We start from the raw sequence: 57375 nt of genomic DNA, 5'->3' as shown, positions 1-57375 counted from the left end.
TCATCACGTTGATGCGGCCGAAGGAGCTCCTATGCGAATTATCTTCATTGTGATGGTTGCCTCGGTACTCAGTATCCTGGTGTTCAAATATGCGGATCAAGGTCTTGGCGGCGGTGAGATCATGGCTTCGCCAGCGGAACTCTCAGCCCAAAATTGACTATCCCGCATCTTCTCGCGTCCAATGCCGCGTCACTCCAGGCGGCTCAATCCCCTCACCGCCTCGACATATGATTGATGCAGTTGGCGTCTAGAGGTGCACGCAGGAAGCGTGGCTGCTCTCGAACACGCTACGCTCTAGGCTGCACTCCCTCGCGGAACATTTCGTGATTTAGGATGTTGAAATATAAAAGGAGGGTATCGCCATGAACGCCCGAAACATTCTCATCGCCTTGGGATCAGCCATCGTCGGGGCTTTGCTAGCTGTGCTTCTGTTGCATTCGGCTGGGCCATCCGTAACGGCCAAAACCGATCGCCTCAGCGGCCCGCCCTCGGAAACGGCATTCATGCCAGAGCGTTTTGGCGTACCAAGTTCCACGCAATAGAACAGGCCCATCTCCACAGTTTGAGCCGGCGCCCATGGGCGCCGGCATCTCGTTCTCAATGAACCGATCCGCCGCCTTCTTCCTCTTCAAAGGAGACGGCCACATCGCTATTGGCTGAAAGCCGCACCGTGTTTCCTTCGATATCGGCAACAAGATCGAGTGGAATGAAATGATGATGGCCTCTATGCCCTCCTTCACCACTGTCTTTCCTGGTGAGCTTGATCCGGCTGCCCTCGACTCCATCGACGGTCCCGACATGGACGCCGTCTGCGCCGATGACTTCTGCATGTTCCTTGATTCTCGCAGCATCAACCATTGGTGATCTCCTTCTCTGCGGCCGTACAACGTGCGAGCAGAGATATCGATGCATCGGAAAAAAACAGCCGCAGGCTGATGCGGATCAAGGTCGAACTACCTTACCGATATTTAAGTTCATCCTCGACGCGTTTCATGTCATCGGAAGCATGGAGATTTGTACGACAGCTGTGCATCAACCGGATACCCGGTGCCATGATACGGAAACAGGTAGGATCGCGAGCGGATCCGGCTCCCCCACTAAGGACACGACCTTGAACGTGCAAAAGACGTTGGAACCAGCAGAGAGGACCACCGGCACAGCCGACCTCGCCGAAATTCTCACGACTTCAAGATCCGGCAGGAAGCGCCGTCAGTTCTTCTGGCCGATCCTGCTCGTCGTCCTTCTGGCAGCAGCGGCTGCAGCATACACCTATCTCGGCAGTAGCGGCCCGCAATATACCTACAGCACGGTGCCGGTGGAGCGCGGCGACCTTTCGGTCATCGTCACGGCCACCGGATCGGTCCAACCGACCGAGCAGGTCGATATATCCAGTGAGCTGTCGGGCACGGTCCGCAAGGTCAACGTCACCTACAACAGCGCCGTCAAAGCGGGCGAAGTGCTCGCAGAACTTGATACGAACAAACAGGAAGCCGATGTCCAGAGCGCGCGGGCTCAACTGGCGTCGGCAAGAGCCAATGTCCTGAAGGCCGAAGCAGAAGCCGCTTCAGCCAAAACGAGCCTTGACCGCCTGAGCGGGCTCGTCAGCAATCGTGTTTCCAGCCAGCAGGAGCTGGATGCCGCGAGATATACCTACGAATCCGCTCTGGCCACCAAAGCCATCAATGACGCTGCAGTACAGTCGGCTGAAGCCGCATTGCGCCTGGCGGAAGTAAACCTCTCCAAGCTGACAATCGTGTCGCCTATCGATGGTATCGTGCTGACGCGCGATGTCGATCCCGGCCAGACCGTCGCTTCTTCGCTCAATGCCCCGGTCCTGTTCACCCTCGCCGGGGATCTCCGGCAGATGGAACTGCAGGTCGCCGTCGATGAGGCGGATGTCGGCCAGGTGAGGGAAAGTCAGGGCGCCGTCTTCTCGGTGGATGCCTATCCGGATCGAACCTTTCCAGCGAAAATAGAGACCGTGCGGTTCGCGTCGGAAACCGTGTCGAATATCGTCACCTACAAGGCGATCCTGACGGTCGACAACCAGGAACTCCTCCTGAGGCCGGGCATGACGGCAACGGCGGACATCAATGTCGAGTCGGTCAAGGATGCCCTTCTTATTCCAAACGCCGCACTTCGCTACTCGCCGCCGGCCGTCTCTCGGTCCAGCGGCAGCATACTTACGCGACTCTTCCGGCCCCCACGCCCCCCTGGCGGCAGCCGAGCCTCCGGCAGCGACAGCGCCGACAAATCCGCGCGCAGCATCTGGGTGCTGCGGAACGGCCAACCACAGCGATTGAGCGTTCAGACGGGATCATCCGACGGTCGGTTCACGGTTCTGCAATCGGGCGATCTGAAGGAGGGCGATCTGGTGATTACCTCCGCGACAGCGCGAAACGGTTGAGGCGATCCGATGCAGGCCCCTCTCATCGAGTTCAGGCAGGTTTCGAAGTTCTACGGCCGCGGCGAGGCGACGATCCGCGCGCTCGACCATGTAGATCTTTTGATATCGCAGGGGGAATTCGTATCGATCATGGGACCGTCGGGGTCGGGCAAGTCCACCTGCATGAACGTCATCGGAGGGCTCGACGTACCATCCTCGGGCGAATATCTTTTTCAAGGAATGCCAACCAGCGGTTTTGATCGCACTCAATTGACGCTGCTGCGCCGACATATGCTTGGCTTCGTATTCCAGGGTTTCAATCTGTTGGCGCGAACGTCCGCGGTCGAGAATGTGGAATTGCCGTTGACCTATCGCGGCATGGACGCTCGCGAGCGCCGAACGCGCGCCATGGCCGCACTGGAGCAAGTGGGACTGAAGGGACGGGAAAATCACACGACACAGGAACTGTCCGGCGGCCAGCAACAGCGGGTGGCGATTGCCAGGGCGATCGTCACCGACCCGGCGGTTCTGCTCGCCGACGAGCCGACCGGTAACCTCGATACCAGAACCAGTACCGAGATCATGCACCTGATCACCCGCCTCAACAACGAGCGGGGCATTACCGTGATCATGGTGACGCACGAGGAAGACATAGCAGCTTATGGCCGACGTCTTCTGCGCTTCGTCGACGGCCGCCTCACCTCGGATGAGGTTGGTCGAAAGGAGGCGGAAATTGTTCATTGAGACGGCAAAACTTGCCTGGCGCGCCATCAGCAGGAATATATTGCGCTCATTCCTGACTGTACTCGGTGTCGTTATTGGCGTTGCGGCCGTCATCGCCATGGTCACGATCGGCAATGGCACCACGGCCCAGGTAAAAACCGAGCTCCAGCGACTTGGCACCAACACGCTGTTCGTGCGGCCCGGCCAATGGGGGCCGGGCCGCGCCAGCACCGAGGCCAAACGCTTCGACGACAAGGATGTGGAGGCGATAAGGGATCAGGTATCGGGCCTCAGAGCTGTTGCGCCGATCAACCGCGGTACCGCCACCGTTGTGGCCGGTGGCCAGAACCATTCGACCAGCGCAATCGGCACTACCAACGACTACCTGATCGCGCAGGACTGGGATCTGGTATCCGGACGCGAGTTTCTGCCCGCGGAGGAGCGCGGGCAGGCCGCCTGCATCATAGGAGAGACCTTGCGCAAAGAGCTCTTCGGATCGGCTGATCCGGTCGGACAGACAATCAGGGTCAGCAACGTCTCCTGCCCCGTCGTCGGACTGCTTGCCGCCAAGGGACAGTCGGGCATGGGAGATGATCAGGACGATACGGTGCTGATGCCGCTCAAGCTCCACCAGCGGCGGATCGGTGGCACGACCACGATCTCCAGCATCGTCCTCTCTGCCCACGACGGCGTCTCCACCTCCGGGGTTCAATCGGATGTGGAAAGCCTCCTGAGAGAACGCCGACGCATCGGCATCGGCCGGGAGGACGATTTCTCGGTCAATGACATGTCGCAGATCGCCTCCACCATGACCGGCACTACAATGCTTCTGACGGGGCTCCTTGGAGCCGTGGCTGCTGTGAGCCTTCTGGTGGGCGGGATCGGCATTATGAATATCATGCTGGTCTCCGTAACGGAGCGCACGCGCGAAATCGGCATCAGGCTGGCGATCGGGGCGTTGGAAAATCAGGTCTTGATGCAGTTTCTGGTCGAAGCGGTGATGCTGTCCATCTTTGGGGGCGTGACCGGCATTCTGATGGGCCTTCTGCTCGCTTACGGTGTCGTCAGCGTTCTCGGCGTGCCCTTCGTAACGAGTCCCTCTATCATCTTTGTGGCCTTTGCCTTCTCGGCAGCAATCGGCATGATCTTCGGCTATTTTCCGGCTCGCCGTGCGGCCCAGCTTAACCCGATAGAGGCGTTACGGCACGAATAGCCGACGAAAAAAGAAAGGGCCGAATGGCCCCTCTCCTCGTCAGCATTTTATAGCAATTAAACGTGGGTTTCGGCTTCACGCTGCTTGGCAAGCGCGGCAAGGTCGGCGGGCTTCAATTCGACCGACTCACCGCAGCCGCAGGCCGATGTCTGGTTGGGATTTACGAAGGTGAAGCCCGAACGGATTCTGCTGATTTCGAAATCCATTTGCGTGCCAAGAAGATAAAGCACCGCAGAAGGCTCGACCCAAACCTTGGCGCCATCATGCTCGACGAGGTCGTCCTTGGGATTGGCGGTCGTGACAAGATCGATGGTATATTCCATGCCGGCGCAGCCGCCCTTCTTGATCCCGACGCGCACACCCTGCGCTTCCGGTCCGGACCCGGCCACAATCTGTTTGACGCGCGCGGCAGCGGCGTCAGTCATCGTCATCACAGCAAAGCCCATGGGCCTATTCTCCTTCCACAGCCGGATTCAAGGTCCGGTGCTTCACGGTTCAATGTAATGTTCGGTCGTAAACGGATCAATACCAGCCGACGGCGACCTGAGCCTCCTCCGACATCCGTTCCGGCGTCCAAGGCGGATCGAACGTCATTTCCACCTCCACCCCGGAAACGCCCTCGACAGCGCCGACCGCGTTTTCCACCCAGCCGGGCATCTCCCCCGCCACCGGGCATCCGGGCGCCGTCAACGTCATGACGATCTTCACCATTCGATCGTTTTCGATATCGATCTTGTAGATGAGGCCCAGTTCGAAGATATCAGCCGGGATCTCCGGGTCATAAACCGTCTTCAGCGCAGCGATGATATCGTCGCTGAGACGCGCCAGCTCCTCTGCCGGAATGGAGGATTCGATGATCCCCTCCCGGGCGTCCCATTTCAGTTCCGTTTCATCGACAGCCATGACAACGATTCCTCAGGCAAAGAAGTTACGCGCATAATCCAGCGCATCGGCAAGGGCATCCACCTCTGCACGCGTATTGTACATGCCGAACGATGCCCGGCATGTGGAGGTGACGCCAAAACGTTTCAAGAGCGGCATGGCGCAGTGCGTGCCGGCTCGCACGGCAATCCCCTTGCGATCGATCACCATGGACACGTCATGCGCATGGATCCCGGCAAGCTCAAACGAAAAGATGCTGCCCTTGCCGGGCGCATTTCCGATGATTCGCAAGGAATTGATCGACCTCAGCCGCTCCGCCGCATAAGCGGCGAGATCCGCCTCATGCCGAGCGATGGAGGCACGACCGATCTTGTCCATGTAATCGAGGGCGTAACCAAGTCCGATCGCCTGGACGATCGGCGGAGTGCCGGCTTCGAAACGATGCGGCGGATCGTTGTAAGTGACGGTATCCTCCGCCACCTCGAAAATCATTTCCCCACCGCCCTGGAATGGCCGCATCTCCTTCAGCCGGTCCGTCTTTCCGTAAAGAACGCCGATGCCCGACGGACCGTAAAGCTTGTGGCCGGTCATCACATACCAGTCGCAATCGATGTCGCGAACATCGACCGGCATGTGCACCGCCCCCTGGCTGCCGTCGATCAAGACCGGAATACCCCGCTCGTGCGCGATACGGCAGACTTCCTTTACGGGAACGATCGTGCCGAGTGCATTCGACATATGCGTGATCGCGACAAGCTTGGTCTTCTCGGTCAGCGATCTTTCAAAGTCCTCGATATGAAACGCACCCTCGTCATCCACCGGCACCCATACCAATTTGGCGCCCTGCCGTTCGCGGATGAAATGCCAAGGCACGATATTGGAATGATGCTCCATGATCGTCAGAACGATCTCGTCGCCTTCGCCGATGACAGGCATACCCCAGCCATAGGCGACGGTATTGATTGCCTCTGTCGAATTCTTGGTGAAGACGATCTCGTCGACAGAGCCGGCATTCAGGAAGCGGCGCACTTTTTCGCGAGCCGATTCATAGGCCTCCGTCGCCGCGTTCGAGAGGTAGTGCAGGCCGCGGTGGACGTTTGCATATTCACTGGAATAGGCGTGGCTGATGGCGTCGATCACCACCTGCGGTTTCTGCGCTGACGCGCCGCTATCCAGATAAACCAGCGGCTTCCCATGGACCATCGTCGACAGGATCGGAAAATCCCGCCGGATCGCTTCCACATCATAAGTTGCCGCCGGATTGCTCTGGTCCATGTCAGGCATGCCTTTCAAGCCAGGACGAAATAACGCTTTCCAGCGCCTCGACCAGCTTTTCGTCCTCGAATTCCTCGACGATTTCCGCCACGAAGGCGTTGACCAGCATGGCCCGTGCCTTGTTCTCCGGAACGCCGCGCGCCATCAGGTAAAAGAGATGGTTGCTGTCGATATCGGCAACCGTCGCGCCATGACCGCAAATCACGTCGTCAGCGAAGATTTCAAGCTCCGGTTTTACCGAGAAGCCGCCGTCGTCCGAGAGAAGCAACGTGTTGCAGGCCATCTTGGCATCGGTTTTCTGAGCATCCGGCGCAACCCGGATCATCCCTTGGAAAACACCGTTGGCCCGATCGAACACGACGTTGCGGATGGTCTCGGTCGAATTGGTGTGGGGCACGTTGTGGCCGAGCATCAGCGTAACATCCGTGTGGCTCTCGCCACCGAGAAGGTTGACGCCGCGCAAGGTCAATTCGGCGCCCTCGCCCTCAACGTCGATCCGCAACTCCTGGCGAACGAGTTTGCCGCCGGCATTGATCACGAAAAGCCGGAGCTTGGCTTTCCGCCCCAGTTTGACGCGGATCTGGCCGAGATGGGTATCTGCTGCGCCCTGCTGCTGCACGATAATCCAGGTGACTTCCGCATCGTCATCCAGCCGAATGTCACTGATCGAGGAGACGAGAGCCGCGCCCTCCGTCACCGCCCGATGACGTTCGATGATCGTCGCTTTGGAAGCGGCCCCGAAGGAAACCGGGAAGCGCGTGTGAATCTGGCCGCCCGCGTGCAGGACCTGCAGTTCAAGCGGTTGCTCGAGTTCAATATTTGCCGGAATCGTAAGAGCAAAACCGTCCCGCACGAAGCTGCCGTTGATCCGACCGATCGCATCGTCATTTCCGAGTGCGGCCAGATCCGCGACAGCCGAGCCATCGGTAAGTTTATTCTTGTAGACGGCGACTTCGATGCCGTCCGCAGATGCCTTCGGATCCGCAACCCCCTGCACGACCGAGAAAATCTTCGAGCCGTCGACCAATGCCGTGATAGGATCGACCGCTGCCACAGGCGTAACGTCGGGGACCTGACGCAGCAGGCTCTTGAGGTCGGTATAGTGCCAGGACTCAATCCGGCGGGTGGGAAGACCGCCCTTCTTGAGATCATCCAACAACCGGTCACGGGTGCCGATGACGGCTCCATTCCCTGGAAATTCTCCGATCTGGGCCGCGAATGCTTCGACCAGTGCGGTCTCGGCAGCCGTCAGGCGACTTGTCGTCTGCATATTCATGACAACGTCTCTCCTTGGCGCTTAAGCCGCTTCTCCGATGATATCGGCATAACCGTTCTCTTCCAGTTCCAGCGCCAGCGACTTATCGCCGGAGCGGATGATCTGGCCCTTGTAGAGGACATGCACGCTGTCCGGCACGATATAATCGAGCAGGCGCTGATAATGGGTGATAACGATGACCGCTCGGTCCGGCGATTTCAGCGCATTGACTCCATCGGCGACGATCTTCAACGCATCGATATCGAGGCCGGAATCCGTTTCGTCCAGCACGCAAAGCTGCGGCTCCAGCAGCGCCATCTGCAGGATTTCCGCGCGCTTCTTTTCACCGCCGGAGAAACCGACATTCAGCGGGCGGCGCAGCATGGCCTGGTCGATCTTCAGCTTCTCTGCAGCCTCCTTGACGCGGCGGATGAAATCCGGCGTCGTCAGTTCCGCTTCGCCGCGCGCTTTGCGCTGCTCGTTCATGGCGACCTTGAGGAACTGCATGGTGGCAACACCGGGGATTTCCACCGGATACTGGAACGCGAGGAAGATCCCCCTGGAGGCACGCTCGGCCGGGTCGAGCTCAAGGATGCTCTCGCCGTTATAGAGGATGTCACCTTCGGTGACTTCGTAGTCCTCGCGGCCGGAGAGAATATAGGAAAGGGTCGATTTGCCAGAGCCGTTCGGCCCCATGATGGCCGCGATCTCGCCCGCCTTGACCGTCAGGTTCAAGCCGCGAATGATTTCGGTGCCGTCCTCGGCAATACGGGCATGCAGGTTCTTGATCTCAAGCATGATATTTTTCCATTCGTTCTTTGTCTCAGTGAGGCCAGAAATTTGGCCAAAATTCAAAAGCCGAGAGCGCTACGGACCCACGGCAGAAGGAAGACCGCGATTGCGCCCACCGCAAGGCCCCACCCGGCCCGGGCTGCACGCCCTCCGAAGTTCGGCGCAAAGGCCGCGAGAAATCCGCAGATCAGGGCGTAGTAGACCAGATTGAGGGGATCAAACATGCCCGCGACCCTCTTGCCGTCACGTGTTAGCCAACACTTCCTTCCAGAGAAATCCCGATCAGCTTCTGCGCTTCGACGGCGAACTCCATCGGCAGTTCCTGGATCACTTCCTTGACGAATCCATTGACGATGAGCGCAATCGCCTCTTCTTCCGGAATGCCGCGCTGCATGACATAAAACTTCTGATCGTCTGAAATCTTCGACGTGGTCGCTTCGTGCTCGATCTTTGCCGAAGCGTTCTTGACGTCGATATACGGAACCGTGTGCGCGCCGCACTTGTCGCCGATCAGCAACGAATCGCAGTTGGTGAAGTTCCGCGCGTTCTCGGCCTTGCGATGGATCGACACCTGGCCGCGGTAAGTATTGTTGGATTTACCAGCGGAAATGCCCTTCGAGATGATGCGGCTCGACGTGTTCTTGCCGAGATGGATCATCTTGGTGCCGCTATCGATCTGCTGGTGGCCGTTCGATACCGCGATCGAATAGAATTCGCCGCGGCTGTCGTCGCCTCGCAGAATGCAGCTCGGGTATTTCCAGGTGATCGCCGAGCCGGTTTCAACCTGCGTCCAGGAAATCTTGGAACGCGCTCCGCGGCAATCGCCACGTTTGGTGACGAAATTGTAGATCCCGCCCTTGCCCTGGGCGTCGCCCGGAAACCAGTTCTGTACCGTCGAATATTTGATTTCGGCGTCATCGAGCGCAACCAGTTCGACCACGGCCGCATGCAATTGGTTTTCATCGCGCTGGGGTGCCGTGCACCCTTCGAGATAGGAAACGTAGGCGCCTTCTTCCGCGATGATCAGCGTGCGCTCGAACTGGCCAGTGTTCTTCTCGTTGATACGGAAGTAGGTGGAGAGCTCCATCGGGCAACGGACGCCCTTCGGCACGAAGACGAAAGATCCATCAGTGAAGACCGCCGAATTCAGCGTTGCGTAGAAGTTATCCGACGCCGGAACGACGGAGCCGAGATACTTCTTGATAAGTTCTGGATGCTCGCGGATGGCTTCAGAAATCGACATGAAGATCACGCCGGCCTGCTGAAGTTCCTTTTTAAAAGTTGTGACGACCGAAACCGAATCGAAGACGGCATCGACGGCAACCCGGGTTTTCTGGACGCCCGCGAGGATCTCCTGCTCCCTAAGGGGAATACCGAGCTTCTCGTAGGTCTTCAGAAGCTCCGGATCCACCTCTTCGAGGGAGGTCGGGCCAGTCACGTTCTTGGGTGCCGCGTAATAATAGATGTCGTTGAAGTCGATCTTCGGGTAGGTGACGCGCGCCCATGTCGGCTCTTCCATCGTCAACCAGCGACGGTAGGCCTCCAGGCGCCATTCCAGCATCCATTCCGGCTCCTGCTTCTTGGCCGAAATGAAGCGAATGATATCTTCCGAAAGCCCCTTCGGCGCCTTGTCCACTTCGATGACGGTCTCGAAGCCGTATTTGTACTGGTCGATGTCGATCCGGCGGACCTGTTCGACTGTTTCCTGGACAGCAGGCATATTCATTCTCCAAATCTTGCCGGTTCAAATTCCGACAATTCTTGTCATCGTCACGGGCGGCAGCTGCCACCCTATGTAAGCGCCAGAAGGCTGTTTTCACACCTTTTGGCAAGTGGAAATTTGCGCTTCCGCAAATTTACCGATCGGCTCAAGCGGCCTCTCCCGCCGGTTTTCGCCGAGCAGCGATCTTCGCGAAAGCAGCGAGTGCGCGTGCAATATCATCGCTCGTTGTATCCGCGCCCAGCGAAATTCGTAGAGCTCCGAGCTTCGGGTCGTGCCCCATGGCCGTGAGAACGTGGCTCTCGCCAACTTTTCCGGAAGAGCAGGCCGAGCCTGCCGACAGTGCGATACCTTCCAGATCGAAGGCGATTTGCCCTGTCTCCGACTTCAACCCTGGCAGGGTGAAAAAGGACGTATTGCAGACGCGGCCAACTTCGGCGCCGTGAATGATGACATCCGGGGCGGCCTGACGCATGCCTTGCTCAAGCTGGTCTCGCAGGGTGGTTATGGCGGAGCTGCGCTGCCCGAGATCGTCCAGCCCGGCCTCCGCAGCGGCGCCGAACCCCACGATCGCGTGAAAATTCTCGGTCCCCGAGCGATGACCTTTCTCCTGACCGCCGCCCCGGATCAGCGGCTTCGGCATCAGAGCCTCGCCACGCGACACCAGCGCACCCGCGCCCTTCGGCCCACCGATCTTGTGCGAGGACAGGATCAGAAAATCGGCGTCCAGCGCATTGATGTCAACTGGGATACGACCGACTGCCTGCACGGCATCGACGACCATCAGCCCGCCGTGGGCATGCACCAGACGAGCGACTTCCGCGACCGGCTGCACGATGCCGGTTTCGTTGTTGACCAGCATGAGAGCGACCATCGGGAGGCCTGAGCTTCGATCGTGGAGGCCAAGGATTTCCTCAAGGGCCGGCAGATCCATGACGCCATCACGTGTTACCGGAACCTCCGAGAGCCTGCCGGGCTCGAAGCGCCCGCCCTCGCGGATTGCCGGATGCTCGATAGCCGAAACATAGAGATGGCTAACTATCAGGGGAGCGCGACCCATCAGGAAGTCCGAGGTCAATACGTGATTGGCCGCTTCCGTAGCACCGCTCGTGAAAATCACATGCGCGGGCTCACCCCCCACCAGCGCGGCCACCTGCCGGCGCGCCTTGTCCATCGCAGCACGCGCGGCTCTTCCTTCGCCATGCACAGATGACGGATTGCCCGGCAACCGAAGCGTATCCATCATGGCGGCACGAGCTTGCGCGCTCAAAGGCGCGGTCGCGTTCCAGTCAAGATATATACGGTTCAGCGCCATTGGCCTTTTGGTTTCCGCTTCTAAATAGGAGTTGGGTAAGGGGCGGCAGACAGGGCGCCCCCGCATTTTCCTTGAAATTTCCTTGAGCCTTGCCTTATGAGACATCGCATCGGGCGTCACTTCAAAGATGCCCAAAGTTTCGAATGGTTCTAAAGTTGGTTTTAGAAAAGCTGAGCGGCTTCGTCAAGTCAAACTCGACGTGATGACCGATTTAGAACCTTAGAACGTAGAACCTTAGCACGTTGACCGGAGTACCGATGCCCGAAGTCATTTTCAACGGCCCCGCTGGCCGCCTGGAGGGCCGCTATCAGCCTTCCAAGGAAAAGAGCGCTCCCATTGCGCTTATTCTCCATCCTCATCCGCAGTTCGGCGGAACGATGAACAACCAGATTGTCTACCAGCTCTTCTACATGTTCCAGAAGCGCGGGTTCACGACGCTCCGGTTCAATTTCCGCAGCATCGGACGCAGTCAGGGCGAGTTCGATCACGGCGCGGGAGAACTCTCGGATGCCGCTTCTGCATTGGACTGGGTACAGAGCCTCCACCCGGACTCGAAGAGCTGTTGGGTAGCGGGTTATTCATTCGGCGCCTGGATCGGCATGCAGCTTCTGATGCGCCGTCCGGAGATCGAAGGGTTCATGTCGATCGCTCCGCAACCCAATATCTACGACTTCTCCTTCCTCGCCCCCTGCCCCTCCTCGGGCCTGATCATCAACGGCGATGCCGACAAGGTAGCGCCGGAAAAGGACGTCAATGGCCTCGTAGAAAAGCTGAAGACGCAAAAAGGCATCCTGATCACCCATCGCACCGTCGAAGGCGCCAACCACTTCTTTAACGGCCGCGTCGAAGACTTGATGTCGGAATGCGAGGACTATCTCGACCGTCGCCTCAATGGCGAACTTGTCCCGGAACCTGCTGCCAAGCGAATCCGCTGATTTTATCAAAAGCTTTGGGCCGCCGCTTCGGCGGCCTCTTGCTATTTCACGATCTTGATGGGTGCAGATCTTGGAAGCGCGGACGGTGTGGCCTGCCGGACGCAATTGCGGCCGGAGCGTTTTGCCTCGTAAAGAGCGTCATCCGCGTTGCGCATGGCATCGACAAATTCCTGGCCTTGCTCGACTTCGGCCACCCCGAAACTTGCGGTGACACTGAAGGAAGGCGAGAGTGCGCCGATCTGAATACCCATCGTTCCGCTCCTGAGAGCATTGGCTAGCAACAGGGCCATTTCCGCTGTCGTGTTCGGCATGAAGACAGCAAACTCTTCGCCGCCGATGCGTCCGAGCACCGCACTTTTCGGAGCCATCAGTTGCAGGAGATCGCCAAACGCTCGGATCACCAGATCGCCGCCATGATGCCCATAGGTGTCGTTGATGTTCTTGAAATAATCCAGATCGCATATGATGACTGCATGCCGGGCATTCGCCGCATGCGCCATGGCAGCCTTCACGCCGTTTTCGAAGCCGCGTCGATTGGGCAGCCCGGAGAGCGCGTCCCTCTCTGAATTGCTGCGTTCGTCGGCCATGATCTCCAGCACCAGGACCGAAAGCAGGGTCAATCCGACCGCCACGACGAGAACGGCTGTCGAACTCTGCGAGATCAGGGCGTAGTTGGTGTGGATATAGTCCTTGGCGGTCGTTCCCGCCCCGGAAAGTACTGCCAAACCCGCCTTGGCAAAAAAATGCAGACCGGTCACCAACAGCAACGCCCCTAGGGCTCTGTCGATTATCAGTCTGCGGGTGGACAGGAAAACAGATGCCGCCCCTGTCAGTACCACGATCGCGAAGGGCGCCTGGTAAGAAAAAGCATGGGCTACGGTGCCGCGCGGCAAATCGTATATCCACATGTCCAAAACAGTGCTTGCGGCCAAAAAAACGCAGGCATAGGCGAATTTGATCTTGCGGCCATAAAGCTCTCCCACCCCGATCAGAAGAAGAAGCAGGCCGCCCAGCACAGCTGCGAAGGCACCGAAGGCCCAGAATCTTGTCAGCTCGGTATAGGCAACAAGTAGTTCGCACAGCGATGACAGCGATGCGACTGCAAAACCTGCCGCAAACCATAGCGCAGCAGTTCGTGAGCGGCTTCGCGTCGAAACCACGACGAAGACCAGGGAAAAGCAGATGGCGATGACAAAATTCACCGCCAGGAGAAAGGCCGGACCGTTCATCAACCAATCACTGCAGCACCCCGCACCCACCCGTTTAGCGTGTCAGAAGATAGTAAAGCCTCAAAAACAAAAAAACGTTAATGTTTAGCTATGCAGAAGCAAGAGATCCGCACCATGTTCTAGATCAACCCCATCGAGAGCCGAATCTGTCTCTGCGGATGCGTCATTACGGAATTTGAACATCCTCGGCGTCACTTTTAAAGTGATCAGCGGGAAAAACAGTGCTAGACGCCCGGCACATATCCAAAACACCATCCTGCCAGAGATAGATCATGTCCAGGTTCAAGTCCGATTTCCTACGCACGCTCGACGAGCGCGGTTTCATCCATCAGGTCTCCGACGATACAGGCCTCGATGAGCTGTTTTCAAAGGAAACCGTGACGGCATATATCGGCTATGATCCCACAGCTTCGAGCCTGCACGTGGGCCATCTCACCCAGATCATGCTGCTCCACTGGCTGCAAGCCACCGGGCACCAACCGATCTCGCTGATGGGCGGCGGCACCGGCATGGTCGGTGACCCTTCCTTCAAGGAGGAAGCCCGCAAGCTGATGACGGTTGAGATGATCGAGGACAACATCGCCTCGCTCAAGCACGTCTTCGCTAATTACCTCGACTACGATCGCGAGCTCAATCCGGCTCTGATGATCAACAACGCCGACTGGCTGCGTCCTTTGAACTACCTAGAATTCCTGCGCGACGTCGGCCGGCATTTCTCGGTCAACCGAATGCTGTCGTTTGACAGCGTCAAGACACGTCTCGACCGCGAGCAGTCCCTGTCCTTCCTCGAATTCAACTACATGATCCTGCAGGCTTACGATTTTGTCGAACTGGCGAAACGCTACGGCTGCCGGCTGCAGATGGGCGGCTCGGATCAATGGGGTAACATCGTCAACGGTATCGACCTCGGTCACCGCATGGGGACGCCTCAGTTGTATGCGCTGACCTCGCCGCTGCTGACCACCTCTTCCGGCGCCAAGATGGGCAAGTCGGCGTCCGGCGCGGTCTGGCTGAACAAGGATCTTCTGCCCGTCTATGACTTCTGGCAGTACTGGCGCAATACCGAGGACGCGGACGTTGTCCGCTTCGCAAAGCTGTTCACCACGTTGCCCATGGATGAGATCGCCAAGCTTTCGCAGCTAGGCGGATCGGAGATCAACGAAGCCAAGAAGATCCTTGCCACGGAGGTTACGGCGATCCTGCACGGCCGTGCCGCAGCCGAGGAGGCAGCAGAGACGGCGCGCAAGACCTTCGAAGAGGGCGCACTTTCCGAAAATCTGCCCTCTGTCGAGATGCCGGCTGCCGAGCTTGATGCCGGTATAGGACTGTTGACCCTGATCGTTCGTGCGGGATTGGCCGGGTCGAACGGCGAAGCGCGTCGTCACGTCCAGGGTGGTGCGGTTCGCATCAACGACCAAAGCGTGAGCGACGAACGCAAGATGATCGGCACCGGTGAGGTGACCGCCGATGGCGTCATCAAACTGTCGCTCGGCAAGAAGAAGCATATCCTTGTCCGTCCGATGTGATCGGAGGCACGAGAGACTTCCCCGAGGGCCGCAGTTGCGGCCCTTTTTATTGGAATTCAAAGATCTGTCGGAAGATACCGGGTGCAATCAGCGACAGCGGATTGACCGTCAGCCGCGGTTTGTCGAAAGGCCCTTCGAGCTTAAAGGTGATGCCGAGCAGGCCGCGATCACGTCCGTTGCCAAGGATGGCGCCGATGATCGGCAATTCTCCGAACAGACGGTTCAGCCCGTAGGCCGGCATGAAGGTGCCGGTCATATCCATATTGCCCTTGCTGTCGCGCACCAGCCCCTGGAACGTCGCGCCGATCTGCTCGCCGCGCACCACGCCATTTTCCACCGCAAGCGCGCCGTTGCGGTAAAGCAGGCTTGCGAAACCCCGCTGGAATTTCGCCGAAGTCACGTCGATGTTGCGCTTGGTCGCGGAATTCAGGCTGCGGCCTTCTGGGTCGGGCGTAGACACAAGCGACTGGAGTTTCGTCTCGTTGACGAGGGAGAAGCTTCTCAAGTCCAGCGAGCCTGCCCAGGCTTCGCCCTCCGCTCTCAGCCGAAGATTCAGGAGCCCGCCTCGCAGGTTGTTGTAAAGGTTCATGAAGCGAATAACGGCACCGGCATCGCCGCTGGTAAGGGAAATTGTATCGCCGCGGCTCATTTCGCTGACGACCGCTTGCCCGCTTTCCGTGATACCGGAAAAATCGGCCTTCGAGATACTCCCGTTTCGGCTCGAGAACAGCATCGACACATTCGACAAAACCTGGTCGTTAAATCCGATCAGGTGCTCAAGCTTGGCGCGGACCGTAGCGTTATCCTGGTCGTCGCGACCGCGGCCACCGCCGCTTCCACTCACTTTGTCAGCCTTGAGCCGCGTAATGACCGGACGGACGTCTACGGTTGATCCTGTGATCGATATGTCGAAGCTGTCCTTCCCGCGTTTCACCGCAACCGCATAATTGTCTGCTGGCGAAAGTTGCACATGAGAAAACTCAGCCGCTGTCAGACTGTCTCGGTTGAGAGACAGGTTGCCGCGAGCACCGAATCCTTCTCCGGAGAGTTCGAAATTCCGGATGTCTGTATGTTCGCCCGCCTCAGAGAGTTCGAATTGCGCCTTGGCCGGTATCCCGCTGCCTTTCGTCCAACCGAGCCACGGAACGGAAAGCGTCGCCCGGGCAAGATCCAGCGCCACGGTCTGGCGCGTTTCGTCGACCCAGGTCCACTGTGCAGATATCGATCCGTCGACAATTTCCGACAGGCCGGGCGCCAGCTTCCGACGCTGCTCGTTGTTGAGGACGGTCTTGATGATCCGCTCGCGCTTGGCGCGCGAGGCCGAATCGATCGGTTCGGCGAGCGTGATATCGGCCGGTACATCGTCGATCGTGCCTTTTGCGACAAGCCGAGCGACCTGCGTGTCGACATCCAGAGTTCCGTTGAGAGCGCCGATCTTACGCCCGGAGAACTCCGGCGCGAGGCTGACGTCGTCAAGCTCCGCGTGGGCGTTCCAGGTCGGTTCGGGCGGGTTGTGGGCCTTGATAAGGCCCATGCGCGCCCTCAGGTCCACCCGTGCGTTCCCGGAGAAGTCCTCCGGTTTGAACTCTGTCCCCTTGAGTGCGCTGATTGGCCGAAAATTTGCAAGTTCCGTCACCGCGTCGGCTGGTCCCGCGAGCTTCAGGAAAAGGTCCGCCATCAACGGTTTTGCGTAGGTGGAGGGAATGGAAAAGCGGCCACCATCCACGACGACAGAGCGGCCCGACGGGAAAAAGGACATGGCACGTGCGATATCCACTGCCAACGCCTCTCCTTTGAGATCGAAGCGACCGTCGATATCGCGGAGCGGAGGGATGTCGCCTGGCAGGTTGATACGGGCATCGGCAAGGTCAAAATTGATCTGCAATTCGTTCTGGTTGAGATCCATGGGAACGCCCGGCCCTTTCATCCGGCCAGCCGGAATGAAGACGGCGATCGAACCATTCGTCACCGTGCCGCCGAACATATTGTCCATCACCCATTCACGCGGCCTTCGCGCCATCCAGAACGGCCAAAGCTGTTTTATCGCCGTGACTTGCATCTGCGGCAATTGAGCCCCGAAACTGATTTCCGGCGACTGTTCTCCAAAACGGACCTTGAGAGCCCCCGCCATCCGTCCCATGGGGCTGGAGACCGCCATCTCATCGAATTGCAGTTCGCGGTCTGCGGAGAGGTAACGCCCGTTTGCCTTAAGATCGAAGCGCGTGGGCTCTTCACTTTCCGTGGCTCCGACGGCGGTCCCGCCGCTGATCAAAAGATCGAGGCCGAAACCGACACGCTTGTCGTCCGGATTGAGCCTGTTGAGGTCAATCACGGCGCCGGTAAACGGAAGGATGGTCGGCCCGAAACGCGCCTCCGATCTCAGAAGCTCGATCGAGTTCTTCGAAAAATCGTAGGCAACATTGATCGTTGCGCCTGTAAATAACTGTTGAAGCCCATCGAAATAGAAATGCCCGGGAGATTGACGCAACATCGCCGTGATGCGCGGCTGTGTCATCTCGCGCGCCCGGACCGCGGCGAGATCCAGATCAAGCGACCCTTCGATGCCTTCACGAGGAGCGCCGTCTTCGGTTCGCTGGAGCAGAAAAGGTGTCACCTCCAGTCCAGCCAACCTCGCCGATAAGGATGTGGTGACACCTTCAATCGTCTTCGACGCGGCCGTCAGCGTAGCGCGACGGCCATTGAGGCTTATCGCGCCAGTGACCTCAACCTCACCATCGAGGCTGCGGGCCAGTTTCAGATCGTCCACGACAAGTGCGATCGGCTTGCGCCCCGGCGCCGCAGGAAGAAGGATCTCGATTCCGGATATATCGATCGAACCGGTCCCTGTTCGCTCCATGAGGCCCCGCGCTTCGTCAAAACGCTGGAAAGCCTGCTCGAGGAGCGCCGGCATGCCGTCGACCCGGACTTCCGACAGCGGCAGGGGGTCTCCCGATGGCAATTGCGCGGTATCGAGGCGGATATCTTCTGCCTCCATATGCTTGATCGATATGCGCCCGCTTAAGAGAGCGAGAGGATCGATTGCCATACGCATGGCGCCGGCACGGCTCAGATGTTCGCCGGTTGCCTGCTCGACGATGTCGACATTGCGCGCTTCCAGGGCAAGGCGAAGGCCGGAGTCAAAGCGGATGGCCGTAGAACCGACGGTCGCGGCATACCGCGGACCTATCGCATCGTTGAGCGCGGCCTGGGCGCGTGCCGAAAGCGTGCTGTCGGCGACGCCTCCTTCGATTGCGAAAATGGCGCTGCCCACTGCAAGTATGACCAGCACCACGAACAGTGCAACAACCTTGCTGAATCTCTTCATCCGCGTTGGCAAAGGCGGACAATTCAAGATAATCGGATCTTCAGCCCGGGCCGAGGGAAGTTCGTGCAGTGGAACGATGTCCTTGCGGTTGAAGTCGACCCTTTCTCCGCGAATTTCCGCCATCAGGTTGAGATCTGTCTTTCCATATTCGCGTGTGTGGCTGGACGCCTCGCCGGCCACTATATACCGATTGCGGCGAATATGATTCAAGATACCGGCAAAAGAAAGGAAAACCATGCCAGAATTGGCTGTTGGCGACATTGCCCCGAACTTCGAACTGCCGCGCGACGGTGGCGAAACGGTGTCTTTGAAAGCGTTTTTGGGAAAACCGGTCGTCGTATATTTCTATCCCAAAGACGACACCGAGGCCTGCACCAAGGAGGCGATCTCCTTTACCTCGCTTCTGCCGGAATTTGAAAAAGCAGGGGCTGCCATCATCGGCATCTCGCCGGACAGCATCAGGAAACACGACAAATTCGCCAAGAAGCACGCCCTGTCGATCATTCTCGGTTCGGACGAAGATACGGCTGTTGCCAATCTTTATGGCGTTTGGAAGGAAAAGAGCATGTATGGCCGCACCTATATGGGGGTCGAACGCACGACCTTCCTAATCGGCGCGGACGGACGGATCGCGAAGATCTGGCCCAAGGTTAAAGTCGCCGGCCATGCCGAGAACGTTCTTGAAAGCCTCAGGACGCAATAACAGGACGGTCAGATGCCGGGAGAATTCTCCATCACTTCTTTGAGAGGCGGCGCCACAACGGCCATTCTTTCGGCCGATCTCGACATCAAGACACGGCTTGCGCAGGAAACGGCAACCCGGTGGTTTGAACGGCGGCTGTCCCTGCGCTCTCCACTCGACCCTCCTCTTGCCGAACGTCCCGGTCGTCCGGAAAAGCCTGAACTGGTGCCGCCGAAAGCTGTCGGAAAGCGCTCGCTGCACACCGTCAACGGCCGTATTGCGACCCTGCACGCCATCGCCCATATCGAGCTCAATGCCGTTGATCTTGCACTCGACATCGTTGCGCGTTTCGCCACCGAACCTGTTCCGAATTCCTTCTTCGACGGCTGGATGCAGGTTGCCTTCGAGGAAGCCAAGCATTTCCGGATGGTACGGGCACGATTGAACGATCTTGGCGCCGAGTACGGCGATATGCCGGCCCACGACGGGCTGTGGCAAGCAGCCCATTCTACGCGCAATGACCTCACCGCTCGGCTTGCCGTCGTGCCGCTGATCCTTGAGGCCCGCGGCCTTGACGTAACGCCATCGCTGCAGGCGAAGATGCGTGAAAGCGGCGATCTCGAGACGGCGGCGATTCTGGACGTGATCTACAACGACGAAAAGGGGCACGTCGCCGTCGGAGCAAAATGGTTCCGCTTTCTCTGCGCTCGCGAGCGCAAAGATCCCGCGGCAACATTTCAGCAACTGGTACGCGCCAATTTCCGCGGGTCCCTCAAAGCCCCGTTCAATGACGTCGCGCGGGCAGAAGCGGGCCTGACGCCCTCCTTCTATCGCTCATTGAGCTCAAGCAGTAACGCCTGAGGCAATTATTCGTTAACCATAAGCATGTGTAATCCCCATCAACGGGACGACGGCGAAAACGAGTCGTATCTCTGGGGGATTCACGTGGCGAAGGGAACCGAAAGCCGGGTATTTGGGAAACGGGCGCCTCAGCACGTCCTCATTTTCGCCAGTGGCGAGAAAGTCCGCCATATGATCATTCGGCCTTGGATGGCCGCATTGACCTTCTGCTTTCTCGCCGTTTTTGCGATCGGCTATCTCGCAGCGACCTCTTATCTCGTGATCCGGGACGACCTGATCGGTGCGACGATGGCTCGGCAAGCCCGCATGCAGCACGGCTACGAGGATCGGATCGCAGCCCTGCGGGCTCAGTTGGACCGAATAACCTCCCGGCAGTTGCTAGATCAGCAGGTCGTAGAACAGAAGGTTGAGAAGCTGCTGGAACAGCAGAGCGCATTGTTTTCGCGCCACGGAAAGCTCGGATCCTTGCTGAATCGTGCGGAGGAATCGGGGCTGACGGCACAGGAGCCTTCTACTCCGGCCACCTTGCAGTCGCCCCTGAAGGAACGTCAGGCGTCTATGAACGGCGGCGGTGGCTTGCAGGCCATCGACAAACTGCTCTCCGGAAAGACCGCTGCTACACCACTCGACACATCCAGTGCCCTTGGCTACACATCACTGCGCGAAAACATCTCCGATCGAGCCGATCGCGTCTTTTCCAGGGTGACGCTTTCGCTGAAAGACCTCGAGAAGGAACAACTCGTCAAGATCGCCGACCTGACGACCGGCGCATCGCATACCGCTGATGCGATCACCGCCATCCTCAGACGGACCGGTGTGGAGGTCGCCTCCGCGTCGAAAGCCGGCCCTGCCGACGGCGTCGGCGGCCCCTATGTGGAGCCTCAGGTAGACATTGGCACATTCGACGCCTCGCTCGACGAGCTCGATGCAGCTCTCAGCCGCCTGGAAAGCGTGCGTGAAACGGCACGCGACCTGCCATTCGGCAATCCAGCCCCCGGCCATGCGATAACCAGCCGCTTCGGAAATCGCATTGATCCTTTCCTCGGAAAATTGGCACTGCATGCCGGAATCGACTTCGAGGCCGAAACCGGTCAGGAGGTGAAGGCGACAGGTTCCGGCAGGGTCGTCACGGCTGGCCCTTCTGGCGGCTACGGCAACATGGTCGAGATTGACCACGGCCAAGGCACGACGACACGCTACGGCCATTTGTCAAAAGTCCTGGTCAAGGAGGGCGACACGGTTGTCACCGGCGACGTCGTTGGACGAGCCGGATCCACCGGGCGCTCAACGGGGCCGCACGTGCACTACGAGGTTCGCCGAGGCGGTAATGCCGTCGATCCCATTCATTTCCTGAACGCCGGACTGAAGCTCACGACCTACCTCAACTGAACCGATAATTGGCAAAAGACAATTTCTTTGCTTGCGAACGATAGCCGGCTTCTCCATTTAGGATGTTCATTCACCAATCCCCCAGCGGAATTCCCTGTTTTCCTTGACTTTCAGCGTTTTTGGTCCTATGTCGCGGACCAGTTGTCGGCTGTATTGCGCCGACTAGCACAGAGTTCGTACAGAACCGGAACGGAAACGTAATTCCCTTTGACCACATTCGCTGATCTTGGCCTGAGCCAGAAAGTCCTCTCCGCTGTCACCGACGCGGGTTACACCATCCCTACGCCGATCCAGGCCGGGGCAATCCCGCACGCCCTGCAGCGCCGTGACATTTGCGGTATAGCGCAAACCGGAACGGGAAAGACTGCCTCATTCGTTCTGCCGATGCTGACGCTTTTGGAAAAGGGCCGTGCCCGTGCCCGGATGCCGCGCACGCTGATCCTGGAGCCGACCCGTGAACTAGCAGCGCAGGTCGCAGAAAACTTCGACAAATACGGCAAGAATCATAAGCTCAATGTCGCACTGCTGATCGGTGGCGTCTCCTTCGAGGATCAGGACCGAAAGCTTGAGCGCGGCGCCGACGTCCTCATCTGCACGCCGGGCCGGCTTCTCGACCATTGCGAACGCGGAAAGCTTCTAATGACCGGCGTCGAGATTCTCGTGATCGACGAAGCCGACCGTATGCTCGACATGGGCTTCATCCCGGATATCGAGCGCATCGCCAAGATGATCCCCTTCACCCGGCAGACATTGTTCTTCTCCGCGACGATGCCGCCGGAGATCCAGAAGCTTGCCGATCGCTTCCTGCAAAATCCTGAGCGCATCGAGGTGGCCAAGCCGTCCACGACCGCAAAGACAGTGACGCAGCGGCTCGTCGCGTCGCATAACAAGGATTACGAGAAACGCGCCGTACTGCGCGATCTCGTCAAGGCGCAGGACGACCTGAAGAACGCGATCATCTTCTGCAATCGCAAGAAGGACGTCGCCGATCTCTTCCGTTCCCTTGAGCGGCACGGCTTCTCCGTAGGCGCGCTGCATGGCGACATGGATCAGCGCTCACGGACGACCATGCTGGCAAATTTCAAGGACAACAATATCACGCTGCTCGTCGCCTCGGACGTCGCCGCACGTGGTCTGGATATTCCGGACGTCAGCCATGTCTTCAATTTCGATGTGCCGATTCATGCGGAAGACTATGTCCATCGCATCGGACGCACCGGTCGTGCCGGACGATCGGGCCGAGCCTTTACGATCGTCACCCGGTCGGACACCAAATATCTGGATGCGATCGAGAAACTGATCGGTGAAAAGATCGAGTGGCTGAGCGGCGATCTGACTGCCCTGCCCGCTCCCATGGAAAGCCATGAGAATGATCGTGGCCGCAAAGGTCGCGATCGTGATAAGGAGCGCGGCCGCGGCCGAAGAAGCGATTCGGGGCGCGGCGATTCGAGTCACAAGGCTGACACGAAGATCCAGGATAATTCGATTGAAGCAGCCGAAGGGGCACTTGTGGAAGCTAGGGTAGAAAACGTGAAACCGGAACGCAAGGCAGACAGGAAGCCGCAGAACAATGGCGGCAACCGCAATATGCGGCCAAGCCCGGCACCCGCAAACGATGACAATCGCGAGCGCCGCCAGCGTTACCACCGGGACCACGATGATGGCCCGACGCCGATCGGCTTCGGCGACGATATCCCCGCATTCATGCTGATCGTGGCGAACGGCACCAAGGCTTAAACTTCGGTGGCAAGACCTGGTATTGATTTTCCTGGCGTCGGTGCAGGTCTCGTTATCCTGCGCGACGACGGAAGAGTCTTGCTCTGCCGGCGCATGAAGGCACCGGAAGCCGGTTTCTGGAACATCGTCGGCGGCAAAGTCGATCCGATGGAGCCGTCCTCCGAGGCAGCGCGCCGCGAGGCGGAAGAAGAAACGGGCCTCAAAATCGGCAGTGTCGAGTTTCTCTGCATGGCTGAAGAGATTATCGAGGCGGACCGGCAGCATTGGGTCTCGCTGATCTATGTCACACGGGATTTTTCCGGCGAACCGACTCTGACCGAACCGGACAAACTGTCTGAAATAGGCTGGTTCGATCCGAAGGATCCCCCACAGCCGCTTTCAGCCTTCTCTGCCAGGGCATTCTCGCACCTCGAAACGGCGCAAAAGTAATAGAGACAAGCCCGGGGACCGAAACGCCCATGGCTAAAAGCGGACCTGCCTCAAGATGTAGATTTTGCCCGCAATGCGGCTTCGAATGCGAGCCGCACCCATTTTTTCATTTCATCGGGATCGTCGAATGCCTCTTCGGGTATCGACCAATAAGGCATAGGTACGGCAGTACCTTTCTTGTTTTCGTATACCCACTGCCGCGCACCGGCTGCGGCGAACTCGGGACCGCTAACCTCGTCCGCCTTCAGCATGATCTCGTTGCGCAGATCGATCGCAATGATCAGTCCCTGATGATAGATACCCTTGCCGCCGAACATACGGCGGATCGATACGGGGCCAAGCCCCTCAAACATCTCCTCGATGCCGGCATTGTCCATCCTTACCCCCTGAGAATACCGCCCGCTGCCGCCACCTCTTCCGGCGTATCCACATCGAGATGCGCCGCAGGGCCGATGTCGATATCGATGATGGGCAAGCCCGAGTTCTCAATGATGGCGCGCGCACCCACATCACCTTGAAGCTCCAGAACTGCAGCGTAGACCGCTCTCGGCAGTATAACCGGATTTCCTCGCTTCCCGCCGGACACCGACCGGATCACCACGTCGCCGCCGGACTCGCGAAACGCAGCGATCAGCATGCCCACATGCTCAGTAGTCACGCCCGGCATGTCAGCCAGCATCACCAAGATACCGTCCTTCGATGCAAGTTCCGGGCTCGAGAAACCGGCGACCAGGGAGCTTGCAATACCGGATGCGTAATCTGGATTGAAACAGGCCGAGATGTTCAGACCGGCCAGCGCCGTTTCCACGTCCTTGCGACGATGGCCCGTGACGACGACGACGGGAGACGCCTGCGAACTCTGCAACATCGTCGCCGTGCGCCGTACCAGAGGTATACCATCGAACTCCGCCAGCAGCTTGTGAAGACCGGCATTCCCCATGCGCCGTGCCTGGCCTGCCGCCAGTAGCAGCGCACCCACCGACAGATCCGCCGTCTTTTTCACGACAGAATCGCGGGGGTTGGGGCGACTGGCGATTTCCATCAGCAGTCCGCCCACTCCCATGCCGGTGATATCGAACGACGTCACGGCCTCGCCCGCCATCAAGCGGCTCAACACCCAATCGAAACCGTTCTCTTTTGGAGAACGTGCGCAGCCGGGGGCGCCAAGCACAGGCACATCCCCGATCCGGCCGAGCACGAGCAGATTGCCGGGATCGACCGGCATTCCGACGTGATGCACTTCTCCGCCGGCCCGGCGGATCGCGGCAGGTATCACGTCGTCTTTGTCTGCCACGGCGGAAGCGCCGAAAACGACAATCATAGCCGGCTCGCTCGTCTCTTGGGCCTTGATCTCCCGAAGAACCTCGGTCAGCCGCTCCGCTGAGTGTGGGATACGGATTTCGCTCGTCAGGCGGCTGCCGGATGTTGCAAGGCGCTGTTCCAGAAGTTTGGCCGTCCGATCCATGACCGACGTCTTCAGCGACGGAAGTTCTGTCGCGACCAATGTCACCGCGCGGGGATGGAAAACCTTCACTTGAAAAGGGGGGGCTCCAGACAGCAGGGCAACGGCCTCCCCGACCCTGTCGCCGCTGACCGCCAGAGGAATGATCTTGACGGTCGCCACCATATCGCCTTCGCGGACCGTGACATGGTCGGCCAGACAGGCGAGCGTCATCGCCGGATCGATCCGGTTCAGTGCGTCGACCACGGTCTTGTCGGCGACGAAGAGACCATCCGCTTTGGCATAGATGTTCACCCGTCCCGTGGTGGCGTCGGAGAAACGCAGATTGTCGGGAACGATGGCATTGGCGATGGCGGCGGCTGCCTGATCTTCAAGCATGTCACCCGGATCGAGCCGCACGGCCACCACGGACGCTACGCCTTCCTGAGATAGCTTGGCTATATCCTCTTTGGACAGAATCCGTCCCTTTGAGATGCGGCCTGAAGGCAGTCGGATGCTGTGCGCCAGCACCACGCCTTCCGCTTCATCGAGGTTGAAGGTTCCGTACTTCATTCCCGATCACCCATCAGTGACAAGATTGCGGCGGCGGAAGGCCTGGACGATCTGAGCGAGAGTGGCAAGGGCGATTTCCGCCGGGCTTGCCGCACCGATATCCAACCCGATCGGAGCGGCAATTCGGGCGATCTCTTCGTCCGTCCGCCCCATTTCCTTCAGCCGCTCCACGCGTTTCGCATGCGTCTTGCGGCTCCCGAGCGCTCCTACATAGAAACAGCCGGCCCTGAGCGCCTCCGACAGGGGAAAGTCATCGATCTTCGGATCGTGCGTAACCGCCGCCAGAGCGGTATAGGCGTCGAGCGGCTGCTCCTTCAGCACGTCCTCCGGCCAATCGGCGACCAGTTCGACGCCACCGAAACGTTCCTCCGTCGCAAACGCGGTACGCGGGTCGATGATCGTCAGATCGTAGCCGGCTACCGGGGCCAAGCGGGCCAGCGCCTGGCTGATATGCACGGCTCCGATCACTACGATACGCGGCGGCGGCAGATGGACATTAAGGAAAAGCGCTCGCCCGTCCATCTCCACTGTCGTCGCTTTGCCGCTTCGGAACGCCTTGGCGACCTCCTCACCGAGCGGACCTGGAACGGGTTCGCCTTCCAGGATCAACCGCACCCCGCTGCCGGAAAGATCGGTTGCGACGACGGCAGCCTTACGGGCCTGCCGAGCAGCGTTAAGCCTTGCGAGCGTTTGAAGCTCCATCAGGCAAGCCTTTCCACATAAACCTTGATCTTGCCTCCGCAGGAGAGCCCGACGCGCCAGGCGGTCTCGTCCGCTACCCCGAACTCGAGCATCTTCGGGACGCCTGACGTGATGACGTCGAGCGCTTCGGTAATGACGGCGCCTTCAACGCAACCGCCGGAGACCGAGCCTTCGAAATTGCCTTCGCCGTCGATGACCAGATGGCTGCCCGACGGGCGCGGCGCCGAACCCCATGTCTCGACCACGGTGGCGATGGCAACGTCGCGGCCGCTTTCTCTCCAGGTCTGCGCGGTCAGCAATGGATCGAGAATTTCAGATGCAGTCATGCGACCCTCCGTGAATGTATATAGCGGCGCGGATCCGCCGATTTCGTGCGGTCATCCGATAATGCGACGGCAAGATCGGCAATCGACTGCAGATTGTGGACGGCCCGGAATTCGTCCACATGCGGCAACATCGCACGAACACCCTGCGCCCTTGCCTCGAAACCCTCGAACCGCAACAGCGGATTGAGCCAGATCAGCCGCCGGCAGGAACGGTGCAGGCGATCCATTTCCTTTTCCAGTTCCTTCACGCCCTCTCGCTCAAGCCCATCGGTGATCAGCAGCACGACAGCCCCCTGGCCAAGCACCCGGCGCGACCAGAGGCGGTTGAATTCGGAAAGCGTCGCGCCGATCCGCGTGCCACCGGACCAGTCGCGCACGGCATCTGTACACCCCGCAAGCGCCTCGTCCGGATCGCGGCGACGCATTTGCCGGGTTACATTGGTGAGCCGCGTACCGAACAGGAAGGTCTGAACCCGCGCCCGCCTTTCGGTAAGCGCATGCAGGAAATGCAGAAAGATGCGCGTATATTGGCTCATCGAGCCGGATATGTCGGCCAGCACCACAAGAGGCGGCGGTGCTTTCTTGCGTTGTCGAAAGCGCGGAAGGATGAGATCGCCCCCACTCCGCATCGCCTGGCGCATGCTGGCGCGCGGATCGATGGTGGGCTGCCGGTTTGATGAGCGGAAGCGCCGCGTCTTGACCTCGTCGAGCGGCAGCACCAGCCTGGTGAGTTCGCGGCGGGCCAGCGCCAGTTCGGTCGCCGTCATCTGGGCAAAATCCATGCCCTTCAGGATTTCGCTGCCGGAGGTGGTGAAGCGCGAGTCGATCTCGATCTCTGGAGGTGCCTTGCGCGTTGTGTCTTTCGGCTGATCGCCGGTCAGTGCATCACCGACTCGCGTCGCGCCCGCCTTCTGCTTTTCTCGCTCATGATGGTCAGGCACTCTGGGCGACATCATCGCAATCATCTTGCCCACGAGGTCGCGCGAGCGCCAGAATATCCGAAATGCTTCGTCAAAGACCGCCTGGTCCTCATGGCGCTTGACAAAAACAGCCGAGAGCGCGGCGTGAAACTCTTCACGCGAGCCAATGCCGATTGCGTCTACCGCAACGATCGCGTCGGCAGCCGCGGCTGGGCCGGTCTTCAGACCGGCTCGACGGAGCACCCGGGAAAAATAGACGAGATTTTCGGCAAGCCGCCCATCCCCCACCGGTACGGGTGGAACGACGATGCCGTCCTGACTTGCGCTCGTCATCATGACCTACACCGCCGCCTGCAGTTCCGCCTTCACCTCGGCAAGAACCCGTTCACCTTCGCCACCCTTGATCCGTGCGATATCGTCCTGATATTTCAGGAGAGTGCCCAGCGTATCGGCAATCGTCTCCGGGTCGAGCGCGATCCGGTCAAGTTCCGTCAACGCCGTCGCCCAGTCGATGGTCTCCGCCACGCCTGGGTTCTTGAAGAGATCGAGCGTTCTGAGTTTCTGGACATAGGCAACCACCTGGCGCGACAAGGTCTCGGCGCATTGCGGAACCTTGCGGCGGATGATCTCGAGTTCCTGCGCCGCGTCCGGGTAATCGACCCAGTGATAAAGACAGCGGCGTTTCAGCGCGTCATGAATTTCGCGGGTCCGATTGGTCGTGATGATGACAATGGGGGGCTCGGAGGCCTTGATCGTGCCAAGCTCGGGGATCGTCACCTGGAAATCGGACAGCACTTCCAGAAGGAAGGCTTCGAAGGCCTCGTCGGTGCGGTCAAGTTCGTCGATCAGGAATACCGGGGCCGGTTGGCCGGGTCGACCAAGGGCCTGCAGCACCGGGCGACGAATGAGATGACGTTCCGAGAAGAGATCGGCCTCCAATCGCTCCCGGCTCTGGATGCCTGTCACCTCCGACAACCGGATATCCAGCATCTGCGCGGGATAGTTCCATTCGTAGACTGCCGAGGAAATGTCCAGGCCTTCGTAACACTGCAAGCGGATCAACGGCCTGCCGAGAGCTGTTGCAAGGGTTTTGGCGATCTCGGTCTTGCCGACGCCAGCCTCGCCTTCGAGAAAGAGCGGGCGCTTCATCTTGAGCGCCAGGAAGATCACCGTCGCAAGAGACCTGCCGGCAAGATAGTCACCGGCGGCAAGAAGCGCGATTGTTTCATCGATCGAGGCGGGCAATGTGCCTGAAGTTCTGTCCGGCATGACTGTACCCCTTCAAACAGCGTTCTAAAGTGTTCGAAAGCCGCGGTCCAGATAGATGAGCGAGGATGCCTCCGGGCCGAAATGGATTGCTTTCACCTCACCGAACATAACAAAGTGCGTAGAGGCCTGCTTGATCTCGGTAAGCCGGCAATCGAACGAGACAATGGCATCTGACAGAACCGGCGCCCCCGTAAAAAGGGTCTTCCAGCTTCCCAGCGAAAACCGCTCATCCGCCGGCACTCCGCTCAAACCGGCAAAGGCGGTCGCCAATCCCTGATGGTGAGCCGCCAGCGAATTCAGCGCAAATCTGCCGCTTTCGGCGAAGATTGCATTATTCGCATTGCTGCTGTTCAGACACACCAGCACACTTGGCGGATTGTCCGAAACCGAACAGGCGGCAGTCACGGTCACGCCGCGCCTGACCCCGTTGAACTCGGTGGTTACCACCTGAACATGGCCGGCATAACGCGCCATACCGTTGCGATAAAGGACGGGATCGAGAAAAGGCTGGTCCGTCAAAGGCATCTCCAGGGGCCACGTCCCTCATCACTCCCTTGATATGGTGACAAAAATACTTGATGTCCACGGGAGCAGCGGGTTTTTACATCCTATAGCCGATTCTCTTTGACGGCTGCGACGAGAAAGCTAAATGTGGCCCCCAAGGGCAAGATCCAAGGAAAAGCATGACAGCACGACGTTTTGTTATCGCCGGAGTGCTAGCTTCGTTTCTGGGATACGGATCGGCATCGGCTGCGGTGATCGGTGTCGTTGCCCCGCGTTCCGGCCCCTATGCTTCGCTTGGAAATCAGGTTTTTCAAGGCGCGCGCGCTGCCTCCGAAGCTACGGGGGATACGATCGTCGAGGTCGAGGAAAGCTGCGAGGAAAGCGGTGGCGCAAATGTGGCCCGGAGCCTCGCTGAGGCCAAGGCCGTAGCCGCGATAGGTTTCCTGTGCGTAGAGACCCTCACGACTGCACTGCCGCAACTGAAGGCAGCGCAGATTCCGGCCATAAGCATTTCCGTCCGCTCAAAGATCCTGATGGAGGACACGCTGCGCAATGGCTGGCCTTTCTATCGAATGGCGCCAGTTGAAGGCGATGAGGCGGAAAAGCTCTCCGAGATCATCCTCGACCTATGGAAAGCGGAGCCGATTGCATTTGTCGAAGACGGCACCATCTATGGCCGCGAGCTTGCAAGTGCGATCCGCCAGAAGCTCGAACCGGCAGGCATAACACCGGTCTTTTCCGACACTTTTCGGCCCGGTCAGGAGCAACAGGTGGCGCTGGTGCGTCGTGTCGCAAAGGCCGGAGCAACCCGGGTCTTCGTCGGCGGCGACCGCAACGACGCAGCAATCATAGCGCGCGATGCCGCGTCGGAAAATCTTCAGCTTGTACTTATGGGTGGCGATGCCCTGAGGGCTGCAAACCGTCCGGTGCCGCTCCGCGAAGGCGTCCTCGCTATCGCCCTTCCCGACTACGCCGCACTACCTTCCGCAGTTGCAGCCGTTGCGGCCTTGCAGGCGAAAAACATCGATCCGGACGGCTACATGCTGCCATCCTATGCCGCCGTGGAGCTTGCGCACGAGGCGGTTTCCATAGCGGCGAACCAGCCCCTGACTGGAGTTATAGGCAGGAGTTCATTCAACACCGCGATCGGTCCGATCACCTTCGACGAAGGGCATGAACTGAAGGAAAATCCGTTCCGTCTGCTCGAATGGCGCGGGACATCTTTTGTTCTGGTTCATCCTGCGACCGAGTGACGATTGTCCCCCCAACCGGCTGATGCTAAGGGTCGCGAAAAACTTGGAGACCTCCGCTGATGACCCTGCCGATCCGCATAGCGCCGTCCATTCTCGCCGCCGATTTCTCAAAGCTCGGGCAAGAGGTGCGCGATGTCGTCGATGCGGGAGCCGATTGGGTCCATCTCGACGTCATGGACGGGCATTTCGTACCGAACATCTCGTTCGGACCTGATGTCATCAAGTCGCTGCGGTCCTACACGTCGGCGTTCTTTGACTGCCACCTGATGATCTCTCCGGCCGACCCCTATCTCGAGGCGTTTGCCAAGGCGGGCTGTGACGGCATCACCGTCCATGCCGAAGCTGGTCCGCACCTGCATCGTTCGCTGCAGACGATCCGCGCCCTCGGGAAGAAGGTAGGCGTCACTCTCAATCCCGCGACACCACTCGCGGCAATAGAGAATGTTCTCGATGACGTCGATCTGATCTTGATCATGAGCGTCAACCCCGGCTTCGGCGGCCAGAAGTTCATCCCGGCAATGACCGAAAAGATCCGCGCGGCCAGGGCCCTGATCGGCGGCAGACCGATCGAGCTCGAAGTCGACGGCGGCATTACGGCCGACACCATCGGCGCGGCGACGGCAGCCGGCGCCAATGTCTTCGTCGCCGGCTCCGCAGTTTACAAAGGCGACGGAATCACAGCCTATCGAGAGAATATTGCGCGGCTCAAGGCCGCCGCCGAGAATGGACGAAGATGATGTCTAGCTTGCGGTATTCGCTATTGGCATGCGCTGCAATGTTCTTTGCAGATACGACATCCGCGGCCGATATCGCAAGCATCCAGCCGATCGGCTTTTCTGCCGATGGCCACACATTTGCCTATGAAGAATACGGCATCCATGATGGATCCGGTTTTCCCTATGCGAATATCTATGTTCTCGATCTCACCAACGATACCTTTCTTCCCGGAACACCGTTTCGAGTGCGTCTGGAGCAGGATGACGCGACAATTGCAAAGGCCCGCTGGCGTGTCCGCAACGACGCCGGAGCGGTGATCGAGAGCCACGAACTTGCCAATCATCCCGCAGAGTTTGTCGCTTTCAACCCGGCCACGGAGGTTGACGCAGATCCGCACCGGCTGCGTTACTTGAGCGTTGCGGCGCTCCCGGCGATCGGCAAGCCGAACACGCTCGTACTCGAGGAACTTCCGCAGCCTCTCGATCCGCGCTGCGAGGGTCTGATATCCCGGACCGTTGCATTTCGTCTGCGCTTTACAGAACGCGACGGAATGCCGGCTGACGAGATTGTCCACGAAGATCGGCACATTCCTCTTTCTCGCAACTGTGTCGGCGGCTATCGGCTGGGTGGGATCGTCAGCGGATCCTCGGGCGGAAGTACGCCCGTGGAAGTGGCTCTGGTCATGGTCTTGAGCGCCGGCTTCGAAGGGCAAGATGGACGCTGGATTGCCATCCCGCTGAATACGCCTCGCTGACTGTCCATCACCCGCCGGAAAACTTGAGCTCACGCCCGCTTCTTGCTACAGCGGCGCCAATACTCTTTTAGGAAACAGAAACCAATGATCCCGCGTTATTCCCGGCCCGAAATGGTCGCCATCTGGTCGCCCGAAACCAAATACCGCATCTGGTTCGAAATCGAGGCGCATGCTTGCGACGCTCTTGCCGCGATCGGCGTGATCCCCAAGTCGGCGGCTGAGACCATCTGGGAAAAAGGAGGCAAGGCGGAATTCGACGTCGCACGCATCGACGAGATCGAGGCGGTCACGAAACATGACGTCATCGCCTTTCTGACGCATCTTGCGGAGTTCGTGGGGCCCGACAGCCGTTTCGTGCATCAGGGCATGACATCTTCCGACGTCCTTGATACCTGCTTCAACGTACAACTCGTCCGCGCGACCGACCTGCTGCTTTCTGATATCGACAAGCTGCTTGAAGCTTTGAAACGCCGTGCATTCGAGCACAAGGACACGGTCACCATCGGCCGCAGCCACGGCATTCACGCAGAGCCCACGACCTTTGGCGTCAAGCTCGCCCAGGCCTATGCAGAATTCGACCGGAACAAGACCCGGCTCCTCGAAGCGCGCGATGAGATCGCTACTTGTGCGATCTCTGGAGCAGTCGGCACCTTTGCCAATATCGATCCACGGGTGGAGGAACACGTCGCGGCGGCCATGGGACTGAAGCCAGAGCCGGTTTCGACGCAGGTTATCCCACGCGATCGGCATGCCATGTATTTTGCCACCCTCGGCGTTATTGCGTCGTCGATCGAGCGCCTCGCAATCGAAATCCGTCACCTGCAGCGTACGGAAGTCCTCGAAGCCGAAGAATATTTCTCCCCAGGTCAGAAGGGTTCTTCGGCAATGCCGCATAAACGCAATCCGGTGCTGACCGAGAACCTGACGGGTCTGGCCCGTATGGTCCGCTCCTATGCGCTGCCTGCGATGGAAAATGTGGCGCTGTGGCACGAGCGGGATATTTCCCACTCGTCCGTCGAGCGGATGATTGGACCGGATGCGACTGTTACGCTTGATTTCGCACTGGCGCGCATGACCAGCGTAATCGACAAGCTGCTCGTCTATCCCGAGAATATGATGAAGAATATGAACAAGTTCCGCGGGCTTGTTCATTCTCAAAGGGTGTTGCTTGCCCTTACACAAGCTGGCGTTTCACGCGAGGATGCCTATCGCCTCGTGCAGCGCAACGCCATGAAGGTTTGGGAGGAAGGTAAGGACTTTCTGGAAGAGCTGCTCGGCGACGAGGAAGTCCGTGCGGCGCTCACCGAAGAGGATATCCGCGAAAAATTCGATCTCGGTTATCACACCAAACACGTCGATACGATCTTCAGCCGTGTCTTTGGCTGATAGCTAATAGCGCCTTTTGCAAAGCCCTTGGCCGCAGCTCCGCGACCAGGGGCTCTTTTCATCTTTGGGCCGGGACCGAAGGAGATACCACGAGCTTGCGATAAAGATGCCAGGTCGAATGACCGAGGATGGGCATGATGACCGCCAGCCCTGCGAAGATCGGAATCGTCCCGATGACTAGCAAGGCGGCCACGATCAGTCCCCACAGGGCGACCGGCACAGGGTTGGCAATTGTTGCCCGCACACTCGTGTCGATCGCAGCCGCCGCCCCGACGTCCCGGTCGAGCATCAGTGGAAACGCGACCACCGTCGTCGCCAGGACTACCACTGCGAAAAGGAAGCCAGCCAGGTTTCCCCACAATATCAGCGCCATGCCTTGAGGGGTCGTCATAACCTCATTGAAGAAAGCCGAGAACGAACTCGGCGGCACGTCGCCGAAATAGGCGGCGTAGATCGACTGTGCGACCAGGAGCCATGATATGAAAAGCACGAACAGGAAAAAGCCGACGGCCAGAATGGACGGCAATGCCGGCGATCGCAGCACACTGAAGGCGTGCCGCCACGAACTGTCTTCGCCATTTTCGCGCCGGCGGCTTATTTCATAGAGGCCGAGCGCCGCCACCGGTCCGAGCAGGGCAAAACCCGACATCAGCGGGAAAAGCAGGGGCAGCAGATTGGCACCCGCGCTCCAGGCCATCAGGAATACACCGGCGAGCGGGTAGATCAGACACAAGAACACGTAGTGCGAAGGCTTTTCGCGAAAATCGCTCCAGCCCATTCTGAGCGCTTCGGTGATGTCTGCAATCCCGATCTTTCGGATTGCCGGGCGCGCAAAACCGCTGTCCGCTCCGGCCATGATATGAAACGCCGTCATAAGGTTCTCCTCCTCAGCCTAGCTTTCCGCACGCTGCAGCATTTCGAGCCAAGAGGTGACCGCAGCGGCATTTACTCACATGAGAGCCCGCATGGGGAAACGGGATCAGAGGTGCACTAAACCGATCGACGAGCTATGTACGTCCGACGAAAAAGAGCCGACACGCTTCGCAAGGTAACCGGCGCCGATATTCTAGCAAAATTTTCTGCATATGTCGCCTCTCACTTGACTTCGATCATTTTGCTACTCAAATCGCGTTCTCATGAAAGCCTCTGAAGCCGATATCCTGATCATCCCGGGCTATACCAATTCCGGTCCCCACCATTGGCAGAGCCGCTGGGAGGCAAAGCTCAAGACAGCCCGACGCGTCGAACAAGCGGAATGGTCGAAGCCGGTGCGCGACGATTGGGTTGCTCGCGTTGCCGAAGAGGTGAACGCCTCAAGCCGTCCCGTGGTGCTGGTGGCCCATTCACTCGGAATCCCGTCTGTCATCCACGCAATTCCGCATTTCAGAAACACCATCGCGGGCGCTTTTTTCGTGGCTCCGCCTGAAGTCGACAATCCCGCCATACGGCCCAAACACCTGATGACTTTTGGTCCCTATCCGCGCGATCCTCTTCCCTTTCCTTCCTTGACTGTCGCCAGCCGCAACGACCCATTCGGCTCCTTCGAACACGCCGACGATATTGCCTCCGCGTGGGGTTCGCTGCTCGTTGATGCTGGCTATGCCGGTCATATCAACGCGGAGTCGGGCCACGGGCCGTGGCCGGAAGGAACAATGGTATTTGCCCAATTCCTGAGCCGCTTGAGACCTTAGGCGCGAATTGAATGAAGCCCTCCGGAATTTCAGGTGCAGCAATTCGGACGGCAATCTTAAGTAGAATTTAATTGACTTTTGCTAACTTGCGCTCTCCCCAGCACCGAGCCAGGCAGCGCACAGATGCCGTCAAATGTTCTTTCAAGCCCTCTGAACTTCGGCAGCGGAGTTGATATCAGCGTGCTTGAAACGGTCTTTGAGGTTCTTCCCTTTGCGATGGCTGCAATCGATGACGCCGGTCTGCTGCTATTTGCCAACGCCGCGTTTCGAAGCGAATGGATCGGCGACAGTTGCCAACCGAGGTTTTTCGCAGATTTTGTTCACACGCAGGACCGCTCGACCTTTAGCCAAAAGCTCGACGATCTGGTCGCCTGTCTCACACCCCAAAGGCTGGAAGTCCGACTCGACAAATCCGAAGCTGCGAGCCGAGCGGCACTCGTCTCGTTGGCGCCACTCGCCACTGCCTTTAACGGACAGACAGTCATTGCCGTCCTCTTGTCGGATATTACCGAACAGAAGCGACACATCGAGAATCTCGCCGAACGCGAAAGTCGCTGGAACAATGCTCTTGTGAGTTCGGTCTCGGGTGTATGGGATCATAACTACGCCACCGGCCAGAAATACTACTCGCCCGTGTGGCGGCAGATCCGCGGAATGTCTCCAGAAGATCCGCTTGCTGCGAGTACGCAGGCCTGGCTGGAACTGGTGCATCCGGATGATCGGGCTCATGTGGTTCATGCGATGGAACGCCAAAATGCGGGCGACCCAGCCTTTGCCGTTTTTGAATATAGGGAGCTCCACAAACAGGGTCACTGGATATGGATCGAATGCCGGGGCGCATGTGTCGAATGGGATGCCCGCGGCAATGCCACGCGCGTCGTCGGTACTGACACTGACATAAGCGCCCGCAAGGCAGCCGAAGAGGCTATGGCGCGCATGTCGCGCCGGCTGGATATGGCTTTGGAAATTTCAGGCATAGGCGTTTACGAATCCGACTTTGATACCGGCGAAGTCGACTGGGACGAGCGGATGTTCCGGATCTACGGACTGGAAAAAAGTGAGACCGTGGTGATTGGCGGACTATGGGAAAGCCTTCTTCACCCTGATGATGCAGAGCGCGTCCAGGCGAATGTTCGCAGACACCTCGCCAGGCCCGAGCGCTTTTCCGACGAGTACAGGGTCGTCCTCCAGAACGGCTCCGAGCGTGTTATCCGCACCCGCACCATGCCATTCATCGATGGCAACGGTCACCAGAAGATGGTCGGGGCCAATTGGGATGTGACGGCCGACGTGATGCTGCATCGCGAGCTCGAACGGGCCAAAATGCTTGCCGAGGCCCGCAATCGGGATCTCGAAGCCGCTCGCAGCCGCATCGAACACAACGCGATGCACGACTATCTGACGGATCTGCCCAACAGACGGTACCTGGATGAGATGCTGGACCACATGGCAGCCGAGTGCGGCCGCAACGGGCATGGCCTGGCTATCTTGCATATCGACCTCGACCGCTTCAAACAAATCAACGACACGCTTGGCCACAGCGCCGGCGATGCGATGCTGAAACACACCGCGACCGTCCTGAAAAACACTGTTCGCAAGGGTGATTTCGTGGCCCGCATCGGGGGCGATGAATTCGTCATCCTGTCAAACTTCCAGGGATCACCGCGCAAGCTGTCCAATCTTGCGGAACGCATTATCAAGGAGCTACGCAAGCCTGTTTTATATGAAGGTCATGACTGCCGCTTCGGCGCGAGTGTCGGTATCGCTTGTGAAACAGGACCTATATTCGACGCCCGCCATCTTCTTCTCAACGCCGATATCGCACTCTACCGGGCCAAGAACCAGGGCCGCAACCGTCATGAGTTTTTCTCTGCGGAGACCCAGAACGAGATCATCAGCATCAAACGTCTGTCCGATGAAATTTTGCTAGGCCTCGAACGCAACGAATTCATCCCCTTCTACCAACCCCAATTCGATGCCACGACCCTTGAGATCGCCGGGGTGGAAACGCTCGCACGATGGATGCATCCGGAGCACGGGATGTTGTCGCCGGATAAATTTCTCGAAACCGCCGAAGAGTTGGATGCGGTGGCCTCGATCGACGCGATAATTCTCGACAAGGCGCTCGCGGATTTTCGCGCATGGCGGCGTGACGGCATCTCGATACCGAAACTCTCGGTCAACGTTTCCTACCGTCGGCTGCACGATCCGTCGCTGTCGCGAAAGCTGAAGAAGCTGAAGATCGAGCCCGGCACCGTCTCGTTCGAGCTGTTGGAATCGATATTCCTCGACGAGTGCGACGATCGCGTCCTGAAGAACCTGTCCCGGCTCAGGAAACTCGGCATCGATATCGATATCGACGATTTCGGCACGGGACATGCGTCAATCATCGGCCTCATTCGACTGTGCCCTCGGGCCCTGAAGATCGATCGCCAACTGGTACGCCTCGTCTCTCAATCGCAAGAGCAAAGAAAGCTCGTAGGTTCGATCATCGAAATCGGTAAGTCACTAAACATTCGAGTCATCGCCGAAGGCGTGGAGACACCCGAGCATATACGGATCCTGCGCGATCTCGGATGCGACGTTCTACAGGGCTACGCACTCGCAAGGCCGATGCCCGGGCCTGCGATTGCCGATTTCATTCGGTCGGACAAATGGCGAGCCCGCGGCCCGATCCCGCGATCTTGATAAGAAGACTTTGCGGCCACGGAATCTTCAGCCCAATAGCTCAAAGCCCCGCGCCCGATCGGCGCGGCTTTGTCTTCACCTCAATAAATGAGACTTACTGCTCTTCGATCTGCTTTACGGCATCAGCGAGCAGATCGATCATCTTCACCCGAATATCCTGGTCGGAGACGGAAATGCCGGCTGCATCGAAATCACCGCGCAGCTTACGGAAAACATCCTCGTCACCCGCCTCTTCGAAATCGGCGACGACCACTTCCTTGGCATAGGCTTCCGCGTCCGCTTTGCTGAGCAGACCGGCAGCCCAAAGGCCGATGAGCTTGTTGCGGCGGGCGAGCGCCTTGAATTTCAGCTCCTGATCGTGGGCGAACTTGTTTTCGAAGGCTTTTTCGCGATCACTGATGCCGCTCATTTCGGGTCTCCCAAGCTGGACTTTTGCCCTGCCCCCTTAATCAAAAGAGGAACGAAGCGCAATTGGCCGAGATCGATTCAGGCTCGTTGGCAGACGAAATCCCGATGCAAAATTGACCGAAACCAAACTCTTCCTGAACGAGACGGTCGTTGTCGCAGGTGATCCGTTATAAACGGCTGGTGCGCTGCGCCGAAATCATGACGCAATTTGATGGCTATGTCCTCTGGAACTTTGTGGTCGAGGGTCAACAGGTAGGCGCGATTGACCGTACCGCTCTATTGCGAGGCGTTAACCGGCCAAGGCTCAATTCGGAGCGCGAAAAGTGTGCACCCCCGCTTTTCCTGTTTATTGCCGCCCTTTTTGCTCGGCATTGGCGATGGCTGAAATACAAGCTTCAGGAATCCCTGTACTCTGGCCGGCAGATGATTCCTGATAGTGCTTTACGCAAAACCTTCGCCCCATAAAGCTTTTGGAGGCCTGCATTGTGAAACGCTTTCTTTTCCGATAAGGGACCGCTCAAACATCATCCATCGCGCCCGCGAGCGGCGCCAACAACGAGACAAGAAACTATGAACCGTCGCCGCCGTATCTACGAAGGCAAGGCCAAGATCCTGTATGAAGGCCCTGAACCCGGCACGCTGATCCAATTCTTCAAGGACGATGCCACCGCTTTTAACAAAAAGAAGCATGACGTCATCGACGGCAAGGGCGTACTCAACAATCGTATCTCCGAGTACATCTTCACCCATCTGAACAAGATCGGCATTCCCACGCATTTCATCCGCCGGCTGAACATGCGCGAGCAGCTCATCAAGGAAGTGGAAATCATTCCCCTCGAGATCGTCGTGCGCAATGTTGCCGCCGGATCACTTTCGAGCAGGCTCGGTATCGAAGAGGGCACGGTCCTTCCCCGCTCGATCATCGAATTCTACTACAAGTCCGATGCGCTCGCCGATCCAATGGTTTCCGAAGAGCACATCACCGCATTCGGCTGGGCGAACCCCGCTGAACTGGACGATATCATGGCGCTTGCAATTCGCGTCAACGACTTCCTCTCCGGCCTGTTCCTCGGGGTCGGAATTCAGCTTGTCGACTTCAAGATCGAATGCGGCCGCCTCTTCGAAGGCGACATGATGCGCATCATCCTCGCCGATGAAATTTCGCCGGATAGCTGCCGCCTCTGGGACATCGAGACCAGGGAGAAGATGGACAAGGATCGTTTCCGCCGCGATATGGGCGGCCTTTTGGAAGCCTATTCGGAAGTAGCGCGCCGTCTCGGCATCATCAACGAAAACGAACCGATCCGGGGCACGGGTCCGGTTCTGGTCAAGTAAATTCGGGGGTTAGATCAGTGATCAAGGCACGCGTGACGGTCACGCTGAAGAATGGCGTTCTGGACCCGCAGGGCAAGGCGATCGAAGGCGCACTCGGCAGTCTCGGGTTTGCCGGGGTAGGCCATGTGCGGCAGGGCAAGGTCTTCGACATCGAACTCGACGGTGCCGACAAGGCCAAAGCCGAGGCCGATCTGAAGGCCATGTGCGAAAAGCTCCTCGCCAATACGGTGATCGAAAACTACGCGATCTCCCTCGACTAAGACGCGGATTCGGCGCTGCAGGCGCCGGATCGATATCTGCAACTGCCTCGGAACCGGATACTTTCGAGGCCATTGAGGTTGAAACGCCCCATGAAATCCGCCGTCGTCCAGCTTCCCGGTCTCAATCGCGACCGCGACATGATTGCCGCCCTCACCAAGATTTCCGGCAGGGCGCCGATCACCGTCTGGCAGACGGAGACCGAAATTCCCGATGTTGACCTGATCGTTATTCCAGGCGGCTTTTCCTATGGCGATTATCTGCGCTGCGGTGCGATCGCCGCCCGCATGCCGGTCATGCAGGCCATCAAGGAAAAGGCCGATAGAGGCGTCAAGGTGCTGGGTGTCTGCAACGGCTTCCAGATCCTCGTCGAGGCAGGCATGCTGCCCGGAGCGCTGATGCGCAACTCGTCGCTGAAGTTCGTCTGCAAGGAAGTGAAGCTCGAGGTGGTGAATGCCGAAACGGATTTCACCCGTGCTTACGAAAAGGGCCAGGTGATCCGCTGCCCCGTCGCCCATCACGACGGCAATTACTTTGTCGATTCCAAACTGTTGTCCTCTCTGGAAGACAATGGGCAGGTCGTCTTCCGCTATGCAGAGGGCACAAATCCGAACGGCTCCTTGAGTGACATCGCAGGCGTCATGAACCGCAGCGGCAATGTGCTCGGCATGATGCCGCATCCGGAGAACCTGATCGAAGCCGCACACGGTGGCAGTGACGGGCGCGGCATCTTTGCCTCTGCGCTGGACGTGGTGGCCGCCACCGCCTGACGTTGTCGTCTCCTGCTCGACGACTGGATATCCTGATTTCACCTTAGGACGTTATGATGGCCCCCTCCATCCGCCTTCACGTGGTACTCGCCGTCTCGGCCCTCGGCCTTCTGCTTTCCGCATGCCAGTCGGAGCGCCCGGCATCCGGCCCGAATCGCGCCGCATTGCCGACGATGGAACGCGTCGCGCTTGCGGCAAACTCGTGCTGGTTCAAATCCGGAGACGCAGCGTTCAAGCCATACCGGTTGGCGCCTGAGTTGAACTCCTTCTCCGGCCGCCCTCGCATCCTTGCAGTTCCGCGCAATAGTCCGGAATCGCGACCTGTCCTCGTCGTCCAGGCGGAAGGCAATCCTGCCCGTCTCGACGCTTTCGGACCGCTGATGGGTACTGCCGACGGCGAACGAATCAAGCGCGACGTTCTGCGCTGGGCCGGCGGCACAAGCGGCTGCTGAACCGGGCAAATCTCCTGCACTCGCGACCTGTTGCAGAGCTGCACCGAACCGCATGAATCTTTACGTTTTTTCGCCGCAATTCATAACAACCAATTAAGGTTGCTGGACGGCTATCGCCTCTCGCTGTACCACTTCCGCTTGGGAGAATGCGAGCGCCAACGCGTATCGTATTGACCGCGAGCCAGTGGTCCGCATGAAGGGCGATAGGAATGAACAAAGCACTGTTGGGTTGCGTCGTCGGGACCGTCTTGACGGCGTCCGCCATATCATCGGCGGCGCTGGCCCAGGAACGCCTCTTCGACGAAGTCCGTATCGGCCTCTCCGGATCAATCCATGACAAGAAGACGTTCGAACCAGGGCTTTTCCCTTCCGCCACAGTCTTTTTCGACCCGTTCGATCAACGACACGCCGAAAGCTTCCTTGATCATATGCTGCGTCCAAGGGTGCATGTCGGCGCGATCGTGTCGACCTCCGGCGGCGCCAATCAGGTTTTTGCGGGCTTTACCTGGACCGCCAATGTCACCGACAAACTCTTCATCGATCTCGGTTTCGGCGGCTCGCTTACCGATGCAAGCCTCGATAATCCCAACGATCGGCCGAATGTAGGTTGCCGTGCCCAGTTTCATGAATCAGCCGCCGTGGGTTACAACATAACGGAAAACTGGCGCGTTCTCGCCACGATCGAACATTCCTCCAATGCGGATATTTGCGACCAGAACGATGGCCTTTCCTACGCCGGCATAGCGGTCGGTTACAAGTTCTGACGGATCACACGTCCCGTTGAAGAATGAAGCGCCGCGTTGCGGCGCTTTTTTTGTCCCGGATATACTTAGCCTGTCACCTTGCAAGGCAGCATTTTCCTGTCGCACCTTTCGGCGACATAGGCTAAAGAGCGCCAAAGCTTGGCCCTGTCATCCAGAGTAGATCATGACCATTCCGAACAGCATCGCGATCACCCCTGAACTCGTCGCCTCCCATGGCCTCAAACCGGACGAGTACCAGCGTATTCTCGATCTGATCGGCCGCGAGCCGACCTTTACGGAACTCGGCATCTTCTCGGCCATGTGGAACGAGCACTGCTCCTACAAATCCTCGAAGAAGTGGCTGCGGACATTGCCGACCAAAGGTCGCCGCGTCATCCAGGGGCCGGGCGAAAATGCGGGCGTGGTGGATATCGACGACGGCGATTGTGTCGTCTTCAAGATGGAGAGCCATAACCATCCCTCCTATATCGAGCCCTATCAAGGCGCGGCTACCGGCGTCGGCGGCATTCTCCGCGACGTCTTCACCATGGGCGCGCGACCGGTTGCGGCCATGAATGCACTTCGATTCGGTGCACCGGATCATCCGAAGACCAAACACCTGGTCTCGGGCGTCGTCGCCGGCGTCGGAGGTTATGGCAATTCCTTCGGCGTGCCGACGGTGGGCGGCGAAGTGGAATTCGATCCGCGCTACAATGGCAACATCCTGGTCAACGCGTTCGCGGCCGGCCTCGCCCGCACCGATGCCATCTTTTATTCCAAAGCTGAAGGCGTCGGTCTGCCGGTGGTCTATCTCGGAGCAAAGACGGGGCGCGACGGGGTCGGTGGCGCGACGATGGCATCCGCCGAATTCGACGAGTCGATCGAAGAAAAACGCCCGACCGTGCAGGTCGGCGACCCCTTTACCGAAAAGTGCCTGCTGGAAGCCTGCCTCGAACTGATGGGAACCGGCGCAGTCATCGCCATTCAGGACATGGGAGCCGCGGGCCTTACCTGTTCCGCGGTCGAGATGGGTGCAAAGGGCGATCTCGGTATCGAACTGGACCTGGATAAGGTTCCGGTGCGCGAAGACCGCATGTCCGCCTATGAGATGATGCTCTCGGAGAGCCAAGAGCGCATGCTCATGGTGCTGAAGCCGGAGAAGGAAAAGGAAGCCGAGGCAATATTCCATAAGTGGGGCCTCGATTTCGCAATCGTCGGCAAGACGACGGACGACCTGCGCTTTCGCATCCTGCATCAGGGCGAGGAAGTGGCGAACCTGCCGATCAAGGAACTGGGAGACGAGGCGCCGGAATATGACCGCCCCTGGATCCAGTCGAACGGCCGCGCTCCCCTTCCCGCATCGCAAGTTGCCGCACCGGCAGACTACAATGACGCCTTGTTGAAGCTCGTCGGCTCGCCGAACCAGTCCAGCCGCCGCTGGGTGTGGGAACAGTATGACACGCTGATCCAGGGCAATTCGCTGCAGCGTCCCGGTGGCGATGCCGGCGTGGTACGCGTCGACAACCATCCGACGAAAGCCCTCGCCTTTTCCTCCGACGTCACGCCCCGCTATGTCGAGGCCGATCCCTTCGAAGGCGGCAAGCAAGCTGTCGCCGAATGCTGGAGAAATATCTGCGCGACCGGCGCGGAACCGCTCGCCGCCACCGATAATCTCAATTTCGGCAATCCGGAAAAGCCTGAGATCATGGGCCAGTTGGTCGGTGCCATCAAGGGTATAGGTGAAGCCTGCAAGGCGCTCGATTTCCCCATCGTATCCGGCAACGTGTCGCTCTACAACGAGACGAATGGCATCGCGATTCTTCCGACGCCGACAATCGCTGGTGTCGGCCTGCTGCCCGACTGGCAGAAGATGGCGAAGATCGGCTCGGCCAGTGAAGGCGATCGGCTGATCATGATCGGGACCGACGGCAGCCACCTTGGCTCCTCGATCTACCTGCGCGATATCCTCGACACGATCGACGGTCCGCCGCCGGAAGTCGATCTCGCCGCCGAACGCCGCAATGGCGAATTTGTCCGGTCCATGATCCGCAACGGTCAGGTCACCGCCTGCCACGACATTTCCTCGGGCGGACTTGCCCTTGCTTTGGCAGAAATGGCGATGGCATCGGGTAAAGGCATGAAGGTCAGCCTCAAGGAACAGCGCGGACCGGCGCATGCTCTTCTCTTCGGTGAAGATCAGGCACGTTACGTGATCGCCGTGTCGGCTGACTTGGCCAACTTCGTGCAGGCGAGCGCAGAGAGCACAGGCGTACCATTCCGGCTGCTCGGAACAGTGACCGGGAAAAATCTGATTGTCGATGAGCTTCTCGATGTCTCAGTCACCGACCTTGTGAACGCCAACGAAAGCTGGTTTCCACAATTCATGGCCTGAACCAACTGAATTCCAGCGACAATTCTCCAGAGACAACAGCGAAATCCGCTGTTGTCTCTGATATTTATGGCTCCGCAGGGATTGATGGACTCGATCCTGCCGCGTAAAAATCCATGTTTACGAACTGGATATCACGCGAAAAATGCACACACGGATCCTGGCCTGGTTGCGGTCGTCAGGCCCCACCTGGCAATACAAGCGCATCTGGCTTGACGCGCTCATCGTTACACTTTGCCTGAACGCCCTCGCTTGGCTGATCTTCGCAAAGCTGGGAATGCCCACTTCCGTGATCTTCGCAGAGGACGGCCCGATCGAGGATCTGCAATCCTTGTCGCTGGCGATCACCGCATTGCTGGGGATCGTTGCAGCCACAAAGACACGCATATTGGCTCGCTTCGTCGCCACTGCTTTAACTTGTATTTCAGTCGTCTTCTTTGCTCGCGAGATGCCAATATGCCGTGGAAGTGTGACAGTTTATTGCGTCTCGAAGACGTGGCTGCCGATTATTATCGCAGCAGCTGTTCTGATCCTACTGATCGCGACGATCGTTTTCGAGTATCGTCACAGAGGTGGCATCTCCCGCGCCATTCATCCCCGCCTCTCATGGCCGTTGGGGTTCGCAGCCGTGGTACTCGGTCTCAGCCAGCTTGCCGAGCAACTGGACATCGTGGTGATGGAAGAAAGTCTCGAATCCTATGGCTTCATGATTCTCACTTTCAGTGCTGCCTGGATTTTCCGCTTTTCGAGAAGTCAGCAGGTCGAACCGCTTGGAAAACGCGCCAAGGCGAGCCTCACCCGGTTCAAGCACTCGCTCTCGAATCATTGAGCTTCAGAGGCATCTGAAATCTGAGGTTTTCCGCTATCCCGCTTTGACCGAAGAACGGGTTTGGGGCACTCTCTCCTAAAAAAGGTCCGCATGAGTCTGCGGAGGAGAAAAGGAATACATCATGGCAATGCGACCCGGTGAAATCGAAGATCTGATCAAGGCAGGCATTCCAGGTGCCAGGGTGACAATTCGGGACCTCGCCGGCGATGGCGATCACTACGCAGCCGAGGTGGTGGCGGAGCAGTTCCGCGGCAAAAGCCGCGTGCAACAGCATCAGATGGTCTACGAGGCGCTGAAGGGCAATATGGGCGGAGTTTTGCACGCTTTGGCTCTACAGACATCAGCTCCCGCAGATTGAGCTGACGATGCCCGACCTTATCAAGGAGATCATCACGGGCGTGGTGGAAAATGTCGTGAAGGAGCTTCTGAAGAAGTCCCACGGTCGCACAACCACCAAGCGGAAAAAACGACAGACGCGATCTGCTTCGACCGGCCGCTTCGTCAAGAAAACATCCCGCGCCACACGGCCGGCCCGGAAACAGGTTAGCCGCCGGCGCACCGCTGCAAGCCGCAGCAAGCAGCGCAGTCGCTAGATACGCCTCGCAGGCCATACCGAGGTTATTCCGCTGGAATTCCACCGGCCACATTGCTATTTAGGGAAGATAACGCAGCGCAGCGGTCCTTGAAACCGCATGTGAAAGGATATGACATGAGCGGAATTAACGAATTCATCGACAACGAAGTGAAGACGAACGACGTCGTTCTCTTCATGAAGGGCACGCCCCAGTTCCCGCAGTGTGGCTTCTCGGGCCAGGTCGTTCAGATTCTCGACTATCTGGGTCTGGACTATAAGGGTGTAAATGTGCTCGCCGACGCGGACATTCGCCAGGGCATCAAGGATTATTCCAACTGGCCCACCATTCCGCAGCTTTATGTCAAGGGCGAGTTCGTTGGCGGTTGCGATATCGTCCGCGAGATGTTCCAGTCGGGCGAGCTGCAGAGCCATCTCCAGGAGCAGGGAATCTCCGTTCGCGGCGCAGCATGAATGCGCCGGGCGACGCCCCAGATTTTTGAGAATGAATTTCAAGGCGCCGCTCCCACGGCGCCTTTCCCATTGTTTAGGAAAGTGCTGTGACAAATTTTTCACAAACGGCCGTTGATCGCTTGCGCGGCATGAGCCGGCCCGAGTTCATAGCAATGATGGCTATGCTGATGGCTCTCAACGCGCTTGCCATCGACATCATGCTTCCGGGACTTCAAGAGATTGGCGCCTCGCTCGGCGTCGAAAGCGAAAACCACCGGCAATATGTGGTTTCTTCCTATATTTTTGGACTCGGTGTCGCCCAGCTCCTGTATGGACCGCTCTCCGACCGCTTTGGCCGGCGCATACCCATGCTGTTCGGCATCGGAATCTATGTCGTCTGCTCGATCGGCATCATCGTCGTTCCCTCCTTCGCCACGATGCTTATCCTGCGCTTCATCCAGGGCGCTGGCGCCGCTGCTACGCGTGTCATCACCATCTCCATCGTCCGCGACGTTTATGGCGGTCGTGCGATGGCGGAAGTCATGTCGCTTATCATGATGGTGTTCATGATCGTACCGATCATCGCCCCCGGAACCGGACAGGTCATCATGTTCTTCGGCGAATGGCACCTGATCTTTGCGTTCATAGCGGTCATTTCGCTTGCCATGGGCTTCTGGATGTATGTCCGCCTGCCCGAGACTCTTGATTCCGCCGACGTCAGACCTTTTACGGCCTCCTCTATCCTCGATGCGTTCCGCATCGTGCTGACCAACCGGATTGCGCTCTGCTACACGATCGCCAGCACCTTCATCTTCGGGGCATTGTTCGGTTTCATCAATTCGGCGCAGCAGATCTATGTGGGAATCTATGAGCTCGGGATATGGTTTCCGGTCGCCTTTGCGGCGGTTGCCGTCTTCATGTCCCTGTCTTCCTTCCTCAACGCTCGCTTCGTCGGTCGTTTCGGCATGCGGCGCCTCTCCCACGGCTCGCTTTTCGGCTTCATAACGATCACCTTCATATGGATGCTCGTGCAGATATTCGGCCCGCAGCCGATGCCGATCCTGCTGTTCCTCGTCTTCTTTTCTCTCGCGATGTTTCAATTCGGTTGGATCGGGTCCAACTTCAACTCGCTGGCCATGGAGCCGCTCGGACACGTCGCCGGCACGGCTTCTTCGGCGCTTGGCTTCATGAGTACGGTCGGCGGATCATTTATCGGCGTGGCCATTGGCCAGGCTTTCGACGGTACTGCGCTGCCACTGGTCGTCGGCTTCTTTTCCGTCTCTATTGTCGGATTGATCTTCGTGCTGATCGGCGAGAAGGGAAAACTCTTCCAGCCGCATAACCCACGGGTCTAGCGTTGGACCGTCGAAGGCCGGAATGATCGAGCCGTTTAGTGCCCGATGATCTCGTCGCGCAGCATCTGCCAGCTCTCCTTGTCGGTGGCGACGAGGAGGCCGCCATCGACGTGGTGCGGGCGATAGGCTGAGCCGTCGAAGCGGGCGATATAACCGCCCGCCTCGGCAGCGATCAGCGTACCGGCCAGATGATCCCAGGGCATCAGCTTATTGTAGAGTACGAACTGTACGTGGCCGCCCGCGAAGGTGCGATATTCGTGAGCCGAGCAGCGATAGTTTGCAAAGAATCGGACCTTGGCGAGATTGCCGAGGATGCGTTCGCGATCTTCCCCGAAGAAATAGCCGGGCGAAGCCATGCCGACCATCGCATCGATCGCACGGGATTTGGCAACGGAAAGTCGGATCGCCTCGCCATCCGGCCGGCGCAGAAAAGCACCGGCACCCTTTTCAGCCATGATCCAGTCGTCACCCATGGGATCATAGATGATGCCAGCAATCACTTCGCCCTTCCACACGACCGACGCCATCACGCCAAAGGCCGGAATGCCGGAGGCGAAGTTGAAAGTGCCGTCGACCGGATCGACGACCACCGCGAATTCCGCATCGGCGAGTTTGCCGAGCAAGGACGGATCGGCGGCAACCGATTCTTCCCCAACGAAAAGCGCACCGGGGGCGATCGCCTCCATCTCGCGCCGGATCAAGCGCTCTGCCGCTTCGTCCGCTTCCGTCACCAGATCGGTCGGCTCGCTCTTGGAGCGGACATCGTCATTTCCCAGCCTTCGGAAGCGCGGCAAAATCTCGGATTTGGCAGCAAGGCGCAAAAGGTCGGCAAGCTTGGTGACGTCTAGCGGAGGGGTCATTGAAAAGTCTCAGGTTCTTGTGGCTTGGAGGCCGGAAAAATCGAAAAGTTTCGGGTCGAGGAGGTGGGACGGATTGACATGGGCAAGAGCTCGCAGCATCGCGTCCTTGCGGCCCGGCATGCGAGCCTCGATATCCACAAGCATCGCCTTCATCGCATTGCGCTGAAGGCCGTCCTGCGATCCGCAAAGGTCGCATGGGATGATCGGAAACTGCATGGCGGAGGCAAATTTTGCCAGATCGTCCTCGGCGCAGTAAGCGAGTGGCCGCAAGACCATCAAATCCCCTTCATCATTCAGAAGCTTTGCCGGCATGCCAGCGAGCCTGCCGCCGTGGAAGAAGTTCATAAAGAAGGTTTCCAGAATGTCCTCGCGGTGATGCCCGAGAACGAGAGCATCACAGTCCTCCTCTCGCGCGATCCGGTAGAGGTTGCCGCGCCTGAGCCTCGAACAGAGCGAACAATAGGTCGCGCCCTCCGGCACCTTCTCCTTCACGATGGAATAGGTGTCGCGATACTCGATCCGGTGCTTCACGCCGATCGACGCAAGGTAATCCGGCAGCACATGTTTGGGAAAATTCGGCTGTCCCTGATCCAGGTTGCAGGCCATCAATTCGACCGGCAGAAGGCCGCGCCATTGAAGATCCAGCAGGATCGCCAGCAGGGAATAGGAATCCTTGCCCCCCGAAAGACCGACGAGCCAGCGCTTCTGGCCTTTCAGCATCTGGAAATCGTCAAACGCCTGGCGCACCTGACGGAGCAGGCGCTTGCGCAGCTTGTTGAACGAGACGGAACTTGGCGCGTCGCGAAACAGAGCGGGCAGCAGGCCGTCAATGGCCCCTTCAAGTTCGTCCTCAATCATGGCGTTCACGCCCATTGGTCTTCCCTTGAAGAGGGAAAGCGGGTTCAGCCCGCCTTCCCTGCAGATTGGTCAGGCGCCCAGCGCAGCCGCAACCGCCTCGAGCGCATCATTGGCCTTGGCGCCATCCGGACCGCCGGCCTGAGCCATGTCCGGTCGACCGCCGCCACCCTTGCCGCCGAGTGCTGCAGAGGCAATCCGCACCAGGTCGACCGCGCTGAAGCGGCCGGTAAGGTCAGGCGTTACCGCCACGACCGCACTCGCCTTGCCGTCTTCCGAGACGCCGACCAGAGTGACCACGCCGGAACCGAGGTTTGCCTTACCTTCGTCTGCCAGCCCTTTCAGGTCCTTGGCGTCGATGCCCGCCAATGCCTTACCCATGAATTTGATGCCTGCGATTTCGCGGACATCATCGGTCGAACCGCCCTGCCCGCCACCCATGGCGAGCCGGCGCTTCGCTTCCGCCAGTTCCCGCTCGAGCCTGCGCCGTTCGTCGACCAAGGCCTCGACTCGGGAAACGAGGTCGGCCGGCTGCACCTTCAGTGCACCGGCAAGCGTCTTCACCCGCTCATCCTGCTCGGCAAGATAGGCACGGGCCGCTTCGCCCGTGACGGCTTCGACACGGCGCACGCCAGCTGCCACAGCACTCTCCGAAAGGATACGCACGAGACCGATATCACCCGTTGCGTTGACATGCGTTCCGCCGCAGAGCTCGATGGAATAGGGCTTGCCGGCTTTCGGGCCCGCAATGGCCTTGCCCATCGAGACGACACGCACCTCATCGCCATACTTTTCGCCGAACAAGGCCATAGCGCCTTCCGCGATCGCGTCATCGACGCTCATCAGGCGGGTGGCGACCGGCGCATTCTGAAGGACGATGGCATTCGCCATGTCCTCAACCTTCTGCAATTCCTCGGCTGTCATCGGCTTCGGATGCGATACGTCGAAACGCAGACGTTCCGGCGCCACCAGCGACCCCTTCTGGGCGACGTGCGTGCCCAGCACCTCCCGCAGCGCTTCATGCAGGAGGTGGGTGGCGGAGTGGTTGGATCGGATACGCGACCGGCGGACATGATCGACCGTCAACGCGACCGCCTCGCCCACCTTCAGCATACCTGCAGCAACCGTCGCGGTATGGACAAAGAGACCCTCGCCCTTCTTTTGGGTATCCGTAACATTCAGCGTGGCATTGTCGGTGGAGATCACACCGGTATCGCCCATCTGTCCGCCGGATTCGCCATAAAACGGCGTCTGGTTCACGACGACCTGAACTTGCTCTCCGGTAGCAGCGCTCTCGATCGTCTTGCCATCCCGCACGATCGCCTGCACCACGCCTTCAGCGGTCTCGGTATCGTAGCCGAGGAACTCGGTCGCGCCGAATTTCTCCTTGAGCTCAAACCAGATCGTCTCGGTTGCCTTGTCGCCTGAGCCGGCCCAATGGGAGCGGGCTTCGGCTTTCTGCCGCTCCATCGCATCGGTGAACCCGGAGATGTCCACGCCGATTTCGCGAGCACGCAACGCATCCTGCGTCAGATCAAGCGGGAAACCATAGGTGTCGTAGAGCTTGAAGGCAGTTTCTCCGTCCAACATGTCGCCCTTACCGAGCGTCGTTGTTGCATCGGAAAGGAGAGAAAGTCCGCGCTCGAGCGTCTTCCGGAAGCGGGTTTCCTCAAGCTTCAGCGTCTCGGCGATCAGCGCTTCGGCCCGGATCAGTTCCGGATAGGCGCGGCCCATTTGCTGCACCAGCGTCGGCAGGAGTTTAAAGAGCAGCGGGTCACGAGCGCCGAGAAGCTGCGCATGACGCATGGCGCGGCGCATGATGCGGCGGAGCACGTAACCACGACCTTCATTGGACGGCAGAACGCCGTCGGCAATCAGAAAGGCGGACGAACGCAGATGGTCGGCGATGACGCGGTGGCTGGCCCGGCGTTCACCTTCGGCCTTGACGCCGGTCGCCTCCTCCGAGGCTGAAATCAGCGCGCGGAAAAGGTCGATGTCATAGTTGTCGTGTTGCCCCTGCAGAAGAGCCGCAACCCGCTCCAGGCCCATGCCGGTGTCGATCGACGGACGCGGCAGATCGATCCGCTCCTCCTTCGTCACCTGCTCATACTGCATGAAGACGAGGTTCCAGATCTCGATGAACCGGTCGCCATCCTCCTCCGGCGAACCGGGAGGACCTCCCCAGATATGGTCGCCGTGATCGTAGAAGATCTCCGAGCACGGGCCGCAGGGGCCGGTATCACCCATGGCCCAGAAATTGTCGCTTGTCGCAATACGAATGATCTTCTCGTCAGCCAGCCCAGCGATCTTCTTCCAGAGGCCGAAAGCTTCATCGTCCGTATGGTACACGGTCACCAGCAGGCGGTTCCGGTCGATGCCGAATTCCTTGGTGATCAGGTTCCAGGCGAGCTCGATCGCGCGTTCCTTGAAATAGTCGCCAAAGGAAAAATTGCCGAGCATCTCAAAGAAGGTGTGGTGGCGCGCGGTATACCCCACATTGTCGAGGTCATTGTGCTTGCCGCCTGCGCGCACGCATTTCTGCGCGGTGGCAGCCGTCGAATAGGGGCGCTTTTCCAGACCGGTAAAGACATTCTTGAACTGCACCATGCCGGCATTGGTGAACATCAGCGTCGGGTCGTTGCGCGGCACCAGCGGACTTGAGGCCACGACCTCGTGTCCATTCTTCTGGAAATAGTCGAGAAAGGTCGACCGAATTTCATTCACGCCGCTCATGCTAGGCCCTTTTTACCGCCGGATGCGATGCTGTTATTCGAAACCAAAGGCTTGTATCGTCCGCACCCCCAACTGTCCAGCCGCTCCACCCCCCAACCGAACGAGAAACCGGCCGCTCATCTTTCGATGGCGGCCGGCTCAAAAGTAAGCGGCCAGGGAAAACCCTGAATGCGGCGGAACCGCTTACATTTCTGCGGCGGCGTCGCCGTCGTCGGCATCCGGCCCGCCATTTTGCAGGAAGCGATCGGCGATCAGGCCCGCATTCTGGCGGAGCGACATCTCGATCTCGCGGGCAAGCTCTGGGTTGTCGCGCAGGAAGAGCTTCGCGTTCTCGCGGCCCTGACCGAGACGCTGGCTGTTGTAGGAGAACCAGGCGCCGGACTTCTCGACAATGCCGGCCTTGACGCCGAGGTCGATCAGTTCGCCGGTCTTGGAAACGCCTTCGCCATACATGATGTCGAATTCAACCTGCTTGAAGGGAGGCGCCATCTTGTTCTTGACGACCTTCACGCGCGTCTGGTTGCCCACGACCTCTTCGCGTTCCTTCACCTGGCCGATGCGGCGGATATCCAGACGAACCGAAGCATAGAATTTCAGCGCATTGCCGCCGGTGGTGGTTTCCGGAGAGCCGAACATGACACCGATCTTCATGCGGATCTGGTTGATGAAGATGACCATGCAGTTCGAGCGGGAGATAGAGGCGGTCAGCTTACGCAAAGCCTGGCTCATCAGGCGGGCCTGCAGACCCGGCAGGCTATCACCCATCTCCCCCTCGATTTCGGCGCGCGGTGTCAGCGCTGCGACCGAGTCGACGACGAGAACATCGACGGCGCCGGAGCGGACCAGCGTATCGGTGATTTCAAGCGCCTGCTCGCCCGTATCCGGCTGCGAGATCAAGAGATTCTGGAGATCGACGCCAAGCTTCCGTGCATAGACCGGATCGAGCGCGTGTTCTGCGTCAACGAAGGCGCAGATGCCACCCTTCTTCTGCGCTTCGGCGATCGTCTGCAATGCGAGCGTCGTCTTGCCCGAGCTTTCCGGGCCGTAGATCTCGACGATGCGGCCCTTGGGCAGACCGCCAATTCCGAGTGCGATATCGAGGCTCAGAGAGCCCGTGGAAACCGTTTCGATCTCGACGATATTCTCGTTCGAGCCGAGCTTCATGATCGATCCCTTGCCGAAGGAACGTTCGATCTGCGACAGTGCCGCTTCCAGCGCCTTGCTCTTGTCCACGCCTTTTTCCTCTACCAGCCGCAAACTATTCTGTGCCATGGATCCCATCCTTTAGGTTATTGCCGCCGCGCAAGCAATGAAGCAGCCGATAAAGCTGATGTACCTATTTTGTTCTCATTTGGCAATAGCCGATCAACAGTTTGACGGAAAATAGCTATTCGGCTTCCGTTCCCGTCATGTTCACGCCAATGAATCACATGGAAATTCACTTGAGAAAACAAACGTCTCGCTGCAATTGCGGGACGAATCGCGGAAGTTCGGAATTTCGATCGGCATCTTCCTAATCCGAATCGAGCATTTCCCGGACGGCGACGGCGAGCTGTTTCAGCGAGAACGGCTTCGGCAGGAAACCGAATTTGGCATCGGCCGGCAAGTTGCGGGCAAACGCATCTTCGGCATAGCCGGACACGAAGATGAATTTCAGGTCCGGATACGATTTGCGGAGCTCGGCAAGCAGCGTCGGTCCGTCCATCTCCGGCATCACCACGTCGGAGACGACGATGTCGACCCTACCCTCCAGCTCTTCCATGATGTCGAGCGCCTCTACGCCGGAACCCGCCTCGTGGACCGTGTAGCCGCGCGTCTCCAGCATCCGCTTGCCGCCGCGACGCACCGCCTCCTCGTCCTCGACCAGAAGCACGACTGCGGACTTTCCGGTGAGGTCCATGTCCTCGGCGGCAGACGCCGGCGGAACAGGCACGGAAGGCGCTGGCTCGGCGGTAGCCGCAGCTCCTGGAATGACCGCAGGCGTCTCGGGAATGTGGCGCGGCAGGAATATCCGGAAACTGGTCCCGCGACCGACTTCCGATTCGGGATAGATATAACCGCCGGACTGCTTGACAATGCCGTATACCATCGAAAGGCCAAGCCCAGTTCCCTTCCCGACTTCCTTGGTGGTGAAAAAGGGTTCGAAGATCTTGTCCATGATTGCAGGCGGGATTCCCGTGCCGGTATCGGAGACCTCGACCATGACGAAATCTTCCGAAGGGAGGTCGGCCTGGTGGAAATCCGACGCCTCCTCCGCAGACACATTGCGTGTCTTGATCAGGATCGTCCCGCCAGTCGGCATTGCGTCGCGGGCGTTGACGCACAGATTGATCAGCACCTGTTCGAACTGCGAAAGGTCGGTGCGGACCGGCCACAGGTCACGTCCGTAATCCACTTCCAGCTTCACATTCGTGCCGGAAATCAGCCGGTCTACCAGCATGCGCAGGTCACCGACGACATCCGTGAGGTTCAGCACCGCCGGACGCATGGTCTGCTTGCGCGAGAAGGCAAGCAACTGCCGCACTAGCACCGCCGCACGATTGGCGTTCCGCTTGATCTCCATGAGATCTGCAAAACTCGCGTCCGAGGGACGCGCCTGTAAAAGAAGATGGTCGGAGGAAAGCAGGATCGCCGTCAAAACATTGTTGAAGTCGTGGGCGATGCCGCCTGCCAGCGTTCCCACCGCGTTCAGCTTCTGGGTTTGGGCCATCTGGGTCTCGAGCGCCTTTTGCTCGGTCGTCTCCACGGCGTAGACGATGGCCGCTTCCTCGGGCGCCTCGTCGCTCTCGTCGATCACGGCATTCACATAAAAGCGCACATAACGATTCTCATCGCCCGGATGGCGAGAGTCAATCGGCGGAATGTCCCCCTGCCGGTCCTTGGCGGCGGCAAGCGCCTGCATCAGCTGCTGGCGTGTGTTCTCGTGCACGATGCGCTCGAGTTCCACGCCCGAGTCGATCTCGTCGCGCGAAACCACCCCTGCAAACAGCTTGAGGAACGGTGCGTTGATGCGGAGGATTTTGCCCGCGCCGTCTACTGATGCGATCGCCATCGGCGTATTGTTGAAGAACCGGGTAAACCGCATGGCGGACGCGGATTGATCCCCTTCCCCGCCCTTCGGCCGCGCCAGCACGATCGTGCGGCTTTCGCCCGGCGCGCCATCGCGGGTGGCGCTGACATTGTGCACAAGGCGAACGGGCAGGCTCTGGCCGTTGGTGCGGCGCAAATCGAGGTCCAGGGTTTCCGTCCGTTTCAGTCCGGGGGCCGCCTGAACGGACTGGATCAGCGCCATGCCCTCGCCTGCCACCATATCCGCAATCGTCATCGAGCGCGGCGTGAACTTCGTCAGATCGATACCCAGCCATTCGGCTAGCGTCGCATTGAGGTAGAAGATCTCGCCCTTCCGTCCGGCAGAGAAAAAACCGGCCGGGGCATGGTCAAGATAATCGATCGCGTTCTGCAATTCGCGGAAGAAGCGCTCCTGATCCTCGCGTTCGGAGGTGATGTCGGTGATTTGCCAGATATCGAGTTGGCTCTTGCCGGAAGCTCCAAGTAGCCGCGCCTTGAGGCGATACCAGTGCGCACCGGAACCGTTGCCCGTCGCTCGACCGAGCGGCTGCAGCAGCCTGAACTCCTCATGCCCCTCGCGGCCTTCCCGCAACGCGGTGGTCAAACGGTAAAGAGCCTCCGTCGATTCGCGGGTCCTGGAAAGCAGCGCTTCCAGCGATTGCACATTGCTCGCCTTAGTCGCACCGGTCATCCGGCCATAGGCGGCGTTGGCGTAAAGAACACGCCCCTTGGGATCAGTAATGAGGATGCCGTCGGGATGACTGGCTAGAAAACCGCGTGCCAGTTCGTCCGATCGCGATTGCGGCATGAGCTCGACGAGGCCTATCAGGGAGGAGACAAGAAAAAAAATCCCCACCATGGCAAGAATACCGAGCAGACCGAGCACGACCTCATTGTCGAGTGCGTGCTGGAACAACACAAAACCGGCCGCAACGCCGCAAAGCACGAGAGCCAGAAGAACGATCCGGACGATGGTGCCGCCGCGTGCGCTCCGTTCCACCAATGGCGCTTCGTAGTTGCCGCCTTGCTGCAACTTCGTCATCAATTCCTCGCATTTCGGCCAGCCTCGCGGCCCTGGTCACCCGCGGGAAGAATCCCGCGATTCCTTCTTAGCAACTTGCATAGTCGGCAAAAAGCTCCACAAGGCCACAAAACCCGGGACAGTTTGCCAAGCTGACCTATCTTTGTCATTTCAGGCCGGTTGTCAGGTTTGACAACGGCGATCGGCAGCTTGCCTCGGCAGGAAAAAAATCGTCTTTTACGCCAGCATTCGCATGAGGAGTGGCAACACATGTTCGGAGACCTTTTAGGCACCTATGGCAGCCGCCTCGTGATCGCCGTCGTCGGAGTGGGTGTAGGCCTTCTCCTGCTAGCAGGCGTCTTGTGGATGATTCGCGGCCGAAACGGTCCGTCTCCCTTCGTTCGAGGCGGAAAGAACCGTCAACCTCGGCTTCAGGTGCTTGATGCCGCTGCGGTCGACACGCGCCGCCGCCTCGTCCTCGTTCGCCGCGACGATATCGAACATCTGATCATGATCGGCGGCCCCACCGATATCGTCATCGAAAGCGGGATATCGACCGCCGCCAACTTGACGCCGGCAGCGTCTTTACGTCCGGTATCACGCGACTTGCCTTCCGCCCCCCCCGCCGAACCACCTGCGGAAAACCGGGCAATGCCGGTCGAGCCGCGTCCGGCCCCGCCCCAGCGACCATCTGCAGCGGAACCTCGGGGCCAGGCCGTTCGGGAGGGTCTCCCGCTTCGCGAGCCGCCCCGCTCATCGTCAGCGATGCCCGTGCGGGCCGCAGGAACGTCGGCCCCAGCCTCAACCGCAGCGCCGAAAGTAGAATTGCCTGCTCGACCGGCGCCCGAGGCACAGGCCGAACCGTCACGACCGATTGCCGCTTTGGCGGCAGCCGCGACCACCGCCCATCCCCTCGCCAGCTCGACCAATAGAATTGATGTCGCGCGTCCAGAGGTGTCGCAGGACGCTGAGGAGTCGCGCATCGTGCCAGTCACCCCGCAAACGGTCCCTGCATCGCTCCAGTCCGCGGCGGACAAGCCGCAACAGCTCGGCAGCGATTTTGACCGGCTGCTCGAGGAAGAGATGGCGCACAACTTGGCCACCCGTGACCCGGCAATCCTTGGCCAGTCGAACCGCCGGACGCCGCCTCACGAGGCGGCCGTGCCGCTTGTCACTGGCGCAACACCCGAACCGTCCTTGCAAACCGAAGTTACCCGGATCTTCGGCGAAATGTCCGCGACCCGCGATAAATAGTTCGGCGCTCCATCCGGCGACTTGCACAATCGGGATAGGGGGGAGCCTATTGGCTCCGCCCCTCCCACACCACCCGGCATGCGGGTCCGCACCGGGCGGTTGGAGCAGTTGAGGTCGTCAGG

55 protein-coding genes are annotated in these 57375 nt (G+C 59.0%); 30 read left to right on the top strand and 25 right to left on the bottom strand.

The genetic code is table 11. The annotated features are described in order from the left end of the window. The first annotated feature begins 31 nt into the window (after positions 1 to 31). Positions 32 to 157 carry a hypothetical protein gene (locus EDE05_RS27455; RefSeq protein WP_280952501.1) on the top strand — a complete coding sequence of 42 codons (126 nt, stop codon included), beginning with the start codon at positions 32 to 34 and terminating at the stop codon, positions 155 to 157. Between the two features lie 440 nt (positions 158 to 597). On the opposite strand, the gene EDE05_RS22675 is transcribed toward EDE05_RS27455, so the two are convergent. Further along, positions 598 to 858, bottom strand: coding sequence for a DUF2171 domain-containing protein (locus tag EDE05_RS22675; protein WP_112803242.1), 261 nt, complete (start codon positions 856 to 858; stop codon positions 598 to 600). 259 nt (positions 859 to 1117) lie between these two features. Here EDE05_RS22675 and EDE05_RS22670 point away from each other — a divergent pair, with 259 nt between their 5' ends. From EDE05_RS22670 to EDE05_RS22660, 3 genes are read left to right on the top strand one after another with little or no spacing between them, the layout of a single operon-like run. Then, a complete protein-coding gene (locus EDE05_RS22670) occupies positions 1118 to 2407 on the top strand; it encodes an efflux RND transporter periplasmic adaptor subunit (protein ID WP_245505223.1) in 1290 nt (429 codons plus the stop codon). Positions 2408 to 2416: 9 nt separating this feature from the next. Then, positions 2417 to 3130 (top strand): ABC transporter ATP-binding protein, encoded by a 714-nt coding sequence (locus EDE05_RS22665; RefSeq protein WP_105369972.1) that lies wholly within the window; start codon positions 2417 to 2419, stop codon positions 3128 to 3130. Beyond that, positions 3120 to 4322, top strand: coding sequence for an ABC transporter permease (locus EDE05_RS22660; protein ID WP_112803239.1), 1203 nt, complete (start codon positions 3120 to 3122; stop codon positions 4320 to 4322). The genes EDE05_RS22665 and EDE05_RS22660 overlap by 11 nt, the downstream gene beginning before the upstream one ends. A gap of 56 nt (positions 4323 to 4378) precedes the next feature. On the opposite strand, the gene sufA is transcribed toward EDE05_RS22660, so the two are convergent. The 8 genes from sufA to EDE05_RS22625 all read right to left on the bottom strand — a co-directional run bounded on the left by sufA (position 4379) and on the right by EDE05_RS22625 (position 11561). Further along, on the bottom strand, positions 4379 to 4768 hold the full coding sequence (gene sufA, locus EDE05_RS22655; RefSeq protein ID WP_112803237.1) for a Fe-S cluster assembly scaffold SufA: 390 nt from the start codon (positions 4766 to 4768) through the stop codon (positions 4379 to 4381). Between the two features lie 76 nt (positions 4769 to 4844). Further along, positions 4845 to 5225 (bottom strand): SUF system Fe-S cluster assembly protein, encoded by a 381-nt coding sequence (locus EDE05_RS22650; protein WP_105369975.1) that lies wholly within the window; start codon positions 5223 to 5225, stop codon positions 4845 to 4847. 12 nt (positions 5226 to 5237) lie between these two features. After that, positions 5238 to 6479 carry a cysteine desulfurase gene (locus tag EDE05_RS22645; protein ID WP_112803235.1) on the bottom strand — a complete coding sequence of 414 codons (1242 nt, stop codon included), beginning with the start codon at positions 6477 to 6479 and terminating at the stop codon, positions 5238 to 5240. A 1-nt stretch (position 6480) separates the two neighbouring features. Beyond that, positions 6481 to 7755: a Fe-S cluster assembly protein SufD gene (sufD, locus tag EDE05_RS22640; RefSeq protein ID WP_112803233.1), complete on the bottom strand. Its 1275-nt coding sequence runs from the start codon at positions 7753 to 7755 to the stop codon at positions 6481 to 6483. Between the two features lie 21 nt (positions 7756 to 7776). Next, positions 7777 to 8532, bottom strand: a complete 756-nt coding sequence (gene sufC / locus EDE05_RS22635; RefSeq protein ID WP_105369978.1) for a Fe-S cluster assembly ATPase SufC — start codon at positions 8530 to 8532, stop codon at positions 7777 to 7779. Between the two features lie 53 nt (positions 8533 to 8585). Next, positions 8586 to 8750: a hypothetical protein gene (locus tag EDE05_RS26955; RefSeq protein ID WP_165924260.1), complete on the bottom strand. Its 165-nt coding sequence runs from the start codon at positions 8748 to 8750 to the stop codon at positions 8586 to 8588. A 26-nt stretch (positions 8751 to 8776) separates the two neighbouring features. After that, positions 8777 to 10246: a Fe-S cluster assembly protein SufB gene (gene sufB / locus EDE05_RS22630; protein ID WP_105369979.1), complete on the bottom strand. Its 1470-nt coding sequence runs from the start codon at positions 10244 to 10246 to the stop codon at positions 8777 to 8779. Between the two features lie 148 nt (positions 10247 to 10394). Then, positions 10395 to 11561, bottom strand: a complete 1167-nt coding sequence (locus EDE05_RS22625; protein WP_112803231.1) for a cysteine desulfurase family protein — start codon at positions 11559 to 11561, stop codon at positions 10395 to 10397. Between the two features lie 257 nt (positions 11562 to 11818). Here EDE05_RS22625 and EDE05_RS22620 point away from each other — a divergent pair, with 257 nt between their 5' ends. Beyond that, a complete protein-coding gene (locus EDE05_RS22620) occupies positions 11819 to 12496 on the top strand; it encodes an alpha/beta hydrolase (protein ID WP_105369981.1) in 678 nt (225 codons plus the stop codon). Positions 12497 to 12537: 41 nt separating this feature from the next. Here EDE05_RS22620 and EDE05_RS22615 read toward each other — a convergent pair whose 3' ends face one another. After that, on the bottom strand, positions 12538 to 13725 hold the full coding sequence (locus EDE05_RS22615) for a diguanylate cyclase (RefSeq protein ID WP_112803229.1): 1188 nt from the start codon (positions 13723 to 13725) through the stop codon (positions 12538 to 12540). A 272-nt stretch (positions 13726 to 13997) separates the two neighbouring features. Here EDE05_RS22615 and tyrS point away from each other — a divergent pair, with 272 nt between their 5' ends. Next, on the top strand, positions 13998 to 15251 hold the full coding sequence (tyrS, locus tag EDE05_RS22610; protein WP_112803227.1) for a tyrosine--tRNA ligase: 1254 nt from the start codon (positions 13998 to 14000) through the stop codon (positions 15249 to 15251). A gap of 46 nt (positions 15252 to 15297) precedes the next feature. Here tyrS and EDE05_RS22605 read toward each other — a convergent pair whose 3' ends face one another. Further along, positions 15298 to 18699, bottom strand: coding sequence for an AsmA-like C-terminal region-containing protein (locus EDE05_RS22605; RefSeq protein ID WP_132412999.1), 3402 nt, complete (start codon positions 18697 to 18699; stop codon positions 15298 to 15300). A gap of 112 nt (positions 18700 to 18811) precedes the next feature. Between EDE05_RS22605 and bcp the strand changes: the two genes are divergently transcribed. From bcp to EDE05_RS22580, 5 genes are all read left to right on the top strand, one after another. Continuing rightward, complete coding sequence (bcp, locus tag EDE05_RS22600; protein WP_105369984.1) at positions 18812 to 19279, top strand: thioredoxin-dependent thiol peroxidase; 468 nt, start codon at positions 18812 to 18814, stop codon at positions 19277 to 19279. Between the two features lie 12 nt (positions 19280 to 19291). Beyond that, on the top strand, positions 19292 to 20119 hold the full coding sequence (locus tag EDE05_RS22595) for a ferritin-like domain-containing protein (RefSeq protein ID WP_112803225.1): 828 nt from the start codon (positions 19292 to 19294) through the stop codon (positions 20117 to 20119). A gap of 84 nt (positions 20120 to 20203) precedes the next feature. After that, positions 20204 to 21508, top strand: coding sequence for a M23 family metallopeptidase (locus tag EDE05_RS22590; RefSeq protein ID WP_112803223.1), 1305 nt, complete (start codon positions 20204 to 20206; stop codon positions 21506 to 21508). Between the two features lie 207 nt (positions 21509 to 21715). After that, positions 21716 to 23245: a DEAD/DEAH box helicase gene (locus EDE05_RS22585; protein WP_112803221.1), complete on the top strand. Its 1530-nt coding sequence runs from the start codon at positions 21716 to 21718 to the stop codon at positions 23243 to 23245. A gap of 6 nt (positions 23246 to 23251) precedes the next feature. After that, entirely contained in the window at positions 23252 to 23674 is a 423-nt protein-coding gene (locus EDE05_RS22580) for an NUDIX domain-containing protein (RefSeq protein WP_112803219.1), read from the top strand. A gap of 50 nt (positions 23675 to 23724) precedes the next feature. Here EDE05_RS22580 and EDE05_RS22575 read toward each other — a convergent pair whose 3' ends face one another. The 7 genes from EDE05_RS22575 to EDE05_RS22545 are packed head-to-tail and all read right to left on the bottom strand — an operon-like array spanning position 23725 to position 29430. Beyond that, complete coding sequence (locus EDE05_RS22575) at positions 23725 to 24051, bottom strand: TfoX/Sxy family protein (RefSeq protein ID WP_112803217.1); 327 nt, start codon at positions 24049 to 24051, stop codon at positions 23725 to 23727. A 2-nt stretch (positions 24052 to 24053) separates the two neighbouring features. Beyond that, on the bottom strand, positions 24054 to 25688 hold the full coding sequence (locus EDE05_RS22570) for a molybdopterin-binding/glycosyltransferase family 2 protein (RefSeq protein ID WP_132412997.1): 1635 nt from the start codon (positions 25686 to 25688) through the stop codon (positions 24054 to 24056). 6 nt (positions 25689 to 25694) lie between these two features. Continuing rightward, positions 25695 to 26390 (bottom strand): XdhC family protein, encoded by a 696-nt coding sequence (locus EDE05_RS22565; RefSeq protein WP_112803212.1) that lies wholly within the window; start codon positions 26388 to 26390, stop codon positions 25695 to 25697. Continuing rightward, the gene (locus EDE05_RS22560; RefSeq protein WP_112803210.1) at positions 26390 to 26716 is read right to left on the bottom strand and encodes an XdhC family protein; all 327 of its coding nucleotides are present in this window, start codon (positions 26714 to 26716) and stop codon (positions 26390 to 26392) included. The genes EDE05_RS22565 and EDE05_RS22560 overlap by 1 nt, the downstream gene beginning before the upstream one ends. Then, positions 26713 to 27972, bottom strand: coding sequence for a VWA domain-containing protein (locus EDE05_RS22555; protein ID WP_134102969.1), 1260 nt, complete (start codon positions 27970 to 27972; stop codon positions 26713 to 26715). Before EDE05_RS22555 ends, EDE05_RS22560 begins: the two co-directional genes overlap by 4 nt. Positions 27973 to 27975: 3 nt before the next feature. After that, positions 27976 to 28905: a MoxR family ATPase gene (locus tag EDE05_RS22550; RefSeq protein ID WP_112803207.1), complete on the bottom strand. Its 930-nt coding sequence runs from the start codon at positions 28903 to 28905 to the stop codon at positions 27976 to 27978. Positions 28906 to 28929: 24 nt separating this feature from the next. After that, positions 28930 to 29430: a flavin reductase gene (locus tag EDE05_RS22545; protein WP_112803205.1), complete on the bottom strand. Its 501-nt coding sequence runs from the start codon at positions 29428 to 29430 to the stop codon at positions 28930 to 28932. A gap of 158 nt (positions 29431 to 29588) precedes the next feature. Here EDE05_RS22545 and EDE05_RS22540 point away from each other — a divergent pair, with 158 nt between their 5' ends. The 4 genes from EDE05_RS22540 to purB all read left to right on the top strand — a co-directional run bounded on the left by EDE05_RS22540 (position 29589) and on the right by purB (position 33519). Further along, positions 29589 to 30662 carry an ABC transporter substrate-binding protein gene (locus EDE05_RS22540; protein WP_134102966.1) on the top strand — a complete coding sequence of 358 codons (1074 nt, stop codon included), beginning with the start codon at positions 29589 to 29591 and terminating at the stop codon, positions 30660 to 30662. Positions 30663 to 30721: 59 nt separating this feature from the next. Then, positions 30722 to 31399, top strand: coding sequence for a ribulose-phosphate 3-epimerase (gene rpe, locus EDE05_RS22535; RefSeq protein ID WP_112803201.1), 678 nt, complete (start codon positions 30722 to 30724; stop codon positions 31397 to 31399). 38 nt (positions 31400 to 31437) lie between these two features. Next, positions 31438 to 32133, top strand: a complete 696-nt coding sequence (locus EDE05_RS22530) for a DUF2259 domain-containing protein (protein WP_162712551.1) — start codon at positions 31438 to 31440, stop codon at positions 32131 to 32133. Positions 32134 to 32217: 84 nt separating this feature from the next. After that, the gene (purB, locus tag EDE05_RS22525; RefSeq protein WP_112803197.1) at positions 32218 to 33519 is read left to right on the top strand and encodes an adenylosuccinate lyase; all 1302 of its coding nucleotides are present in this window, start codon (positions 32218 to 32220) and stop codon (positions 33517 to 33519) included. A 58-nt stretch (positions 33520 to 33577) separates the two neighbouring features. Here the strand turns inward: purB and EDE05_RS22520 are convergent, their stop codons facing one another. Further along, positions 33578 to 34393, bottom strand: a complete 816-nt coding sequence (locus tag EDE05_RS22520) for a DUF2189 domain-containing protein (protein ID WP_112803195.1) — start codon at positions 34391 to 34393, stop codon at positions 33578 to 33580. 262 nt (positions 34394 to 34655) lie between these two features. Between EDE05_RS22520 and EDE05_RS22515 the strand changes: the two genes are divergently transcribed. Continuing rightward, the gene (locus tag EDE05_RS22515) at positions 34656 to 35210 is read left to right on the top strand and encodes an alpha/beta hydrolase (RefSeq protein WP_105370000.1); all 555 of its coding nucleotides are present in this window, start codon (positions 34656 to 34658) and stop codon (positions 35208 to 35210) included. Between the two features lie 123 nt (positions 35211 to 35333). Beyond that, positions 35334 to 37898 (top strand): EAL domain-containing protein, encoded by a 2565-nt coding sequence (locus tag EDE05_RS22510; RefSeq protein ID WP_132412993.1) that lies wholly within the window; start codon positions 35334 to 35336, stop codon positions 37896 to 37898. Between the two features lie 94 nt (positions 37899 to 37992). Here the strand turns inward: EDE05_RS22510 and EDE05_RS22505 are convergent, their stop codons facing one another. Further along, positions 37993 to 38307: a DUF1476 domain-containing protein gene (locus EDE05_RS22505; protein ID WP_112803193.1), complete on the bottom strand. Its 315-nt coding sequence runs from the start codon at positions 38305 to 38307 to the stop codon at positions 37993 to 37995. Between the two features lie 149 nt (positions 38308 to 38456). On the opposite strand from EDE05_RS22505, the gene EDE05_RS22500 reads away from it, so the two are divergent. From EDE05_RS22500 to EDE05_RS22445, 12 genes are all read left to right on the top strand, one after another. Continuing rightward, complete coding sequence (locus EDE05_RS22500) at positions 38457 to 38771, top strand: hypothetical protein (protein ID WP_112823770.1); 315 nt, start codon at positions 38457 to 38459, stop codon at positions 38769 to 38771. Positions 38772 to 38876: 105 nt separating this feature from the next. Beyond that, positions 38877 to 39641: a phosphoribosylaminoimidazolesuccinocarboxamide synthase gene (purC, locus tag EDE05_RS22495; protein ID WP_105370004.1), complete on the top strand. Its 765-nt coding sequence runs from the start codon at positions 38877 to 38879 to the stop codon at positions 39639 to 39641. A gap of 17 nt (positions 39642 to 39658) precedes the next feature. Then, positions 39659 to 39901: a phosphoribosylformylglycinamidine synthase subunit PurS gene (purS, locus tag EDE05_RS22490; RefSeq protein WP_105370005.1), complete on the top strand. Its 243-nt coding sequence runs from the start codon at positions 39659 to 39661 to the stop codon at positions 39899 to 39901. Between the two features lie 90 nt (positions 39902 to 39991). Beyond that, on the top strand, positions 39992 to 40669 hold the full coding sequence (purQ, locus tag EDE05_RS22485) for a phosphoribosylformylglycinamidine synthase subunit PurQ (RefSeq protein ID WP_105370006.1): 678 nt from the start codon (positions 39992 to 39994) through the stop codon (positions 40667 to 40669). Positions 40670 to 40725: 56 nt separating this feature from the next. Beyond that, positions 40726 to 41121 carry a hypothetical protein gene (locus tag EDE05_RS22480; RefSeq protein ID WP_105370335.1) on the top strand — a complete coding sequence of 132 codons (396 nt, stop codon included), beginning with the start codon at positions 40726 to 40728 and terminating at the stop codon, positions 41119 to 41121. A gap of 209 nt (positions 41122 to 41330) precedes the next feature. Next, positions 41331 to 41885 (top strand): acyloxyacyl hydrolase, encoded by a 555-nt coding sequence (locus EDE05_RS22475; RefSeq protein ID WP_105370007.1) that lies wholly within the window; start codon positions 41331 to 41333, stop codon positions 41883 to 41885. A gap of 163 nt (positions 41886 to 42048) precedes the next feature. After that, on the top strand, positions 42049 to 44256 hold the full coding sequence (gene purL / locus EDE05_RS22470; RefSeq protein ID WP_132412991.1) for a phosphoribosylformylglycinamidine synthase subunit PurL: 2208 nt from the start codon (positions 42049 to 42051) through the stop codon (positions 44254 to 44256). Between the two features lie 286 nt (positions 44257 to 44542). Beyond that, complete coding sequence (locus EDE05_RS22465; RefSeq protein WP_134102963.1) at positions 44543 to 45082, top strand: hypothetical protein; 540 nt, start codon at positions 44543 to 44545, stop codon at positions 45080 to 45082. A gap of 121 nt (positions 45083 to 45203) precedes the next feature. Beyond that, a complete protein-coding gene (locus tag EDE05_RS22460; protein ID WP_105370010.1) occupies positions 45204 to 45440 on the top strand; it encodes a BolA family transcriptional regulator in 237 nt (78 codons plus the stop codon). A 7-nt stretch (positions 45441 to 45447) separates the two neighbouring features. Next, entirely contained in the window at positions 45448 to 45675 is a 228-nt protein-coding gene (locus EDE05_RS22455; protein ID WP_105370011.1) for a hypothetical protein, read from the top strand. Between the two features lie 116 nt (positions 45676 to 45791). After that, positions 45792 to 46127 (top strand): Grx4 family monothiol glutaredoxin, encoded by a 336-nt coding sequence (gene grxD, locus EDE05_RS22450; RefSeq protein WP_105370012.1) that lies wholly within the window; start codon positions 45792 to 45794, stop codon positions 46125 to 46127. A 128-nt stretch (positions 46128 to 46255) separates the two neighbouring features. After that, positions 46256 to 47461 carry a multidrug effflux MFS transporter gene (locus tag EDE05_RS22445; protein WP_105370336.1) on the top strand — a complete coding sequence of 402 codons (1206 nt, stop codon included), beginning with the start codon at positions 46256 to 46258 and terminating at the stop codon, positions 47459 to 47461. A 35-nt stretch (positions 47462 to 47496) separates the two neighbouring features. Here EDE05_RS22445 and EDE05_RS22440 read toward each other — a convergent pair whose 3' ends face one another. The 5 genes from EDE05_RS22440 to EDE05_RS22420 all read right to left on the bottom strand — a co-directional run bounded on the left by EDE05_RS22440 (position 47497) and on the right by EDE05_RS22420 (position 56020). Then, positions 47497 to 48321 carry an inositol monophosphatase family protein gene (locus EDE05_RS22440; RefSeq protein ID WP_105370013.1) on the bottom strand — a complete coding sequence of 275 codons (825 nt, stop codon included), beginning with the start codon at positions 48319 to 48321 and terminating at the stop codon, positions 47497 to 47499. Between the two features lie 9 nt (positions 48322 to 48330). Further along, a complete protein-coding gene (gene ttcA / locus EDE05_RS22435; RefSeq protein WP_112803185.1) occupies positions 48331 to 49194 on the bottom strand; it encodes a tRNA 2-thiocytidine(32) synthetase TtcA in 864 nt (287 codons plus the stop codon). Between the two features lie 54 nt (positions 49195 to 49248). Then, positions 49249 to 51909, bottom strand: a complete 2661-nt coding sequence (gene alaS / locus EDE05_RS22430) for an alanine--tRNA ligase (protein WP_112803183.1) — start codon at positions 51907 to 51909, stop codon at positions 49249 to 49251. 183 nt (positions 51910 to 52092) lie between these two features. Continuing rightward, positions 52093 to 53181 carry a recombinase RecA gene (gene recA / locus EDE05_RS22425; RefSeq protein WP_105370016.1) on the bottom strand — a complete coding sequence of 363 codons (1089 nt, stop codon included), beginning with the start codon at positions 53179 to 53181 and terminating at the stop codon, positions 52093 to 52095. Between the two features lie 241 nt (positions 53182 to 53422). Continuing rightward, on the bottom strand, positions 53423 to 56020 hold the full coding sequence (locus EDE05_RS22420; RefSeq protein WP_132412989.1) for a PAS domain-containing sensor histidine kinase: 2598 nt from the start codon (positions 56018 to 56020) through the stop codon (positions 53423 to 53425). A 249-nt stretch (positions 56021 to 56269) separates the two neighbouring features. Between EDE05_RS22420 and EDE05_RS22415 the strand changes: the two genes are divergently transcribed. After that, positions 56270 to 57253, top strand: coding sequence for a flagellar biosynthetic protein FliO (locus tag EDE05_RS22415; RefSeq protein WP_112823771.1), 984 nt, complete (start codon positions 56270 to 56272; stop codon positions 57251 to 57253). Positions 57254 to 57375: the final 122 nt, after the last annotated feature.

Source organism: Neorhizobium sp. R1-B, from assembly GCF_004368875.1.
Taxonomy (GTDB): Bacteria; Pseudomonadota; Alphaproteobacteria; order Rhizobiales; family Rhizobiaceae; genus Neorhizobium; species Neorhizobium huautlense.
The sequence above is the reverse complement of the archived record's forward strand: the minus strand, read 5'-3'. Positions and strand labels throughout refer to the sequence as shown.

Coding starts and splice junctions, on each gene's coding strand:
- EDE05_RS27455 (WP_280952501.1), top strand. CDS start 32: ATGCGAATTATCTTCATTGTGATGGTTGCCTCGGTACTCAGTATCCTG.
- EDE05_RS22675 (WP_112803242.1), bottom strand. CDS start 858: ATGGTTGATGCTGCGAGAATCAAGGAACATGCAGAAGTCATCGGCGCA.
- EDE05_RS22665 (WP_105369972.1), top strand. CDS start 2,417: ATGCAGGCCCCTCTCATCGAGTTCAGGCAGGTTTCGAAGTTCTACGGC.
- sufA (WP_112803237.1), bottom strand. CDS start 4,768: ATGGGCTTTGCTGTGATGACGATGACTGACGCCGCTGCCGCGCGCGTC.
- EDE05_RS22650 (WP_105369975.1), bottom strand. CDS start 5,225: ATGGCTGTCGATGAAACGGAACTGAAATGGGACGCCCGGGAGGGGATC.
- EDE05_RS22645 (WP_112803235.1), bottom strand. CDS start 6,479: ATGGACCAGAGCAATCCGGCGGCAACTTATGATGTGGAAGCGATCCGG.
- sufD (WP_112803233.1), bottom strand. CDS start 7,755: ATGAATATGCAGACGACAAGTCGCCTGACGGCTGCCGAGACCGCACTG.
- sufC (WP_105369978.1), bottom strand. CDS start 8,532: ATGCTTGAGATCAAGAACCTGCATGCCCGTATTGCCGAGGACGGCACC.
- EDE05_RS26955 (WP_165924260.1), bottom strand. CDS start 8,750: ATGTTTGATCCCCTCAATCTGGTCTACTACGCCCTGATCTGCGGATTT.
- sufB (WP_105369979.1), bottom strand. CDS start 10,246: ATGCCTGCTGTCCAGGAAACAGTCGAACAGGTCCGCCGGATCGACATC.
- EDE05_RS22625 (WP_112803231.1), bottom strand. CDS start 11,561: ATGGCGCTGAACCGTATATATCTTGACTGGAACGCGACCGCGCCTTTG.
- EDE05_RS22620 (WP_105369981.1), top strand. CDS start 11,819: ATGCCCGAAGTCATTTTCAACGGCCCCGCTGGCCGCCTGGAGGGCCGC.
- EDE05_RS22615 (WP_112803229.1), bottom strand. CDS start 13,725: ATGAACGGTCCGGCCTTTCTCCTGGCGGTGAATTTTGTCATCGCCATC.
- tyrS (WP_112803227.1), top strand. CDS start 13,998: ATGTCCAGGTTCAAGTCCGATTTCCTACGCACGCTCGACGAGCGCGGT.
- EDE05_RS22605 (WP_132412999.1), bottom strand. CDS start 18,699: ATGGCGGAAATTCGCGGAGAAAGGGTCGACTTCAACCGCAAGGACATC.
- bcp (WP_105369984.1), top strand. CDS start 18,812: ATGCCAGAATTGGCTGTTGGCGACATTGCCCCGAACTTCGAACTGCCG.
- EDE05_RS22595 (WP_112803225.1), top strand. CDS start 19,292: ATGCCGGGAGAATTCTCCATCACTTCTTTGAGAGGCGGCGCCACAACG.
- EDE05_RS22575 (WP_112803217.1), bottom strand. CDS start 24,051: ATGGACAATGCCGGCATCGAGGAGATGTTTGAGGGGCTTGGCCCCGTA.
- EDE05_RS22570 (WP_132412997.1), bottom strand. CDS start 25,688: ATGAAGTACGGAACCTTCAACCTCGATGAAGCGGAAGGCGTGGTGCTG.
- EDE05_RS22565 (WP_112803212.1), bottom strand. CDS start 26,390: ATGGAGCTTCAAACGCTCGCAAGGCTTAACGCTGCTCGGCAGGCCCGT.
- EDE05_RS22560 (WP_112803210.1), bottom strand. CDS start 26,716: ATGACTGCATCTGAAATTCTCGATCCATTGCTGACCGCGCAGACCTGG.
- EDE05_RS22555 (WP_134102969.1), bottom strand. CDS start 27,972: ATGATGACGAGCGCAAGTCAGGACGGCATCGTCGTTCCACCCGTACCG.
- EDE05_RS22550 (WP_112803207.1), bottom strand. CDS start 28,905: ATGCCGGACAGAACTTCAGGCACATTGCCCGCCTCGATCGATGAAACA.
- EDE05_RS22545 (WP_112803205.1), bottom strand. CDS start 29,430: ATGCCTTTGACGGACCAGCCTTTTCTCGATCCCGTCCTTTATCGCAAC.
- EDE05_RS22540 (WP_134102966.1), top strand. CDS start 29,589: ATGACAGCACGACGTTTTGTTATCGCCGGAGTGCTAGCTTCGTTTCTG.
- rpe (WP_112803201.1), top strand. CDS start 30,722: ATGACCCTGCCGATCCGCATAGCGCCGTCCATTCTCGCCGCCGATTTC.
- EDE05_RS22530 (WP_162712551.1), top strand. CDS start 31,438: ATGTTCTTTGCAGATACGACATCCGCGGCCGATATCGCAAGCATCCAG.
- purB (WP_112803197.1), top strand. CDS start 32,218: ATGATCCCGCGTTATTCCCGGCCCGAAATGGTCGCCATCTGGTCGCCC.
- EDE05_RS22520 (WP_112803195.1), bottom strand. CDS start 34,393: ATGACGGCGTTTCATATCATGGCCGGAGCGGACAGCGGTTTTGCGCGC.
- EDE05_RS22515 (WP_105370000.1), top strand. CDS start 34,656: ATGAAAGCCTCTGAAGCCGATATCCTGATCATCCCGGGCTATACCAAT.
- EDE05_RS22510 (WP_132412993.1), top strand. CDS start 35,334: ATGCCGTCAAATGTTCTTTCAAGCCCTCTGAACTTCGGCAGCGGAGTT.
- EDE05_RS22505 (WP_112803193.1), bottom strand. CDS start 38,307: ATGAGCGGCATCAGTGATCGCGAAAAAGCCTTCGAAAACAAGTTCGCC.
- purC (WP_105370004.1), top strand. CDS start 38,877: ATGAACCGTCGCCGCCGTATCTACGAAGGCAAGGCCAAGATCCTGTAT.
- purQ (WP_105370006.1), top strand. CDS start 39,992: ATGAAATCCGCCGTCGTCCAGCTTCCCGGTCTCAATCGCGACCGCGAC.
- EDE05_RS22480 (WP_105370335.1), top strand. CDS start 40,726: ATGGCCCCCTCCATCCGCCTTCACGTGGTACTCGCCGTCTCGGCCCTC.
- EDE05_RS22475 (WP_105370007.1), top strand. CDS start 41,331: ATGAACAAAGCACTGTTGGGTTGCGTCGTCGGGACCGTCTTGACGGCG.
- purL (WP_132412991.1), top strand. CDS start 42,049: ATGACCATTCCGAACAGCATCGCGATCACCCCTGAACTCGTCGCCTCC.
- EDE05_RS22460 (WP_105370010.1), top strand. CDS start 45,204: ATGGCAATGCGACCCGGTGAAATCGAAGATCTGATCAAGGCAGGCATT.
- EDE05_RS22455 (WP_105370011.1), top strand. CDS start 45,448: ATGCCCGACCTTATCAAGGAGATCATCACGGGCGTGGTGGAAAATGTC.
- grxD (WP_105370012.1), top strand. CDS start 45,792: ATGAGCGGAATTAACGAATTCATCGACAACGAAGTGAAGACGAACGAC.
- EDE05_RS22445 (WP_105370336.1), top strand. CDS start 46,256: ATGAGCCGGCCCGAGTTCATAGCAATGATGGCTATGCTGATGGCTCTC.
- EDE05_RS22440 (WP_105370013.1), bottom strand. CDS start 48,321: ATGACCCCTCCGCTAGACGTCACCAAGCTTGCCGACCTTTTGCGCCTT.
- ttcA (WP_112803185.1), bottom strand. CDS start 49,194: ATGGGCGTGAACGCCATGATTGAGGACGAACTTGAAGGGGCCATTGAC.
- alaS (WP_112803183.1), bottom strand. CDS start 51,909: ATGAGCGGCGTGAATGAAATTCGGTCGACCTTTCTCGACTATTTCCAG.
- recA (WP_105370016.1), bottom strand. CDS start 53,181: ATGGCACAGAATAGTTTGCGGCTGGTAGAGGAAAAAGGCGTGGACAAG.
- EDE05_RS22420 (WP_132412989.1), bottom strand. CDS start 56,020: ATGACGAAGTTGCAGCAAGGCGGCAACTACGAAGCGCCATTGGTGGAA.
- EDE05_RS22415 (WP_112823771.1), top strand. CDS start 56,270: ATGTTCGGAGACCTTTTAGGCACCTATGGCAGCCGCCTCGTGATCGCC.